The following is a 57,671-nucleotide window of genomic DNA, read 5'->3' as shown; positions in this document are numbered from 1 at the left end:
GAGTAAGCATGGCGGAATTGAAAGCAGAGTAGTGTACTTCGCTATTTTTAATGGTTTTGAATTGCCCTGCAAAGCTTGGTAAAGAGACCAAGGTAATCAAAGAAACTAAAGCAGGTAGGGCGATAGCGATCCATTTTTTCATGAGACTTCCTTATCAAAGTGGATAATCAAAGTAGGTTATTCAAGTCGTCATCAAAGTAGATTTTGTATCGACTCAGGAATAACGCTTGGGGTAGCGATTCGAATGGTTTTATGTCTGCCTAATTCGCCTTTTTCGATGCTTACTGAGCCTTTTGAGACTTTACAAAGCTTGGCTAGGTATTTAGTTAAATAGGCGTTAGCTTTACCATCGACTGGCGGAGCAGTAATAGCGATTTTTATTTCATCCCCATGCAAGCCAACAATGTTATCTCGGCTTGCTTTGGGTTGAATGTAAACTCGCAGTAGTAAGTCCTCTCCTGCGAGTTGCACGGGGATAGCCATAGATTAAAGTTGGTACCAAATCGGACCGACTACATCACCCATCAAGTAGTTGGCAAATTGTAGAATTAAGAATAGAACCAGCAGGCTAAGATCGAAACCGCCCATGGGAGGAAGAATTCGACGAATTGGTGCCAGCATAGGTTCGGTTAATTGAACCATCACATATTCAACCGGGCTGTTGCCTTGGCTTACCCAGCTTAGAATAGCGCGGATCAGTAATACCCAGAATAGTAATCCACCAGCCGCTTTAACCAGTGAAAGTGCACCAAACATTAAAAAGCTTGGGCTAAACACTAAACTACCATTTGAAATTAAAATTAAGCAGATGAATTTAGCGACGCTTAGCAGGTAGGCAAAGATAACCGTAGCTAAATCAATATTACCCATCGATGGAATAATGCGGCGTAACGGGGCAACCACAGGTTGGGTTGCTTTGACGACAAATTGTGAAAATGGATTATAGAAATCAGCGCGCGCTAATTGTAACCATACGCGTAAAATCACGACCATAATATAGAGGTCGAATACGGTCGAAACTAGAAAAGTCATTGAGTTCATTACTGCAAACCTTGTTATTAATATTTAAATCGAAATTAAATTAGTTTTTCCATTTCTTCAGCACGGTTAACCGCGGCTTGCATCGCTTTGGATACGATGTCAGAAAGGTTATGTTGGTTAAACGTTTTTAGCGCTTCAGCGGTGGTGCCGCCTTTTGATGTTACTTGTTCACGAAGAGTTGATAAATCAAGTTCAGGGTTTGCCACGACCATTTCAGCCGCACCTAGGGCTGCTTGTTGAATGAGTAGGCGAGCGGTATCTTTATTGAAACCTTGCGCCATAGCTTCTTGTTGCATCGCATCCATAAATAGGAAGAAGTAAGCAGGCGCACTACCAGCGGCAGCAATAATATTATTGATGCCAGATTCTTTATCGACCCAACAGATCTCGCCAACCGCTGACATGAGATCACCGGCAAAGTCTTTATCATCTTCAGAGACATTATCAGTAGAAAATAAACCGCTCATGCCTTTACCGATTAATGATGGTGTATTGGGCATCACGCGCACTAATTGTACGGTTTGACCAAGCATTTCGTTTAAGCGTTTTGCAGATATACCTGCAGCAATCGAGATGATTAATTTGTTGCCCAGATCCATCGATTGAAAATCAGCACATACATCTGCCATCATTTGTGGCTTAACCGATAAAATCACCACGTCTGCTTGTTCAACGGCTGCAATATTATCGGTTGTTGTGTGGATCCCGTAACAATCAGTAAGATGTTTGAGCTTGTCTTCATCACGACCCGTTGCGGTAATATTCCCCGCTTTATAGCCACTTGATAGCATGCCTGCAAAAATGGAACGCGCCATATTGCCAGAGCCGATAAAACTGATTTTACGTTGTTCCATATCTGTATCGTCCTAGTATTTTATCTTTATGGAGTATATCGTTGCTGCACTGATTGTGCTCGTTATTTACAACAAAATTTAACCACCAAAGTTCAACAGCCCCTTTCTCCAAAAATAGCAGTACCAATACGAACTATCGTGCTGCCTGCTTCAATTGCCGCTTGCATGTCACCACTCATACCCATCGAAAGGGTATCGATTTGTGGGTAGTGGGATTGTAGCGCTTGCTTTAGTTCTGCTAATTGCTGAAATGCTGCCAATTGTGAAGCGTGATCCGACACATTTTCAGGAATTGACATCAATCCTCTTAATGTGAGGTTAGGTAAGTCATTTATCAACTGAGCTAAGGCAAAAACTTGTTCACGATTAGTACCTGATTTCGAGCTTTCGCCACTGGTGTTTACTTGAATCAGAATTTGCAGCGGCTTGCCGTCAGGACGTTGATCATTGAGTCGCTGGGCAATTTTTTCACGGTCAACCGAATGTACCCAATCAAAATTTTCTGAGATCAGTCGAGTTTTATTAGATTGAATTGGTCCAATGAAGTGCCATTCAAGTGCACTCTGGGTATAGTGTTGAGAGAAATATTGTATTTTTTCAACGCCTTCTTGGACGTAATTTTCACCAAAGCATGTTTGGCCTGCTGCGATAGCTAACTCTAATGCCTCAATAGGTTTAGTTTTACTTACCGCTAATAGTTGTACTGAGTTAGCATGACGGCCATATTGTTGCTCAGAGGTACGAATCTGTTGGTTAATTTGTTCAATATTTTGTTGAATACTATTTTTATCAGAACACATCATAGTTTTTCTTCAATAAGGAATATAAATGGATATTGCTGAGTTATTGGAATTTAGTGTAAAGCATAATGCATCAGATCTACATCTTTCTGCGGGCGTTCCTCCAATCTTACGTATTGATGGTGACATCAGACAATTGGAAATGCCGGCCTTTACCCATTCAGATGTTCATGCATTAGTTTTCGATATTATGAACGATGCCCAGCGTAGCGAATTTGAAGAAAAACTAGAAATCGATTTTTCATTTGAATTACCCAATATTGGCCGTTTTCGTGTTAATGCTTTCAATCAATCTCGTGGTTGTGCGGCAGTATTTCGTACTATTCCAGTTCATATTCCTTCATTTGAAGATATCTCAGCCCCTGAGATTTTCGAAAAAATTGCTAACTATGAAAAAGGCTTAGTATTGGTGACTGGCCCAACTGGCTCTGGTAAATCGACGACTTTAGCGGCAATGGTTGATTACATTAATCGTAATCATAAAAAGCATATTCTAACCATTGAAGATCCTATTGAATTTACTCACAACAATAAAAAATGCTTGGTCAACCAGCGCGAAGTACACCGCGATACGCATAGTTTTGAAGCATCATTACGCTCGGCGTTACGTGAAGATCCTGATGTGATTTTGGTGGGGGAACTACGTGATAAAGAAACCATTAGCTTAGCTTTAACGGCAGCGGAAACTGGCCACCTAGTATTTGGTACTCTACATACTAGTTCTGCCGCGAAAACCATTGATCGTATCATTGATGTTTTCCCAGGAACGGAAAAAAATATGGTGCGCTCTATGCTTTCAGAATCATTGCGTGCAGTTATTGCACAGAAGCTCTTAAAGCGTGAAGGTGATGCTGGTGGACGTATCGCATGTCATGAAGTGATGATTGCAACCCCTGCGATTCGTAACTTGGTGCGTGAAGATAAAGTCGCTCAAATGCTATCAATGATCCAAACTGGTTCGTCTATAGGCATGCAAACCATGGAACAAGCGGCTCGTCAGTTATTGATGCAAGGTTTAGTGACTCAAGAAGAAATTGAAAGCAAAATTGAAACCTTAGCGTCAACATCACCGTATTAATGCCACCTTATTAATTTGAAGGAAACCACATGCAACTTTCACAAGTCCTAGAAATTATGGTGTCATCTAAAGCGTCTGATATTTATTTGACGGTTGGTGCACCATGTTTGTTTCGTATTGATGGCGAGCTTAAAGCGCATGGTGAGCCATTAAATAAAAGTGGAGTAGAAGCCTTACTCTTTGAAATGATGGATAACGAAAGACGCGAAGAATATCAGTTAACTCATGAAGCAAACTTTGCTGTCGTGCACGGAGAAGGGCGTTTTCGTGTCAGTGCTTTTTTCCAGCGAGAATTGCCTGGTGCGGTAGTCCGTCGAATTGAAACTCGTATTCCAAGTATGGAAGAGTTGAATCTACCTGAAGTATTAAAAGAGTTATCGACCGCTAAGCGTGGTTTAGTGCTGGTGGTGGGGGCGACGGGGTCAGGTAAGTCGACTTCAATGGCGGCAATGACAGGTTATCGCAACTTAAATAAAACTGGCCACATACTGACGGTAGAAGATCCGATTGAGTTTGTTCATGAGCATAAAAAATGCATCGTGACTCAACGTGAAGTTGGTCTAGACACTGAAAGTTATGAAGTGGCGTTGAAGAATTCTTTACGCCAAGCGCCAGACATGATTTTAATTGGTGAGATCCGTAGCCGTGAGACCATGGAATATGCCATGACATTTGCTGAAACTGGGCATTTATGTATGGCAACTTTACACGCCAATAACGCTAACCAAGCCTTAGAGCGTATTCTGCACTTGGTACCGAAAGAGCAAAAAGAGCAATTCTTGTTTGATTTGTCTTTGAACTTAAAAGGCGTTATTGCTCAACAATTAGTACGAGATAAAGAGGGTAATGGTCGACATGGTGTGTTTGAGATATTGCTGAATACTCCTCGAGTATCGGATTTGATTCGTCGTGGTGATTTACAAGAGCTTAAATCGACCATGATTCGCTCTAAAGAAGCCGGTATGCAGACTTTCGATCAGGCATTATTTGAGTTATTACAAGCCGATAAAATTAGTCTAGATGATGCGATGCACAGTGCGGATTCGCCTAACGATTTACGTTTAATGCTTAAATCTTCCGGTGATACGACCTTTGAAACTAGTTCATTGAAAGGTATTAAGATAAACCTGTAAGAGGGGCGGATAAATGGATAACATCTTAATTGAGGCTTATCAGAAAACTTGTTATCGAGTTGACATCGATGAGCAGGCTTTTGAGTTATTCATTGGTCAACCTAATCCGCTATTTTCCACTTACTGCCAACAGAATCAAGTCCAACAATGGGCGATTATTACCGCCTATAATCCTTACTCAAATTCAACGTCTGAACCGCTCAATCAACAAGCTAATATCGCGTTATCAAACGAGTTACAGGCTCTAGGTTATGAGTTTTATCGAGGTGATGGTGTGCCGGATTCGTCTAACTGGTCAATTGAAAAAGGATTTTGGATTGTCAATATTGAGCTAACTATCGCGAAAAATCTGGCAACTAAGTACCAACAGAATGCATTTGTTTTTGGTGATAGCCATGGGGTTCCATTGCTGCACCTGTTTGAATAGTTAAACTAAAAAGAGTTGATGGTTCGCATCAACTCTTATGTTTCATTCTTCGCTTTCATAGACTAGTACTGACTTTCAAACCAACTTTCTAATATCACAACAGCGGATTGGCAGTCGACATTACCTTTACTTAGGGCTTTATAGCCGCCCATCGAAAATAATTCCGCACGAGCTTCTTGAGTCGAAAGGCGCTCATCATGCAATTCTACTTTAACGCCAAAACGACCATGCAGACGGTTGGCAAATTTGCGTGATCGGGTAGTAATATCGGTAAGATCTTTACCTTGCATATCAGTCGGTAAACCGACGACAACGAGATCTGGCTGCCATTCTTTGATTTGTTTTTCGATGTCTTCCCATTTTGGAATGCCATCTTGAGCTTTAAATGCTTTCAGTGGTGAGGCAGTGCCAGTAATGGTTTGGCCTATGGCGCTGCCAATGCTTTTGGTGCCGTAATCGAATGCCATGATGGTTTGGTTAGACATGATGTTTCTCTATTAGTGTGATTATCGCGAGACTTAAGCGTGACCAGCATCGCCAGATAATTGTGAAACGCTGATCCCGAGTAATTGTACCGCTTTTTTCCAGCGAGCATGCACCGGAGTATCGAATAGTATTTCTAAATTAGCAGGCGCGGTTAACCAAGAGTTATCAAGTAGTTCTTGTTCTAACTGACCTGAATCCCAGCCAGAATAACCCAGGGTAACAATGAATTTCTTTGGTTCAGCTTCGGTGCCAAGTACCGTTAGAATATCTTTTGAGGTTGTGACTGCCAGTTCGTCAGTAATTTCAATACTTGATTGGTAAGTATCTTTGCGGCTATGCAGAACAAAGCCTCGGTCGGTTGCTACAGGGCCGCCATTTAATAAAGGAGCAGATAAACTTTGTTGGCAAATACGAGGGTGAACAGGCTGAACATCAATTTGTTCGAGCATGTTTTTAATATTAATGCCGACAGAATCATTAATGACTAACCCCATCGCACCATCTTCATTGTGCTCACAGATATAAATCACGCTGCGAGTAAAATGAGAGTCTTTCATGCTGGGCATAGCAATTAAAAAGTGATCGGTTAAGTTCATTCTGCTCTCCATAAGCAATTTACGTATGGCAACTATTAGCTGCCATACTATTTTAATGTGAGCTAAGCTAGATCAGGCTATTTAGCCATAGCTACACGACGTTCAATAGCATCCATTAACTTACCGGTAATAGAGATATCAAACGCCGATTCTATCTCTTTAATGCAGGTAGGACTGGTGACATTTATTTCAGTTAACTTATCACCGATTACATCAAGACCAACAAAAATTAAGCCTTTTTCTTTTAGCGTTGGGGCAACAGTTTGTGCGATTTTAAGGTCAGTTTCGCTTAACGGACGAGCCTCGCCACGGCCACCGGCAGCTAAGTTGCCACGAGTTTCTCCTTTAGCAGGAATACGAGCTAAGCAGTATGGCATTGGCTCGCCATCAACCACTAAAATGCGCTTATCACCATTACTGATATCAGGAACAAAGGTTTGTGCCATCGCATAGTTTTGACCGTGGTTAGTCAGTGTTTCGATAATAACGGAAACGTTCGGATCATCTTGTTTTACACGGAAGATTGATGCGCCACCCATGCCATCGAGCGGTTTTAAAATCACATCGCCATGTTGCTCGCGGAAGGCTTTAATTTTTTCCGCTTTACGTGTCACTAGAGTCGTCGGCGTTAATTCTGGGAACCAAGCTGTAAACAGTTTCTCATTGCAATCACGTAGGCTTTGCGGCTTGTTCACAATTAACGTGCCTTGTTCTTCGGCGCGCTCAAGAATGTAGGTAGAGTAGATGTACTCGGTATCAAACGGAGGATCTTTACGCATTAACACCGCATCGAGTTCTGATAACTCAATCGATTGTTCTGATGTGAATTCATACCATTTATTGGCATCTTCAAATAGGCTTACAATCTTGGTATCAGCGAGCGGCTTACCTTGTTCTAGATGAAGATCAGACATTTCCATGTAATGAATTTCCCAACCACGACGTTGGGCTTCTAATAGCATTGCAAAGCTTGAATCTTTTTTGATGTTAATGGTTGAAATCGGGTCCATTACGATGCCAATTTTCATGATTGATACTCCATAGTTGGCGAATTCATTGATACCGCTTTTTTTGCGATATGAGATATTTATACCCAAGTATCTTAAAGTCACTTGGGTATAAGCTTAACCGAGATCGCCAAAGCGAACCTGTAGGGCGGTAATTGCTGATAAGCCTGCGGTTTCTGTACGTAGTACGCGTGGGCCTAAGAGTGTTTCTTCAAACTGATATTGTTCCGTCATTTGAATTTCTTCATCAGATAGGCCACCTTCAGGGCCAATCAATAGGCGAACTTTACTGACCGGTGCGGGCAGAGTATTGATGGAGTACTTTGCTCTAGGATGAAGGTTGAGCTTTAGTCCATCATAATCCTCTGAGCACCATTGTTCTACTTGCATCAAAGGACGAACGGTCGGTACGATATTACGACCACATTGCTCACAAGCGGCAATTACGATTTTTTGCCATTGTTGCCGTTTTTTCTCGAAACGTTCTGCATTGAGTTTGACACCGCAACGTTCGGAAATTAAAGGTGTAATGGTATTTACCCCTAGCTCAACCGCTTTTTGAATGGTGAATTCCATCTTGTCACCACGAGAAATGACCTGACCAAGATGAAGATCTAACGGGGATTCAATACTACGCTCGATACGCTCTTTGATTTCTACCGTCACATTTTTCTTTGAAACAGAAAGGATCGCGGCTGGAAACTCTGCACCAGAACCATCAAAGAGTAAGATGTCTTGGCCTTGAGTCATACGCAGTACTCGGCCGACATGACCAGCTGCGTCTTCAGATAAGTGGATTTCCCCCAGCTGTTCAATAGTTTGGGGATGGTAAATTCTTGGGATTCTCATGTCATGACCAGTGTAAGGTTAATTGCTTTTCTTAACATGGATGTTTTAACACTAAAAAACAAGGGGAAAGGTTAACTTCACACTCTATGTTTTACGATATGTATGAATAAATGAGCTTAATCGTTGATGATAACTTGATTACGACCTTGATGCTTTGCGGTATACAGCGCTTTGTCGGCACGGATATAACTCGAATCTACTTTTTCACCTTGTTGAATTTTGGTTAATCCAACCGATAAGGTACAGTTAATTTTCAATTTATCATCGGTATTGTCGTGCTCAATTATAAAGTGATGATTTTCTATAGAAGTACGTAAAGACTCTAACCGAGAGATAACATGTTGAGCTGAATTTGAGCGTATGAGTATTATGAACTCTTCTCCACCTAATCTGGCTAAATAGTCATTTTCTCCAATAAATCCACGGAGTAACTCGGCCAGTTGTTGCAATGTTTTATCGCCAACAAAGTGACCATATTGATCGTTAATTTTTTTAAAGTAATCAATATCCACAATCGCTAAAAAGAACTCATTGGCGAGGTTTTCTCGATGAAATTTTGCTAGTTTATTGAGGATATAACGTCGATTATATAGCTGAGTTAAAGGGTCTTGTTCGGAGAGTTTTTTCAGGTGACGTTCTTTATTGATGGTATCGGTAACAATACTGATAAAGGTACAAACCGCTTGTTGTCCGTGCCAATTTATTAACTTATCAGTAATTTCAACCATTACAGGATTGCCCTGTAAATCAGTATGAGCGATTACTCGAGGTTCAGTTTGCTGTTCTGTGAGGGCTTTTTGGTAACGAATCTGAGCTTCTTCTCTTTCTTCGGGGTTAATCAGCACCATTAATGATTCAATTTCCAATATTTGATCTGCGCTTTTTAATCCACTAAAGCGAGCAAAGGCATCGTTGGCGTAGAGTGGTTTGAAGTCAATATGAATTACGCATGGATTAGGGTGAATCTCGAGTATGTGTTTATATTCATTCATAGCGTTAGTTATCGTTACTTCAAAGGAGTTGTGATTATTGATGGACTAATCATAAAGCAATACAAGTTATTTTATAGGTCATTGTTCACTCTTTCTTTATTTAAAGGCTCTAATTGAGTGCCACATAAAGAACAATGATAAAGAGTTTGTTGTCGTTTCACTTTATTATGTCGGCGAATCGATAATTGGTGGATTTGGCATTGACATTGATAAGCAAAGGTTTCCCCTTGTACTGAACTAATATCGAAGGCATGGTAAGTTTCAGGAGAACATTGGAAAATATTGGTCATTATATAGCGCCACTCTTTGCCATGAGGCTTTACACGACCAAATTGATTGTAGGTGATAAGGTGAGCCAATTCATGAGGAATCACTTGTTCTATGAATGCTTGCTGGTTTTCGATAAGTAATGTTGGATTTAAGCGAATTTGCCATTGTTGTAGGTAGGCTTTTCCCGCTATTTTTCCTCGAACCTTGAATGTCAGATCTGGTGTGGGAAAAGTATATTTAAAGGCCTGTTCTGCTTTTTTTAGATGAACTTGAAGGCTGTGCTCTAGTTGATGAATTAAATCTTGAGGAACGACAATGGCTGACACAATAATTCTCTACTAACATTCAGAACCGATAGTGTAGGCTGAATGTTAATAGAGAAAGGTAGGAGTTACAATTAATGTTTATAGCTAATCGTTTTAATATTGACGACTGATAGCTTGCCGTAACGATTAATTATAAACCGGCAAATCCACGTAGTGCTTCTGCTTTGTCGGTTGCTTCCCAAGGGAATTCTTCACGACCAAAGTGACCATAAGCAGCTGTTTTCTTATAGATAGGTTGAAGTAAGTTCAACATTTCTTGTAGGCCATATGGACGTAAGTCGAAGTGCTGACGTACGGCTTCAATGATGATGTCTGACGGTACTTTTTCCGTACCAAAAGTTTCTACCATGATTGAAGTCGGCTCTGCAATACCGATAGCGTAAGAAAGTTGAATTTCACAACGATCCGCAAGGCCAGCTGCTACGATATTTTTGGCTACATAACGGGCTGCATAAGCCGCTGAACGGTCAACTTTCGATGGATCTTTACCAGAGAATGCACCACCACCGTGACGAGCTGCGCCACCGTATGTATCAACGATGATTTTACGGCCAGTAAGGCCACAGTCACCCATTGGACCACCGATAACAAAACGACCGGTTGGGTTAATAAAGAATTTAGTTTCTTTGTTTAACCACTCAGAAGGCAATACTGGTTTGATGATTTCTTCCATTACCGCTTCGCGTAGATCCGGTGTTGAGATAGAATCACAGTGTTGGGTTGAAAGTACTACTGCATCAATACCAACAATCTTTCCTTGATCGTATTGGAAAGTAACTTGAGATTTGGCATCAGGACGCAAGAAATCAAGTTTGCCGCTTTTACGTACTTCAGCTTGCTTTTGAACTAGTAGGTGAGAGTAAGTAATTGGTGCCGGCATCAATACGTTAGTCTCGTTACATGCATAACCAAACATAATACCTTGGTCGCCAGCACCTTGATCTTTAGGGTCTGCCTTATCAACACCTTGATTAATGTCAGGTGATTGCTTACCAATGGTGTTTAATACTGCGCAAGAGTCGGCATCAAAGCCCATGTCAGAGTGTATGTAACCAATTTCATGAACAGTTTCGCGAGTAATTTCTTCAATATCAACCCAAGCGGAAGTGGTAACTTCACCACCTACCATTACCATACCGGTTTTTACGTAAGTTTCACACGCCACACGTGCTTTAGGATCTTGCTCTAGGATTGCATCCAATACCGCATCAGAAATTTGATCAGCAATTTTGTCTGGATGGCCTTCAGATACAGATTCTGAAGTAAATAAATGCTTAGCCATGTGTGAGTGCTCCACTTTGAATCATGCCAATTCATCGCTTGATGAATGCAGTTAAGTTAGAAAAGACGCGTCCTTATATAGCTAATGCTATGAATCGCGCCTTTTAAAAACAATAAATTTTGTAGGTGTTTCTACATCTAGACGTCTATTCTAGTTTTGATTGGTCGAATTACAAGCCTTTTTTATCTTTTTGCTATTCCGTTGTCTCGAAAGTAGGATGGTAAAGGAGATGAAGGTGTTTATTAATTCGCCTTTTTATTTATTGATGTATTCGATTGCGTTCCCATAATTTCTAGTGCTGAGGGGAAATTATGTGACAATGCTAAAAAAGCAAAAAAAATAACCCCAAAAGAGAAAATATCAGGTGGTTAACGTTTGCAGTCATGCAGTCGCTTTGCGACAATACCACGCAGAATTTAAAGCAAGTTGATGTAGTCGGCGAGCTTTCCCAACCTTAATAAATCGCTTATGCACTTTTAATGCACAAATCAGGAGCAGACATGACGTCTCGTAAAGATCTAGCAAATGCAATCCGCGCACTTAGCATGGACGGTGTTCAACAGGCTAATTCAGGCCACCCAGGCGCCCCAATGGGCATGGCCGATATCGCTGAAGTTCTTTGGCGTGGTCATTTGAATCACAACCCACAAAACCCTGAGTGGTTTGATCGCGATCGTTTCGTGCTTTCAAATGGCCACGGTTCGATGCTGATTTACTCTTTGCTTCACCTTTCTGGTTATGACCTTCCACTTTCAGAACTGAAAAATTTCCGCCAACTGCATTCAAAAACACCAGGTCACCCTGAGTATGGTTATGCACCAGGTATTGAAACCACTACTGGTCCACTAGGCCAAGGTATCACTAATGCTGTTGGTATGGCATTAGCTGAAAAGTCATTAGCGGCTCAGTTTAACCGTGAAGGCCACGATATCGTTGATCACTACACTTATACCTTCTTAGGTGATGGCTGTTTGATGGAAGGTATTTCACACGAAGCGGCTTCTTTAGCGGGTGTGTTGGGCCTAGGTAAATTGGTTGCATTCTGGGATGACAACGGTATTTCTATCGATGGTCACGTAGAAGGTTGGTTTGCCGATGATACGCCTAAGCGCTTTGAGTCTTACGGTTGGCATGTCATTCCTGCGGTCGATGGTCATGATTCTGATGCCATTGAAGCGGCGATTCAAGCGGCTAAAGCGGATCCTCGTCCAACGCTTATCTGTACTAAAACGGTTATTGGTTTTGGTTCTCCAAACAAAGCGGGCACACACGATTGTCACGGCGCTCCACTCGGTGCTGACGAAATTACAGCGACTAAAGCTCAACTAGGTTGGGAACACGGTCCATTTGAAATTCCTTCAGACATTTATGCTGAATGGGATGCCAAAGAAGCAGGCGCAGCAAAAGAAGCCGCTTGGAATGAAAAACTGGCCGCTTATGAAGCCGCTTACCCTGAGCTTGCAGCAGAATTCAAACGTCGTATGGCGGGTGACCTTCCTAAAGAATGGGAAGAAAAAGCAAATGCAATTATTGCTGACTTGCAAGCGAACCCAGCAAATATCGCCTCTCGTAAAGCATCTCAAAATGCACTAGAAGCGTTTGGTCAAATCCTTCCTGAGTTCATGGGCGGTTCTGCTGACCTTGCGCCTTCAAACCTAACCATGTGGTCTGGTTCTAAGTCTTTAACGGCTGATGATGCTTCAGGTAATTATGTACACTACGGTGTGCGTGAGTTCGGTATGACGGCAATCATTAATGGTATCGCACTACACGGTGGTTTCATTCCTTACGGCGCAACCTTCCTAATGTTTATGGAATACGCTCGTAACGCGATGCGTATGGCTGCATTGATGAAAGTTCAAAACATTCAAGTTTACACGCATGATTCAATTGGTCTAGGTGAAGATGGTCCAACTCACCAACCGGTTGAGCAAATGGCATCACTTCGTATGACTCCAAACATGAGCACATGGCGTCCATGTGACCAAGTTGAATCAGCAGTGGCTTGGAAACTTGCGATTGAGCGTAAAGATGCACCTTCGGCACTGATTTTCTCTCGTCAAAACCTAGCACAACAAGAGCGTAACGCTGAGCAAGTTGCAAACATTGCTAAAGGTGCTTACATTCTTAAAGATTGCGAAGTCAAGCCAGAGTTGATTTTGATTGCTACAGGTTCTGAAGTTGAACTAGCGGTTGAAGCAGCTGCGCAACTTTCTGCTGAAGGCAAGCAAGTACGTGTGGTTTCTATGCCATCGACTGATGCATTCGATAAGCAAGACGCAGCTTACCGTGAATCTGTACTACCATCTGACGTAACGGCTCGTATCGCTATTGAAGCGGGTATTGCGGATTACTGGTTCAAGTATGTTGGCCTAGATGGTCGTATCATCGGTATGACAACATTTGGTGAGTCTGCACCAGCAGGTGAGCTATTTAAAATGTTCGGCTTTACGGTTGAAAACGTAGTAGAAACTGCGAAAGAGTTAATTGCTTAATCCTTTTGAATTAAAGTAATTGCAAGATGAAAGCCGGGCATGATTGCTCGGCTTTTTTAATGCGAATTTAAAGGCGATGAGGTAATATACTGCTACTTTAGATTGATGCCACGGAATAATTATGCTTAGAATTGCTATTAATGGATTTGGTCGAATTGGACGTAGTGTATTGCGCGCTTTATATGAAAGTGGCAAAAATCAGTCGATTCAAGTAGTAGCAATTAATGATTTGGCCGAACCGGAAGGCATGGCACACCTACTACAATATGATTCGAGTCATGGTCGTTTTTTCAAAAAAGTGACCAATGATCAAGAACACCTTTTTATTCATCACAGCGATAAGGTCGAACTAGGGTTTGACTCGATTCGTATATTACATCTGTCTGATGCCAAGCTTCTGCCTTGGAAAGATTTAAATGTCGATATTGTTTTAGATTGTACGGGTAAGTTTGGCTCTCAAGCTGATGGTCAATTGCATATTCAAGCTGGGGCAAAACGAGTATTGTTTTCTCATCCCGGTGGTAATGATGTCGATAATACGATTATCTATGGTGTGAATCACGAAACACTGAGTACTAAGCATCATGTGGTATCGAATGGCTCTTGTACTACTAACTGTATTATTCCAGTGATCAAGGCGCTGGATGATAGCTTTGGTATTGAATCGGGTACAATTACCACCATTCACTCATCTATGAATGATCAACAAGTGATCGATGCTTATCATTCGGATTTACGCCGTTCTCGAGCTGCCAGCCAATCTATCATTCCCGTTGATACTAAACTTCATTTAGGCATAGCAAGAATTTACCCCAAATTTGCTGATAAGTTTGAAGCAATTTCAGTTCGAGTTCCTACAATTAATGTCACAGCGATGGATTTAAGTGTCACAGTTCACAAAAATGTCGATGTTAATGACGTAAATCAATCTATCGTGGAAGCATCTCGTTGTACATTGGACGGCATATTGGATTATACCGAAGCCCCTTTGGTTTCAATTGATTTCAATCATGATTCACACAGTGCGATAGTGGATGGTTCGCAAACTCGAGTCAGTAATTACCGCTTAGTAAAAATGCTAGTGTGGTGCGATAACGAATGGGGCTTTGCTAACCGAATGCTCGATACCACATTAACAATGGGGTCAATGCTCGATTCACAATAATATTGATTAAATTTACTGCTGTGATGAATAAATAGTCAATTTATTATTTTTTAAGCTTGAAATAATAAATGGTCACCCCCAGTATATTGGGTAATAAAGTGATTAGCCTTGTTCAGTTTACAGGGAAGCGATTTGGTCGCTAAGCTAGATAAGAAATTTGATCATTGGGCAATATGCCGGATGATAATAGTTTACATATTTTTAATTTCACTAACATTGAGAGGACAAATAATGTCTGTAATCAAGATGACTGACCTGGATCTTGCAGGTAAACGTGTATTCATTCGTGCTGACCTAAACGTGCCAGTAAAAGATGGTAAAGTAACTTCAGATGCTCGTATCTTAGCGTCTTTACCAACGATCAAAACTTGCCTAGAAGCTGGCGCAAAAGTAATGGTGACTTCTCACTTAGGTCGCCCAACTGAAGGTGAATACAACGAAGAGTTCTCTCTTGCTCCTGTCGTTAACTACTTAAACGACTCACTAGATTGTGATGTTAAGCTAGCAAAAGATTACTTAGATGGCCTTGAACTTAACGCTGGTGAATTGGTTGTTCTTGAAAACGTTCGCTTTAACAAAGGTGAGAAGAAAAATGAAGAAGAGCTGTCTAAAAAATATGCAGCACTTTGTGACGTATTCGTAATGGATGCATTTGGTACGGCTCACCGTGCTCAAGCGTCTACTCACGGTGTTGGTATGCATGCGCCAATCGCTTGTGCTGGTCCTTTACTTGCTGCTGAACTTGAAGCACTAGGTAAAGCAATGGATAACCCAGAGCGTCCACTTGTTGCTATTGTTGGTGGTTCTAAAGTTTCTACTAAGTTAACAGTACTTGAATCTTTATCTAAAATTGCAGACCAACTCGTTGTTGGTGGTGGTATTGCTAATACTTTCATTGCAGCTGAAGGCCACAATGTTGGTAAATCTCTATACGAAGCTGATCTAATAGATACTGCTAAAAAATTAATGAAAGATTGTGCGATTCCAGTTGCGACTGACGTTGCCTGTGCAAAAGCATTTGATGAAAATGCTGAAGCTGAAATCAAGCATGTTTCTGAAGTTCAAGATGATGACATGATTTTTGACCTTGGCCCAGATTCAACTAAAGCACTTGCTGACATAATCATGAATGCAAAAACAATTCTTTGGAATGGTCCAGTAGGCGTATTTGAATTCAAAAATTTCGAAGCAGGTACTGCGGGTATTTCTAAAGCCATTGCTGAATCAGCCGGTTTCTCTGTTGCAGGCGGCGGTGACACACTAGCGGCCATCGACAAGTTTGGCATTAAAGCTGATGTTTCTTACATCTCAACAGGTGGCGGTGCTTTCCTTGAGTTTGTAGAAGGTAAAGTATTACCTGCAGTTGCAATGCTTGAAGAGCGTGCAAAAGCTTAATGATTGAAAATAAGGCGGGAGAAAATGCTCGCCTTTTTTACGTTTGTAGATTTTTATCTGTTGCGTAGATCACACTATGTGAATTGAAGCGGTTTGTTGCTACAATGTTCCCGTTATCAAGCAAACGTTTATTTAATTAACGATTTCGTTCTTTGAGCGGGATTTTAAACGATAGAAAAATAGGACTAAACCCATGTCTAAGATCTTCGATTTTGTAAAACCTGGTGTTATCTCTGGTGATGACGTACAGAAAGTTTTTGAAGTAGCTAAAGAAAACAACTTTGCACTTCCAGCAGTTAACGTTGTTAACACTGACTCTGTAAACGCAGTACTAGAAGCAGCAGCAAAAGTAAAAGCTCCTGTAATCGTTCAGTTTTCTAACGGCGGCGCTGCTTTCTTTGCTGGTAAAGGCGTTAAGCTTGAAGGCCAAGGTGCACAAATCCTAGGTGCCGTTGCTGGTGCGAAATATGTACATGCTGTTGCTGAAACTTACGGTGTACCTGTGATCCTTCACACTGATCACGCTGCTAAGAAACTTCTTCCTTGGATCGACGGTCTATTAGACGCTGGTGAAAAGTACTTCGCTGAAACTGGTAAGCCTCTATTCTCTTCTCACATGCTAGATCTTTCTGAAGAACCTCTAGAAGAGAACGTTGAAACATGTGCTAAGTACCTAGAGCGCATGGCTAAAATGAATATGACTATCGAAATCGAACTAGGTTGTACTGGTGGTGAAGAGGATGGCGTTGATAACTCTGATATGGACGCATCTGAGCTTTACACTTCTCCAGAAGACGTTGCATATGCGTACGAAAAACTAAATGCTGTTAGTCCACGTTTCACTATCGCGGCTTCTTTCGGTAACGTACACGGTGTTTACAAGCCTGGTAACGTTGTTCTTACTCCAACTATCCTACGTGATTCTCAAGCGCACGTTTCTGAGAAGTTTGGCCTACCAGCTAACTCTTTAAACTTCGTTTTCCACGGTGGTTCTGGTTCTTCTGAAGCAGAAATCCAAGAATCAATCGGTTATGGTGTTATCAAAATGAACATTGATACTGATACTCAGTGGGCATGTTGGGATGGTGTTCGTCAATACGAAGCGGACAACCACGATTACCTACAAGGCCAAATCGGTAACCCAACAGGTGAAGAAGCGCCAAACAAAAAATACTATGATCCTCGTGTATGGTTACGAGCTGGTCAATCGTCTATGGTTACACGCCTTGAAAAAGCGTTCGCTGACCTTAACGCTATCGACGTATTATAATTCGTCTCTAAGTGTTTGATAAAAAACCTCGCATAAAATGCGAGGTTTTTTTATCTATGGCCTTAGGACCAATAAAAAGCATTACCTCATTGAATTCTGCATTTTGAAGTCACTTAGGTATAGTTATTAACAAATTATTTTCATTCGTAGATAAACTCTTATATATTTATAGAATTACTATCAGTTATCGATTACTGTTTTAGTAAGTCCCCTTTTGGTTATAACCTTTTATATTTATAAGGAAATCATTATGTCTTCAGAAGATGTAGTAAAAGAGCAAGTAGAACAAGCGACAAATATCGTTCCTGAAGCTGGTAAATGGTTAGAGGGTCATTCTGAACTTCTTATCCAATATGGTGTAAACATCATTTCCGCTATTCTTATTCTTTTTATCGGTAACATCATCGTTAAAATGATCAGTAACAGCGTATCTAAAGTTCTTGAAAAGAAAGACCTGGACCAAGCAGTTGTTCATTTCGTTGGTTCGTTAGTTCGTTATGTTCTATTCGTTATTGTTCTTATTGCTGCGCTAGGTAAAATTGGCGTACAAACAGCTTCTGTTGTAGCGGTTATAGGTGCGGCTGGTTTAGCGGTAGGTTTAGCTTTACAGGGCTCTCTTGCAAACTTTGCGGCAGGTGTATTGATTGTGGCATTCCGCCCATTTAAAGCAGGTGACTACGTTGAAATTGGTGGCGTTGCAGGGAGTGTTGAGTCTATCCAGATTTTTCAAACCGTATTAACTACTCCTGATAACAAAATGATTGTTGTTCCAAACGGCAGCGTTATTGGTGGTGCAATTGTAAACTACTCTCGTCATGCAACACGTCGTATTGATTATGTCATTAGTGTTTCTTATAAAGCGGATCTTAAGAAAACCAAAGAAGTTATTACAAAGGTATTAGAACAAGAGTCACGTTTATTGCAAACACCAGCACCCACTGTAGGTGTGGTTGCGTTAGCGGATTCATCAGTAAACTTCGTGGTACGTCCATGGGTTAAAACTGCAGAGTACTGGGATGTATATTTTGATTTACTACAAGCGATTAAAGAAGAGCTTGATGCAGAAGGTATCGAAATTCCATTCCCACAAATGAATGTACATTTAAACAAGCTAGAAGATTAATTTCAGCTTAGTGTAAATTATTGAAAAAAAGGCGCTTAGTGCGCCTTTTTTATTGGTAGAGTATTGTTCTACTAATCCTACTAATTATATGATCATTTTGCGTGCTAAAATCTCTGATAACTTCGTTATACTTTTCGTTTATAAGGTGTTGGTGGTAGAGCAACGATTTATCGAAAATTTATGCCTTGTTTTTAAAGTTTTTTTCTACGCAATTTCTGATCAACCAATTAATTTGGTTGGTATGAATTGAGTATATAACTAATTTCACATTTTAGAGGTTGTTATGAAAAGAGTAAGTACACGATTTCTTTCATTTATTACGCTTTGTTTGTCATGGCTGGTGGTGACGCCTGCTGCGATGGCTAATGATATTAATGTGCCAACGCTGTCGACAACTGGTTATGGGGAAGTGATAGCAAAGCCTGATATGGCTGAGTTTTCCGTTTCGATTCAATCGGATAGAAGCCAAGCAAAACAAGCTAAAGCAGCAGTAGATAAAGTGGTTGAAACCTTTATCTCTTCTTTAACAAAATCGGGTATAGCACGTAAATTGATAATGAGTGGCCATTTACGGTTGTCGCCTCAATATAACTACCCGAAAGATGGTAAACCTGTGCTCAATGGCTATCGAGCGGTACGCGACATTACTGTAACGGTAGAACAATTAGATAAATTAAATACTTATCTCGATCTGGCGCTACAAAGTGGGGTGAATAAAGTTAACAACATTAACCTTAAAGTGAAAGATGAAACTCAATATAAGCAACAAGCTCGCCAAGCAGCAATTGCAGATGCTAAGCAAAAAGCTCAACAGTTAGCCAAGGGATTTGATAGTGAGTTAAATGGTGTATGGTCGATTTTGTATCGTAGTAACTCGGTTCGTCCGGCTATGATGGCAAAAGCGGTGGCAATGGAATCTCGCTCTACAGATCAAGGTTATCAAGATGAGGAGATGATAATCAGCGATCAAGTGGATGTGGTTTTTAAATTGAAAAAATAATTGCTTTATAAAACTATAGATGAAAAAACAGCGACCATTATGTCGCTGTTTTTGTTTATATAAAAAACTTTACGTTATTTAAATTAATGTAAAATACGAGCGCGAATGGTGCCTTCTACCGCTTTCATTTTCTCTAATGCTTCTTCTGATCGTTCCGCTTCAATATCGATTACTACATAACCCATCTCAGCGTTAGTTTGTAGATACTGCGCGGCGATGTTAATTTTGGCTTCTGCAAAAATGGTGTTAATTTGAGTCAGAATACCTGGACGGTTTTCGTGAATATGAAGTAGACGAGATGTGCCAATATGTTCTGGTAATGATACTTCTGGGAAGTTGACACAAGACAGCGTAGAGCCATTATCAGAATATTTAACTAGCTTTCCAGCGACTTCAATACCAATGTTTTCTTGAGCTTCTTGAGTTGAGCCACCAATGTGAGGAGTTAAAATCACATTATCAAATTTCATCAATGGTGATTCAAATGGGTCATTATTGGTTTTGGGCTCTACTGGGAACACGTCAATTGCCGCACCACTTAGGTGGCCAGATTCTAAAGCATCAGATAATGCAGGAATATCGACGACAGTTCCGCGAGCAGCGTTAATAAAGATCGCACCAGGTTTCATTTGTGCAAACTCATCCGCTCCCATCATTTCTTTCGTACTCATAGTTTCTGGTACATGTAGAGAAATAATGTCTGATTTATTGAGCAATTCACTCATGGTTGAGACTTGAGTGGCATTACCAAGCGATAATTTGCTTTCAATATCGTAGTAATAAACATGCATACCCAAGTTTTCAGCAAGAATGCTCAATTGAGTACCGATGTGCCCATAACCGATAATACCAAGACGTTTTCCACGTGCTTCATAAGAAGCATCAGCACTTTTCTTCCAGATACCACGGTGGGCTAGTGCATTCTTTTCTGGAATACCACGAAGTAGCAGTAAAATCTGGCCTAGAACGAGTTCTGCAACACTACGAGTATTAGAGAATGGTGCATTAAATACAGGAATACCACGAGCTGCTGCGGCATTAAGGTTGACCTGATTGGTACCAATACAAAAACAACCTACAGCGACAAGTTTTTCTGCTGCATCAAATACTTCTTGTGTTAGTTGGGTACGAGAGCGCAGACCAATGAAGTGAACATCTTTTACCGCCTCAAGAAGCTCTTTTTCTGAAAGTGAGCCTTTGTGGTACTCAATGTTGGTGTAGCCAGCAGATTGTAGAACTTCTACAGATGATGGGTGAAGGCCTTCAAGAAGGAGAATTTTAATTTTATCTTTACCGAGAGAAACTTTAGTCATGTAACGTCGTCCTTAATAGATAATAATGATTCTGCGCATGCAATGGCATCACCACGTTTGGTGGTGAACTGGACATTCCTTGTGCGACTATTTAATTAAAATATCAAAAAAATGTGAGCTTGGGTAAGATTTTTAATGAATAAAGTATAAAAAAACGGCACTTTTAAGCACCGTTTTCTTATTGACTTTCAAAAAGAGAAAAATAGTTGATTATTCTTCGATTTTTGCACCTTCAGGTGTACCAGTAATCACCACATCTGCGCCACGGTGAGCAAATAAGCCAACTGTTACCACCCCTGCAATGCTATTAATTTTATCTTCTAATGCTTTTGGATCGATAATCGATAGGTTATGAACATCTAAGATGATATTACCATTATCCGTTACGATGCCTTGGCGGTATTCAGGTGTACCACCGAGTTTCACTAGTTCACGAGCCACATAAGAGCGAGCCATTGGAATCACTTCAACTGGTAGTGGGAATTTGCCTAATACATCTACTGCTTTAGTACCATCAACAATACACACAAAAGTTTTCGACATTGCTGCGACAATTTTTTCACGGGTTAACGCTGCACCACCACCTTTGATCATATCTTTTTGTGCGTTGATTTCATCAGCACCATCGATATAAACGTCTAGACCATCCACTTCATTCGAATCGAATACGTGAATACCGAGTTCTTTTAGCCTTTCAGTTGAAGCAACAGAACTGGATACTGCCCCTTCAATTTCGTTTTTCATGGTCGCAAGCGCGTCAATAAAGTGATTAACAGTTGAACCGGTTCCCACGCCCACAATGGTATCTGGTTTTACGTATTTTAAAGCAGCCCAACCAGCGGCTTTTTTCATTTCATCTTGTGTCATGAGAACTCCTAAATAGATAAGTAATCGATTGCTTTTGAGTGTGTAGTTATCGATATTCCGTTTTAATTGGCGTGATTATAGCGACTTCTCTGTCTTTTCCCAATGCCAGATGTTATTTGGGGTCACAAATATTGGTAATGGGATATCCCAATGCTCTGCGGGAACTTGTTCTACTTGTTGGCAATCATGAGCTAAGCCGATCGGAAGAGGGCCGATTCCAGTATTAAACCATTGCTCTAGAGTGCGATCGTAATATCCTCCGCCCATTCCTAGGCGTTGTCCTGTATGGTCAAAGGCCACTAGTGGAGTAAAGATAATATCGATGTCTTTGATGAGGCAGATCTGAGTTTGATCGAGTTTAGGCTCGGTAATTCCATATTTATTATAAGTGATAGGGCTGTCAGCATGATAATTAAGGAAAAGTAAGTGGCCCTTAGAAAACGGGTGTAAAACAGGTAGAACGACTTTTTTACCTTGTTGCCATAACCACTCAATCACTGGCTTAGTATCTATTTCGCCATCAGAAGAAAGATAGATGGCGATATTGTTGGCATCATGGATAACGGGAAGTTGTTTTATTTGTTCCAGAAGTGCGATGCCAGCTGCAATTTGCTCATCAGAGGTTAAGTTAGTGCGTCGCTGACGAATCAGTTGTCGTAATTGTGAGCGGGAAAGTTCAGATTGAATTGGATATTTCATAGTAAGGAATACCCCAAAGTGCCGTTGAGAATTGATGGACCTATGAACCAGCGAGTTCAAGGCGGATCCGCAATGAAAACCGTAGGCTTCTCGGTACGAGCCGAGCTTGCTCAATAGTTCTCAAATACCGATCCTGGGTTGTTGCTTATCGGCTCAGGGACTTAAATCCTCTGACAAACACTCCAGGGTAAATTTGGCTACGTTATTGAATGTAGAGTTTACGGATTCAATCGCGTTAGTTTTTGGCTAGCGCTTTGTCTAATGCTTTCGACAATTGCTCGATACGCTGTGCCATTTGCTGACTATCACTAAGTTCATTTTTTAATTCTTGAACTTCATAACAAGCATTTAAAGCTGCGATAATCAGTAGCTGTTCAATGTTGTGTACTTTAGTACGTTCAGTCATTTGGTTCAAGCGTCGGTTTAATTCATTAGCAGCAGCATGCAAGGCCTCTTCTTGTCCAGGTGGACAATTGACGCGAGTGAGTTTTCCTAATATTTCGACTTCCACTGGGGCGCACTCTTAATAGCTGATGAAAAAGTACAATCTCAAGATTAAAACCCTTGGTTAAGATTGTTCGACTGAGGGAGAAACTATAGGCTAAATTGCCTTACATGTTCAAGCATTTCAGACGCGTGGGCTTTTATTTTGCTGAATGTTGACCGATTCGCTTACAAAGTGAGTCATTTACTGAATTTTATTGATGTTGATGGCAGTTATTTGGGGATTAACATTTTCGGGCTTGGCTTTGAATTGATATACTCAAATAAAATTGACCAACCAAGTGAGACGATTCATGAGTAATATTCGCCTACCTGATTACAATCAAGCCTTAACAGAGCTGACTTCTGCTTCGTTATCGGTAACGCCGGCAGAACTACAGGGCTTAATTGCTGGAATGTTAAGTGGTGGTATTCCAACGGATAATGACAACTGGAAGACTATCTTGTTTGATTACACCAATGACGGAATGGGCTGGCCAATGAGTGCGGCGACATTAGCTGAAACGATTTACGCATTGTTGATGAAAGAGTTAAGTGGCACGAGCATGGAATTAACCATGTTGTTACCAAGTGATGATGAATTGCTTAATTATGCCGATACAGTTTCTGAATGGGTTAACCACTTTATTTCTGGTTTAGGTCTTGCCGGTTCAAGCTTAGCGAAATTATCAGCCGAAACCAAAGAAGCACTCACCGATCTAGAAGAGATTTCTAAGCTAGGAATTGATGAAGAGGATGATTTTTCTGAACAGGCGATTTTGTTAGAACAAGTGATTGAGCATGTCAAAGTATGTGTACTGACTATTCATGCCGATCTAGCAGTAAAACCTGTGGTTTCAACTGAGTCTAAAATCTTACATTAAGGTCACTTTATGAAGTGTTATGATATTGCAATTATTGGCGCTGGAATGGTTGGTGCAACATTAGCATTAGCAGCCGACCGTTTGTGTCATGGGCGATTGAGCATTGCTGTGATTGAAGCGCATCAAATGAATCAGCAGCAAGCACATCCAGGGTTTGATTCTCGCGCGATTGCATTATCTTATGGCACGGTAAGTATTTTACAACGGTTGAAATTATGGCATCACTTTGAAGGTTTAGTCACCGCGATTACCGATATTGAAGTTTCCGATCGTGGACATCTTGGTCTTGCGGATATTACCGCAGAGAAAGAGAACGTAGATGCTTTAGGTTATGTGGTTGAGCTTGAGAATGTTGGTCGTATTTATCAGCAAGCATTGAGTGATTGTTCTGCAATTGACTATTTTTGTCCTGCGAAAGTTTCGAAAATCGAACGTACGCTTGAGAAAGTCACTGTCTCATTAAATGATGGGCAAATATTCGAGACTCGCTTGCTAGTGGCCGCCGATGGTGCACTATCAGAAAGCTGTCAACAACTTAATATTCCTTTACAAGAAATCGATTTTGAACAATTTGCTGTGATAGCGAATGTTTGTACAGAAAAACAGCCACAAGGTAGAGCATTTGAGCGCTTTACAGAAACTGGCCCGGTGGCTTTTTTACCTATGTCTCAAGGGCGAAGTTCAGTCGTATGGTGTATGCCAGAGACACGAGCACAACAGTTGATGCAGGCCGATGAAGCTACCTTAATGACTGCTTTACAACAAGATTTTGGTTGGCGTTTAGGTAAGATCACCAAAGTTGGCAAGCCAGCTTGTTATCCCTTGTTATTACGCTATCGTGACTCAGTAGTATCGCATCGTTTTGCCATTGTGGGGAATGCTGCGCAAACCTTACATCCAATTGCAGGTCAAGGCTTTAACTTGGGGATTCGTGATGTGATTAGCTTAGCAGAAGAGGTTTCGACTGCTTATCAATCGAATGGTGATATCGGTTGTTATTCTATGTTGTCTCGTTACCGACAGCGTCGTGAATGCGATCGTAACCAAACGATGTCATTAACAGCGAGCTTAGTACACTGCTTTTCAAACCATTGGCCGGCGATGCGTATCGGTCGTAACTTAGGGTTACTTGCTATCAATCATTTACCTTATATTAAGCAACCTATAGTCAAGCGTACTATGGGATTAGTGGAGCGATAACATGCAGAGTTTTGATATCACCATCGTTGGCGGTGGCATGGTAGGTCTAGCCTTAGCTGCTTCGTTTGCCGAAACTAATTTGCGTATCGCGGTTATCGAAGGGCAGGTGCCTGATGAATCATTGAATAATGCACCCGATACGCGAGTTTCCGCGTTGAGTCGCGCCAGTGAAAATTTCCTGAAAAATATTAAAGCTTGGGATGGCATCACTCATCGTCGAATTGCGCCTTATCATGCAATGGAAGTATGGGAAAAAGACAGCTTTGCTCGTTTAGAGTTTAAAGCCAATGATTTAGCTCAGTCTAACTTAGGACATATTGTTGAGAATCGAGTGATTCAATTAGCCTTGCTCGAGCGAGTCAAAAATCTATCGAATGTCTCATTATTTATGCCAAATCGTTGCGCGACTATGGCTATCGGTGAAAGAGAAGCTTGGTTAACCCTCGACAATGGTGATTCTATTTCAAGTAAGTTGGTTGTAGGGGCTGATGGAGCGAATTCTTGGGTTAGAAACCACCAAGATATTCCATTAACGCATTGGGATTATGGTCATAGTGCGATTGTTGCGAATATTCGAACCTCAGAACCTCACCAAGGCGTTGCAAGACAAATCTTTACTCCAAAAGGACCAATCGCTTTCTTGCCGTTATCTGATCCTCATTTATGTTCGTTAGTTTGGTCTACCCACCCCAACCGTGCAGATACTTTACTTTCTCGTTCAGAGACAACGTTTAATCAGGTTTTGACTAGTGAGTTTGATACTCGACTAGGTCTGTGTAGTGTTGAAGGTGAGCGCCATGCTTTTCCGTTAAAAATGCGTTATGCACGCAACTTTGTGGTTGAGAGAGTTGCGTTAGTGGGGGATGCGGCGCACACCATACATCCACTAGCAGGCCAAGGAGTGAACTTAGGTTTTCTTGATGCGGCGAGCTTAGCGGAAGAGGTGTTGGCATTATGGCAGCAAGGAGAAGATTTTGGTCTACAGCGTAATTTGAGATCCTATGAACGCTGGCGTAAAGCAGAGGCTGCAAAAATGATCGCGGCAATGCAAGGCTTTAAAGATTTATTTGAAGGAGAAAACCCGGCTAAGAAGTTAGTCCGTGGGCTTGGAATGCAATTTATTGGTCAGTTGCCAGGAATGAAAGAAGAAATGATGAAAAGAGCCCTAGGTATTACCGGAAAATTACCAAGCTTAGCTCAAGCAAAATCTCCTCAACTGTAAATAACTTCCGTTGGAGTTAAATACACGACAGATAAACGAAAAAAGGTTGGCGATCAAAGCCAGCCTTTTTAAATTTTATTCATTTTGCCTTGCCTATAGCTTGTTTTATTCTTGCTGAAACTTGCACCTTGAAGTTACTTGGGTATAAGCACAGCGCATGCAGTTAATTTCTTGCAATGGCTCTTGGTGCATATTTATTAAATTAATCGCATACTAACAATCTTTATAGTCATTAAGGTCATTGTATTTATTGTATGAATCCATATTGTTAAATTTATATTTTTATGTGAAAAAGCATATAGCCATTAATTTTTAATGTTGTTTTAACCTGAAATGACAGTGTTTGCATCTATTGAAAAGGATGGATATTGATACTTTATTGTTTTAATTGATGATTTAGGCAAAAAAATGCCCACGAAAAAATAGCGTGGGCGAATAGTCACAGATGCATTATACAAAGTGGATATGGCTGGAAGAACCAGCACAACACTTTACTAGTCAATTCACTTAATCAAAGGATGTTATGAATTAACCTGCAAATAAATCATACATTAAAAAAATCATGATCAATATTTATTCAAAATAAATGATTAAAAATTTCTTATTTTGTTTTTTCTTGTGTGAGTAAGATCGATATTTAATGAATGTGAATGCAATAAATTGCAAGGATAAGCGATCAAGCTCTGCTTGGAAGGTTGATGATTGAATAGTTGATATAATTGGCGAAGCAGGGATTAGAGAGCCAAATAGGTGGATGTGCACTCTAACTAATTAGAGTGCATAATCTCTATTAATCTTCAAGTGAGTAAGGGAGTTCGCTAAAGCTTAATTGGGCATTTGGGAATGCTTCTAAACGAAACACAGTATCGACTTCTAAATTATTTGGCAGTACAGCGAGTGCGATTAATTTACCATCACTGAATTGATAGTAATTATTGAGCTGACCTGCACCTCGCCAGTTTTCACCTACTTGACGTTCTAATTTAAGGTTGTTGCTTAACTCTGAATGGAGCTCACCTTGCAGGCAGAATAATGCACGCTTATTAATGCCGCGATATTTAGCTCGAGCGACGGTTTCCTGACCGGTATAACAACCTTTTTGGAACGAAATACCACCGAGTGCTTGTAAGTTCATTGCTTGTGGAATGTGTTCGAGCTGTTCATGTTGGTCAATTCGCGGTAGGGCATCCGTCACATCGGCATAATCCCATAAACGTTCATCGGATAAAATAAGATCGCTATTTTTTTCAATAACTTGCTCAGCACTTTGCTTTGGTAGCATTAATAGCCATCGGTTGGTACTGATCGGCACCGCAGTCCCACATTCTAGTGAGATGACTTGTAAGTTATCTTGATCAATAGATTGGCCAGATAGTTGTGCGATAAATGAAGTCGCTTGGTGACCAATAAGACCGAGAAAAATATCAGTGCTTTGTTCGATGACTACTTTAGAAAAAATGGCGTATTTTTTTATTTCCATTAACTCTTTTTCGATAGCAGAAGCACGTTGAAACATGGCATAACCATCATTGTGATGGAATAAACGGAAAGTGCTGAGCATTTTTCCTTTAGCATCACAATGAGCACCTAGCGTTGATTGGCTTACTTCAAGCGATACCACATCACTAGTAATTTGTCCCTGAAGATAGTTTTTTTTGTCATCACCAGTCATGGTGATCGCACTCCAAGAGGCAAGGTGACAAAGGACTAAATCGGGAAAGGCTTGTGTTGATGCGAGAGGATAAGCGGTAAAAGTATCATTCCAATTCATCATAACGTCCTAGTTTATAGTTCATAAAGTTGTTCACTATGGTACTGGCGTAATTGATATTTGTCAGCATTTGTTGTGATTGTGATTGCTGCACTAGTTGCTAGACAGGTGAGCTGATAAACTTGACTAATATGCATTATGAGATGGAACCGTTATGTACACACCAGAACAAAAAGCACGTATAAAGTGGGCTTGCCGCCGTGGCATGCTAGAACTTGATGTAGTTATCATGCCTTTTTTTGAAGAATGTTTTGATGATTTAACTGAAGATGATCAAAAGTCATTTGTTTCTTTGCTTGAATGCGATGATCCCGATCTGTTTACTTGGATTATGGGGCATGGTCGTAGTGAGCATTTAGGTCACGCGAAACTTGTGGATCGAATCGTTGCCCACAATCTTAGTAAAGTGCGCTAAGCGCCATAATACAACGGCTGCTTTTTATTATCGTCACACCTATATCGCTCAAATTGGGTTTGTTGTCTTAAACAGCCTATCTATTTGGGCGATATCTGTTTCTACTCTTCCGCTCACCGCTTCAATCTTATTGATAATTTTATCTTTTTCTCTCCTCAATCAGTTTACTGTTCGTTTTGGTCACGAAGCTACTCCACCTGAATTATTTCATCCTTTAATACGAATAGATCGGCAGTTATCGGAATTTGGTCTGCAATTGCTTTTAAAAAATGGACAAGTGTTGCGGTTAATGCGTTACCAATTTGAGAATGATGAATATAAGAAATTAAATGTGGTATTGGATGAAGGGGAAAGTAACCTTTCAATTTGTCTTTTATCTCTTAAGAATCAAGATAAAAAATAGGCCTCTATTCTTGAAAAAGAGAGGCCAGAGGCTTGTTATTTACTTTGCTAATTAAAACAAAGGATTACTGGTTCGAAAGGTTTCAGGCTCTAGAATAGTTGGGCCGCTATTTTCTAACTGATCCGGATAATCCAAAGTGTAGTGTAAACCACGGCTTTCTTTACGTGCCATCGCACAGCGAACCATTAATTCAGCCACTTGTAATAAGTTACGTAGTTCCAGTAAATTATTGGATACTCTAAAGTAGCTATAGTATTCATGGGTTTCTTGTTGCAATAACTGTATACGACGTAAAGCTCGCTCAAGGCGCTTATCGGTTCGTACTATGCCCATGTAATCCCACATAAATAAACGTAATTCATGCCAGTTATGCTGCAAGATCACTTCTTCATCCGAGTTGGTTACCTGACTTTCATCCCAATATGGAAGTGTTGGTGGCAGATTTACTTTATCAAGGTTTGTGATAATGTCTTTGGCAGCAGACCAAGCATAAACCACGCACTCTAATAATGAGTTTGATGCCAGACGGTTAGCGCCATGTAGACCGGTATAGGTCACTTCACCTACTGCATACAAGTTGGCTAAATCGGTTTGTCCTTGCTGATTAACCATCACACCTCCACAAGTGTAGTGGGCTGCAGGAACTATTGGAATTGGCTCTTTGGTCATATCAATGCCCAAATCGAGCAAACGCATATTGATAGTTGGGAAATGCTTTTCAATAAAGTCAGCAGGCTTATGGCTAATATCTAAGTACATGCAATCCGCACCAAGGCGTTTCATTTCATAGTCAATTGCACGAGCTACGATATCGCGTGGGGCGAGCTCACCTCTTTCATCAAAATCAGGCATAAAGCGACTGCCATCAGGGCGTTTTAAATAGGCACCTTCGCCACGCAATGCTTCAGTTAATAAGAAGTTGCGTGCTTCAGGGTGAAATAAGCAAGTAGGGTGGAATTGATTGAACTCTAAATTAGCAACACGACAACCTGAACGCCAAGCCATAGCAATGCCATCACCAGAAGAGACATCTGGGTTAGAAGTATATTGATAAACTTTTGAAGCGCCGCCGGTTGCTAATACTACAAATTTCGCTCTAACCGATTCCACGTGCTCTTGGTTTCGGTTCCAAATATAAGCGCCGACGACTTTTTTAGCGTCGCCGCCAATACGATCTTCGGTAATCAAATCTAAAGCGTTGTAGCGTTCTAAAAAATGGATGTTGGGGTGATTATTAACGTTATCTTGTAGATTGGTTTGCATTGCCATGCCGGTGGCATCTGCAGCATGTAGAATCCTACGATGACTATGGCCCCCCTCACGCGTTAAGTGGTGGCGAGGGTGCTCACTTTTATCACTTTCATCAAGATCAAATGGTACACCACCATCAATCAACCATTGCACACATTCTTTGGCGTTTTCGGTGATAAAGCTAACCGCATCTTTTTCACATATACCTGCACCAGCAATTAATGTGTCATTTATATGGGATTCGACACTATCTTCTTCATCGAATACCGCTGCGATACCACCCTGAGCATAATAGGTAGAGCCTTCATTTCGAGGACCTTTGCTTAATACAATTACCTTGCCATGAGGGGCAACTCTGAGTGCTAACGATAAACCAGCAGCACCACTACCAATGACTAGTACATCACATTGATGTTCACTATTTGTGTTCATAAGTTCGTTTCATTTCCTAAGCTAGTACCGAGAAATAGGGGTCGATACTTATTTGTATTCACTCAGCTGGCGCACAATGAGACTGCTCGCGCACTTGACGAAGCATTGAAATAAATCGTTATACTCAAGTGACTTTCTGGTGCTGAAACTCGCACCAGAAAGTCACTTGAGTATATAATATGCATAGATATCAAACTGAGTTTCAAGTGTTGTTTTACTTTTCCATGAAAAATATGAGAAAGTTCGATGACGATTACAGCACATTTTATGGTTAAAATGGAAAAAGTTGTTCTTTAATGAACTTTTCTCGACGCCACATGTCACATTAGTGGTCGGTGATACATCAATACTACAATATACCCTAGTGACTACCAAAGGCTGTTTACTTATAAGAACAGTAACCCAAAGGTCATTTAAGTATAATAAGAAATGCTTATGTCGTTGAGACAAAAAGTAAAACAAATAGGAGTAGGTGCTCGAAATGAGCGAGCAGTTGACTGATCAAGTTTTAATTGAGCGGGTTCAAAACGGAGACAAACAAGCATTCAACCTTTTGGTCACCAAGTATCAAAATAAAGTCTGTAGTTTGATTTCCCGCTATATTAAGAACCCCGGCGATGTGCCTGACGTGGCTCAAGAAGCCTTTATCAAAGCCTACCGAGCGCTACCCAATTTCCGTGGTGAAAGTGCTTTTTATACATGGCTTTATCGTATCGCGGTTAACACTGCGAAGAATCATATCGTCGCTCAATCACGCCGCCCTCCAGCCAGTGATGTCGATGCTGAAGATGCAGAATATTACGAATCTGGAAGTGCATTAAAAGAAATATCGAACCCTGAGAACTTAACGTTGTCAGAAGAGTTAAAGCGGGTAGTTTTTCATGCAATTGAAGCCTTACCTGAAGATTTAAAAACCGCAATGACTTTACGAGAACTGGATGGTTTGAGTTATGAGGAGATTGCAGAGGTGATGGATTGTCCTGTTGGTACGGTTCGTTCTCGGATTTTCCGAGCTCGCGACGCAGTGGAAAAGAAAATAAGACCACTGATTCAGCGATAACAATGACTAATAATGGTGAGTAAAATGACCAATAAACAGCAGATCTCAGCTCTAATGGATGGAGAGCTTATTGATCAAGCATTGATTTCTGAGATAGAGCAAGATGATAAATCTTTACAATCTTGGAGTCACTACCATTTGATCGGAGATACGCTTCGTGGTGAAACGCCAAGTAACCCAAGTTGGGATATCGCTTCTAAAGTTGCTTTAGCGCTAGAAGGTGAACCCGCTCATAACAGTTTGTCTTCGATAAACGACTTGTCCTCAAACAAAGTTACGCCAATTTTAGAAGCTCAACCTAAGCCGGAGAAAGCTCGTGCGAGAATGCCCGCTTGGTTAAGTAATTTGACTCAAGTCGGTGTCGCAGCGTGTGTTTCATTAGTTGTGATTCTTGGGGTTCAACAATACTCTGGTTCAGACGCTAATTTAGCCTCTGATTCTGATCAGCTTCCAGTTTTACAAACAATACCTTTTGCTGGTTCAGCAGAGCCTGTTAGCCTGACTAGTGATTCAGTACGTTCACAATCGTCTGAAGCCAAAGCGATGGAACAACATCGTCGTGCTAATGAATTGATGCAAGATTATGAATTACAACTGCGTTTGAATCACATGAGTGAATAATATGTCTTTCGTGACGATTAATCCGATAGAAGCGGTATTTAAATGAAAAAAATTCTGATTAGTACTTGGTTGCTATTCAGCTTATTTAGTCAAGCAGCCTCAGCCGAAGATGTTAAGCCTTCCGCTGAGGCTTTATTGCTTAAAATGAGTGAAGCTAGCAACACCCTCAATTATGAGTTGTCTTATATCTTAGTGCGCAAGAATAGTATTGAACCATTACTTTATCGTCATGCGACTGAGAATAACAAAAATTTGGCTCATCTGGTTTATTTAAGTGGCCCGGTACGAGAAGTGATCCGTCGTGGTGATGAGATCAGTTATATTGAACCTGGACTCGATCCATTTTCTATCCGCTCAGGCAACATGGTTGCCCCCCTGATCCCTTTGATTGGTAGTAATATTAAAGAGCTGAGCAATATTTATGATTTTGTGAAGATTGGACGCTCTCGTGAAGCTGGCACCGCGTGTCAGGTGGTTCGAGTAGTACCAAAAGATGGTCAACGTTACTCTTATATTGTCTGGATTGATGAGCGCACTAGCTTGCCATTAAGGGCAGATTTAGTTGAGCGTAATGGTGAGGTTCTAGAGCAATATCGAACGATTTCTTACGCGGTGAGTGATCATATTGCGACGATTTTAGATGGGCTTAATTCTGCGAAATTACCAGATGTATTAACCTTACCAAAATCACAAGATATAGACGCTAATTGGCAGGTTAATTGGGTGCCAAATGGTTTTGAAGCCAATAACCTTAATCGTTACCGTATGCCCATCACGGATACTGTTGTAGAAAGCCAGCTCTACAGTGATGGCCTGTTCAATTTTTCTGTCTACGTGTCGGAAATCAAAACATCCGACAGTAAACCGCAGGTTTATCGTCAAGGCCGTCGAACGCTGCAAACTTTTATCAAAGATAACCGTGAGATTTCGGTGATTGGTGATATTCCGCCACTTACCGCGAAGCGCATTGCAGATTCAGTGACATTTACCAATAAAGGCAACACACCATGATGACCGCCTTAGCAACCGTTGTTTCGATTGAACAAGAGCAAGGTATGAATACCGTGCAGTTGAGTTGTGAACAGCAAACCAGTTGCAAAAGTTGTAAATCACAAAAAAGCTGCGGCACGGGTATGGTGTCGAACGCATTAGGTAGTAAAGCGCATTTTTGGAAACTACGGACTAGCCAAGTATTACAAAATGGGCAAGTAGTTGAAATTGGTTTACCGGAAAAAAGTTTAGTACTTTCAGCTCTTATTGTTTACTTACTACCTTTGCTAACTATGATTACGGGTAGTGTGTTTGCACAGCTCGTTTTAAGACCTTGGTTAAACCTTGGTGAAGGTATTGTCATTTTGATGTTTTTCATCTGTGGTGGTCTTGGCATCTATTTCGCAAAACCCATGACTCAATGGTTAGAAAAAAAAGTCGATAGTGAAGTCTCTTTGATTCGAGTTTTAGGACAACCTATTATTTGAGATTTTCCACTCGGTTTTCTGGTTGTTTTTTTCCTAAGCATATTGGGTATAGCTACCCAGCAGGAAATTGGGTAGAATCGCTGCCACTAAAATGAAATTGACCTAGTAAAAGGGATTTCATATCCAATCCACCATTTATTTGAGTATTGTCTCCAGCCTATGAAGCACATTCGTAACTTTTCGATTATCGCCCATATCGACCACGGTAAGTCGACTCTTTCTGATCGCTTAATTCAAGTATGTGGAGGGCTGACCGAGCGTGAAATGGCAGCTCAAGTACTTGATTCAATGGATCTTGAGCGCGAGCGTGGTATCACGATTAAAGCGCAAAGCGTGACATTGGATTATAAAGCTAATGATGGTGAAACTTATCAACTTAACTTCATCGATACCCCAGGACACGTTGACTTCTCTTATGAAGTTTCTCGCTCTCTAGCTGCGTGTGAAGGTGCATTATTGGTTGTCGATGCAGGTCAAGGTGTAGAAGCTCAAACACTAGCAAACTGCTATACCGCGATTGAAATGGACCTAGAAGTGGTTCCCATTTTAAATAAAATTGACTTACCAGCCGCTGATCCTGAGCGTGTTGCGGAAGAAATCGAAGACATCGTTGGTATTGATGCGATGGAGGCGGTTCGCTGTTCTGCCAAAACTGGTATCGGTGTCGATTTAGTTTTAGAAGAAATTGTTCGATGCATTCCTGCACCAGAAGGCGACCCAGAAGCGTCGTTACAAGCACTGATTATTGATTCATGGTTTGATAACTACTTAGGTGTGGTTTCTTTGGTTCGAATTAAAAATGGTTCACTAAAGAAAAACGACAAAATTAAAGTGATGAGCACTGGCCAAACTTGGGGGGTGGATCGCATTGGTATTTTCACGCCTAAGCGAGTTGATACAGATGGGCTAAATACTGGCGAAGTAGGCTGGGTAGTGTGTGGTATCAAAGATATCTTAGGTGCACCCGTTGGTGATACCTTAACTCATGCTAAAGGCGGTTGTGATAAAGGTTTACCAGGTTTCCAAAAAGTGAAGCCTCAGGTTTATGCTGGCTTGTTCCCTGTATCATCAGATGATTATGAGAATTTCCGTGATGCATTAGGCAAATTAAGTCTGAACGATGCTTCACTATTCTATGAGCCAGAAAGCTCAGCAGCACTTGGCTTTGGTTTCCGTTGTGGCTTCCTTGGTATGCTACACATGGAGATTATTCAAGAACGTTTAGAGCGTGAATATGACCTAGATCTGATCACTACCGCACCAACGGTAGTGTATGAAGTAGAAAAGACCAATGGTGATATTATTTACGTTGATAGCCCAGCTAAGCTACCAGCAATTAATGATATTGAAGAAATTCGTGAACCTATCGCTCGCTGTAATATCTTAGTACCTTCAGACTACCTAGGTAATGTAATCACGCTGTGTGTTGAAAAACGCGGTACTCAGGTTGATATGGTTTATCACGGTAATCAAGTTGCATTGACGTATGACTTACCAATGGCAGAAGTGGTATTGGATTTCTTTGACCGCTTGAAGTCAACGTCACGTGGTTATGCATCACTTGATTACAACTTCCACCGTTATGAAAGCTCAAGCATGGTACGTGTAGATGTACTACTTAACGGCGACACCGTTGATGCATTAGCGATCATTACTCATAAAGACCAATCACAAACGCGTGGTCGTCAGTTGGTTGAGAAGATGAAAGAATTCATTCCTCGCCAAATGTTTGATATCGCGATTCAAGCAGCAATTGGTAACCACATCATTGCCCGTTCAACAGTGAAACAATTGCGTAAAAACGTAATTGCGAAATGTTACGGTGGTGATGTGAGCCGTAAGAAAAAGCTATTGAAGAAGCAGAAAGAAGGTAAGAAACGCATGAAGCAAATCGGTAATGTTGAATTACCGCAAGAAGCGTTCTTAGCTATTTTGCACGTAGGTAAAGATTAATCACGGTAATGACGTTGTTCGTTTCCGTGAGCACAGGCAAATGGCTATATCATAGGTAAATGACTATATAAAGTGAAAGGGCGATAATGCCTTTTCACTTTTGTTATTTATAGTAAACATATTAGTACAATCAGTATTATATCATAGGGAAGCCGAATCGGATGGCGAATACATTTTCATTAATCTTAGTGCTAGTGACATTAGTGACTGGCGTGGTTTGGGTATTAGAAAAGTTTGTTTGGGGCAAAAAACGCCAACAAGCGATTGCTGATGTTGAAACTAAAACAACAGAACCCCTCACTAAGGAAGCGGCTGCGAAAATTCACCCGCAACCTTGGTGGGTAGAAAATAGCGTGTCGATTTTCCCAGTGATTGCCTTTGTTTTGGTATTGCGTAGCTTTATCTACGAACCATTTCAAATTCCATCAGGCTCTATGATGCCAACGTTATTAGTTGGTGACTTCATTTTGGTAGAAAAATTCTCATACGGTATTAAAGATCCAGTATTTCAATCTAAATTGATTGAAACTGGTGAGCCTAAGCGTGGTGATATTGCGGTATTCAAATATCCCCCACAACCAAATATCGATTACATTAAGCGTGTGGTTGGCCTACCGGGCGACACTATCCGCTATACTGAAGATAAGCAAATTTGTGTTCAAGCTGTCGGCACTGATACTTGTAAGCCTGTGGCACAGTTTGATGCGAAAGAAAGTCCATTTTATCAAGATGGCATTCCATTGATTCAAGCGAAAGAAAAGCTTGGTGAAGTGGAACATAATATTTTAATCAGTCCAGTTCGTCGCGATAACGTACAGGCATACCAGCCTCGTCCGTATCACAATGAATGGGTTGTGCCAGAAGGTGAGTACTTTATGATGGGTGATAACCGTGATAACAGTGCTGATAGTCGCTACTGGGGCTTTGTTCCAGAAGCAAACTTTGTGGGGAAAGCCACCGCCATTTGGATTAGCTTTGAGTTTGAACGTGATGCGGACAGCGTATTACCTTCTTGGATCCCTTCCGGCGTGCGATTTAATCGTATCGGCGGACTAATATAATTGAGAGAGTATGAATTCTCAGATTCCTAAATTACAAAAAAAGATTGGCTATCAATTTAATGATGTCAATCTTTTAAACCTCGCACTGACTCATCGTAGTGCGAACAGCAAACACAATGAGCGCTTAGAGTTTTTGGGCGATTCAATTTTAAGTTTTGTTATAGCTGATGAGTTATATCATCGTTTCCCTAATATTAACGAAGGGGATATGAGCCGCATGCGTGCAACTTTAGTTAGAGGTCATACTTTAGCGGAGCTAGGACGTGAATTTGTGCTTGGTGACTACTTAAAATTAGGTCCAGGCGAATTGAAAAGTGGCGGCTTCCGTCGTGATTCTATTCTAGCTGATGCCGTCGAAGCTATCATTGGTGCATGTTACCTTGATAGTGATATTGAAGTGGTACGTAAAGTCGTTCTCGCTTGGTATCAAACTCGTTTGGATGAAATTCAGCCGGGGGTATCACAAAAAGATCCTAAGACTCGTTTACAAGAGTTTTTGCAAGGTCGTCGTAAACCATTGCCTGTTTATACTGTGGCGAAAATTAAAGGTGAAGCTCACAACCAAGAATTCACTGTTTCATGCGATATTATTGGTGTTTCAGAGCCTATTGTAGGTAAAGGTACTAGCCGACGCAAAGCGGAGCAAGCTGCTGCAGAGCTAGCTTTAGGAGTCTTAGTAAATGGTAAATAAAAATGCTCCACAAGACGAACAAGAGTTCGATCTTGATGCTTACTTTGCCGGTGAAGCGCAGCCAAATCAAGTTGCCGCGGAAGATGTCGACCCTAATGAACAACATTGTGGTTTTATCGCGATTGTTGGTCGCCCTAATGTTGGTAAATCAACGCTGCTAAACCATTTACTTGGTCAGAAGATTTCGATTACCTCACGTAAACCTCAGACGACCCGTCACCGTATCATGGGGGTAGATACTGAAGGTGCGTATCAGGCTATCTACGTCGATACACCGGGATTACATATCGAAGAAAAGCGCGCGATTAACCGTTTAATGAATCGTGCGGCTAATAGCTCATTAAGTGATGTTAACTTAGTGCTATTCTTAGTCGATGGTACTCAGTGGACCGCGGATGATGAAATGGTACTCAATAAGTTGCGTATTGCTAATTTTCCAACCATATTACTGATCAATAAGGTCGATAATGTAAAAGATCGCACTGAAGTGATGGCACACATGCAAACCTTGTCTGAGAAAATGGATTTTGTCGATATTATTCCAATTTCAGCGAAACAAGGCCGCAATACTGATGCAATTCGTGAGCGAGTACGTGCAGCTTTACCACAAGCGGTACACCATTTTCCAGAAGAGTATGTGACAGACCGTTCACAACGCTTTATGGCATCGGAAATCATCCGTGAAAAATTGATGCGTTTTACCGGTGAAGAACTGCCTTATTCAGTGACGGTTGAAATTGAACGTTTCGACTACAACCCAGAAACTGATGGTTTTCATATCAATGCCTTGATCTTGGTTGAACGTACAGGCCAGAAGAAAATGGTGATCGGTAAAGGTGGTGAGAAAATAAAAACCATCGGCCGTGAAGCACGCTTAGATATGGAAGGGTTATTTGAACGTAAAGTTTATCTAGAAACTTGGGTGAAAGTAAAATCTGGTTGGGCTGATGATGAGCGTGCCCTACGTTCTCTTGGCTATATTGATGATTTATAATCGTTAATCGGAATCTCGAGACTCGTTTCTCGATATGCTAACTTCGAGAAACGAGCATTCGAGATTCGAGCTACGGAAAAATTATGTCTGACGCTTTAGGACTTCAACGCTGTTTTATCCTACATCGCCGTCCTTATACTGAAACGAGTCTCATCTTAGATGTGTTTAGTGAAGAGTACGGTCGCGTCAGCATTTTAGCCAAAGGTGCTCGTAGTAAACGTTCTAATTTAAAAGGGGTGTTACAACCATTCACACCGCTATTACTTAAATGGTTTGGTAAAGGCTCGATGCGTACGCTTAGGCAAGCCGAACCGATCAGTTTAGGTATTCCTCTCAATGGTATTAATCTTTATTCGGCGATGTACATCAACGAATTGATTAGTCGAGTAATTGAAAGCGAAACCGCCTATCCTGAATTATTTCATGATTATCTCGCTTCTTTGACGGAATTGGCACAAGCTGATAACCCTGAACCTGCTTTACGTCGTTTTGAGTTGGCCTTGCTGTCTTCATTAGGCTATGGAGTGGATTTCTTGCATTGTGCCGGCAGTGGCGAACCTGTGTCTGAAAACATGACTTACCGTTACCGAGAACAAAAAGGCTTTATTGCGAGCCTAAGAAAGGATAACTTAACCTTTCTTGGGGATGAATTGATTGCGATCAGTGAGCGCCGTTTTCTAACCAAACAACAATTACAAGCTGCTAAGCGTTTTACTCGAATGGCATTAAAGCCGTACCTTGGCAGTAAACCTTTAAAAAGTCGGGAGCTATTTATGGCACTGTCACCGCACAAAGTCATCCCGAAGACAAGGAGTTAACCATGAGTGATATTTATTTGGGTGTCAATATTGACCACATCGCAACCGTCAGAAATGCCCGTGGCACTAAGTATCCCGATCCTGTGCATGCGGCAGAAATTGCAGAGCGTGCAGGTGCTAATGGAATTACGGTTCATCTACGTGAAGATCGCCGCCATATTAAAGATCGCGATGTGCGTATTTTAAGTGAAACAATTCAAACTCGTATGAACCTTGAAATGGCGGTTACCGATGAAATGGTTGAAATTGCGATTCAAACTAAACCTGAATATGTATGTTTAGTGCCAGAAAAACGGGAAGAGTTAACCACTGAAGGTGGTTTGGATGTCGCCGGCCAGTTAGACAAAGTGAAAGCAGCAACGCAAAAATTAACTGAAGCAGGTATTAAAGTATCATTGTTTATCGATGCTTCCCGCGATCAAATTGATGCAGCTAAAGCGTGTGGTGCGCCTTATATCGAACTACATACAGGGCATTATGCCGATGCTGAATCAGATGCCGATCAACAAGTTGAATTAAAACGTATTGCCACGGGGGCTACTTATGCACACAGTATTGGCATTAAAGTCAATGCTGGTCATGGTTTGACTTATCATAACGTAGCGCCAATTGCTGCGTTACCTGAAATTTATGAATTAAATATTGGCCACTCGATCATTGGCCGAGCTTTGTTTGATGGTTTGGATAAAGCGGTTGCGGATATGAAAGCAATTATGCAGCAAGCGCGTCGTGGATAATGGCTATTGTTGGATTAGGCACTGATATTGCCGATATAGAACGTATCGACAAAAGCTTGCAGCGTTCTGGACAAGCTTTTGCTGAGCGAGTTCTTCATCCGACTGAGCTGGCTATTTTTCATGGTTTAAAGCAACAAGGCCGTTATTTAGCAAAACGCTTTGCTGCCAAAGAAGCAGCATCTAAAGCACTCGGTACTGGCATTGCTTGTGGTGTGAGTTTTCAACATTTTGAAATTGAAAATGATGAATTGGGTAAGCCAATGTTAACGCTGCATGGCAAAGCAAAAGAAATTGCTCAAGCGCAAGGTGTTAGCCAGATCCATTTATCGATTTCCGATGAAAAACGTTACGCCATGGCGACGGTGATTTTAGAGTCCTAGTAGCTAATTTATCGAGTAGTCAATTTACCTAGAGCTATAGATTAAATAATAAAAACCGAACTGTGCACTGTGAAGTGAGCTCGGTTTTTTTTATTGTTGGGTATTAACCTTTATCCAACAAGATACTGTTTCGAATCTTCTTTTACTTTTTCCATTTCATCTTGCAACTCAAATAACTCAGGTTCTATTTCAGCGATATCTTGTTCAGCTCTTAACGCGGTTTCAATGGTTGCACAAAGTGTTTGTAGCTTAGGCATGCCACTATAAGCGCAGCTGCCATGTAGTTTGTGTATGGTGGTAAGTAGTTGGTTTTGTTGTTCATTGGGTTCTATCAATGCTCTTTCTATCGATTGATCAACTTCTGGTAAAAACTCAATTAACATTTGCAGCATATCCTTGGCTAATGCTTCTTTGTTAGCCGCTTGTTTTAAGGCGGTAGACCAGTCAATACTAGAAACCGTTGTCTGCTGACTAGTAGAGACGGTTGGGATGCTATCTAGTTGGTTTTCTTTTAAATCCAGCTTTTCAATGGTGCCTTGCTCTGCATAAGGGTTCCAATGGACCAGCGCTTGATGCAGTACATGCTCTTCAATCGGTTTAGACAGGTAGTCATCCATGCCGGCTTGCAATAAACGTTCTCTTTCACCGTCAATCGCATGAGCGGTGACCGCTATCACTGGAGTTTGATGGTTGAACTCGGTCTTTTTGATATTTTGACAAGCGGTTACGCCATCCATATCTGGCATTTGGATATCCATCAATATTACATCAAACTTCTGTAATTGTGCTTGCTCAACCGCCTGTGAACCGCTACTACAAGTAACAATCTCTTCTACTTGTTCTTCGAGTAAAGCGCAGATTAGTTTTAAGTTTGCTGGGTTATCATCGACCGCCATCACCTTAAGAGGTAAGGCTGCTGTTAGTGGTTGAGGCGCTGCCAATAAAGTTGATTTTGCTTGGTTTGGCAGCATAAGTTGAATCAGCTTACGGCGCACGATTGGTTTTGCGATACATTGAATTGGGTAGAGCTTGATTAAGTTTTCAGCTAATGCTAATTCCGTACTTGGTAGTCCAAGGATTAGTTGTGGCGATAGGGTTAACCCTTGCTGGATCATCGAAAATAAGTGACTTTGGTCGTGTTGGATATTTGTTGGTAAGTTGAGTAATACAATATCAAATCTATCGGGGTTATCTGCTAATTGCGCTTGATAAGTAACCTTCATGCCAGCGCGAGTTAATTGCTGCTCAATAATTGCTGCAGAAGGCATGTTCGATTCAACTAACAGAACCGACTTACCTTGTAGCGAAGAAATATCAATCTGTGGTGCAATAGGCATATTTGTGGCTTGGAAAGTAACACTAAACCAAAATGTTGAACCTTGGTGTAAGCGACTGGTTAAGCTGATTTCCCCTCCCATCTGACTCACCAGATTTTGAGTAATGACTAACCCTAAACCAGTACCACCATAACGGCGTGAAATGCTGGCATCAGCTTGGCTGAATGCTTGGAATAACTGTGCTTGCTGACGTTCTGAAATACCAATACCAGTGTCACGCACCATGAATTGTACTTCGACATTTTTATCTTGGCTTGAGCGTAACTCGGCAACAATATCTATGTTGCCACGTTCAGTGAATTTTATCGCATTACCCACTAGGTTAGTAAGTACTTGTTGAATGCGTAATGGGTCGCCAACCATGCCTTGAGGAATATTAGGATCAATATTCAAGGTGATTTCTAAGCCCTTTTCATGAGCGCTGGTGGCTTGTAAGCTGACTACTTCATCTAAGGTTTCTTGCAAATCGAAAGGAATGTTTTCTAATAGTAACTTACCTGCTTCTAATTTAGAAAAGTCTAAGATGTCATTGATGATAGAGAGTAAGTTTTGGGCAGAGCGTTCAATCGTTTGTAGGTAGTCAATTTGGTTTGCGGTGAGATCAGTTTTAAGCATTTGTCTGGCAAAGCCAATCACACCATTTAATGGAGTACGTAATTCGTGTGACATATTGGCTAAGAATTCAGATTTCACTCTGGCCGCTTCTTGGGCGCGTTTCTTGGCAATATCAAGCTCAATGTTTTGAATTTCTAGCTGCTCTAGTGTTTCTCGTAAATCTGAGGTGGCTTGGTCAATACTATGTTGCATTTCAACATGATATTCTGACAGCGATATCGCCATGGCATTGATACCACTTTTTAAAGTATCGAGTTCACCATGCAGTTTGCCTTCAATTCGTACATTGAGATGACCACGACGAATTCGGTCAACCACGCTTACCATGTGGGAAATGGGTAAGGTAACATCGCGCATGAGTCGATAAGCAAAAAATCCCGACAGTCCCATACCTAGTAGTAATACGATTAAAGCTGAAAAAATTTCTTGATATTGCTGTAAGCGCAATGACGATAAATCGAGTTCCATTGCGATATAACCTAAAGCTTGGTTGGGTGAAATATCTTTACCACTTGGGGTGGTAAATTGACCTTCAGCTAAGATAGGTGAGCGTAATATCATTAAATTCGGATTGGATTTAGATTGAGTGATCGAGCTAAGCAGCGGGATCGGTTTGCTTTTATCAAAAGTGAGAGACTGAAAATTAGGGTGAAAATTCGAGGTTACGAATAGTTCGTGATGGATATCAAATACCGCAATACTACGCACAATATCAGAGTGCTTACGATGGGCATAGCTGATCAGTCGGCGTACTGCCTCACGGCTTTGTTGAGTCATGCCGTATTCACTAGCGATAGCTAAAGGCTCGATAATATCTGTCCCAGACGTGATAAGCTGAGTCTCAAGATCGTTATAGCGATTTAAAGTGAAAAATATGCTTAATAATAAGCCAATGATCAACGTCGGTGCTAACGTTAATGTAATTACGCGGGCGCGCAAGCCATACCTTGTCATGATTCTTTAATTACAAGCCTGTCTGGATATGGGAAAATAGCAATAACTCTGATTATTGCCAATATGCACTTAGCTTAATCAACTAGGCGCAGTTCGACAATCATTGTTATGAATAAACACGAATTAAGCCCGATAATATATTTACTGATAAAGGCATGATGACCTTTATATATTTATGGATACTTTGCACCAATGGTCAATTTTTACCAAGCCAAGAAAAATACAACCAATAATCAAAAACATCAAACAGTGACTATTGATAAGCTCGATCATCAAGGTGCCGGTATTGCGTATTACAATAATAAACCTATGTTTGTGGAAGGTGCACTGCCAAAAGAAAAGGTGCTGGTTCAACTAATTGAAGAGAAAAGCAAATATTCACGCGCAAAAATTATCAACATACAACAGGCAAGTAATCAGCGAGTTGAGCCTTTTTGTCCACATTATCAAATTTGTGGTGGATGTAATATGCAGCATTTGGATCATGATGATCAAATTACGCATAAGGCCACATCATTACATCATTTAATGGCAAAATTCGGTCAACCTAATCTTGTTATGGGGGAGACTATCCGTTCCAAGAGCACGGGTTATCGACGCCGAGCACGCATTAGTATGCTGTTTGATAGTAAGCAGCAACAATTACAATTTGGCTTTAGACAAAAAGCCAGTAAACAAATTGCAAACGTCACGGATTGTCCGGTTTTAGAGCCTGTATTAAACGAACTGCTACCTGAAATAAAATCCATGCTGCAAGCCTTTGATAACCCAAGATCGCTAGGGCATGTTGAAGTGGTGTTTGATGGACAGCGTAAAGCCTTGTTATTACGCCACACCGCGTCATTAACCGAACAAGAACAACAAAGCTTATTGGCGTTTGCTCAGCGACATGAGGTGACAATTTACTTGTTAGGCAACAGTGGTGAACTAGACTGTTTGACGGGTGAGCCTCTACAATGCATCGAGACAGATAACAAAATTGATTTTCTGCCGACAGACTTTATTCAAGTAAACCAAGCAGTAAACCAAGCAATGGTTGCTCAGGCGATTTCATGGTTAGAGGTCACTAAAAATGATCGCATACTGGATTTATTCTGTGGTTTAGGTAATTTTAGTTTGGCGCTCGCTCAGCAAGCTCAATCGGTTGTTGGGGTTGAAGGTATTCAAGCTATGGTAGATAGAGCAAGATCCAACGCCCAAATTAATCAACTAAATAACCTAGAGTTCTATCAAGCTGATTTAGAACAAGACTTCACTCAAACATCATGGGCTAAAAAGGCGTTTGATAAAGTGCTACTCGATCCGGCCCGAGCAGGAGCATCCGGCATTATTGATAAAATGTTGGAGTTGGGCGCTAAAAGTGTGCTTTATGTTTCGTGTAACCCGGCGACATTAGCCAGAGATAGCTATAGTTTACAAAAACAAGGTTATCAGCTGAAAAAGTTAGGCATGATCGATATGTTCCCACATACCAGTCATTTAGAATCAATGGCGCTGTTTGAAAAAGTCGCCAAAAAAGTAGATAAGAAGAATCTTAAGAATAAAAAGCCGACGAAACTGAAATTATTTTAATAGCTATTTTTTATAAGTAAGAAAAAGGGGCTTTATGAGTGAACGAAGAAAGTCTCTATATTTTGTCGGATATGCATTAGCATCACCTTTAAAGATTAGATAAACAGGATAGTGTAATGGTCGCAGTTAGAAGCGCACATTTGAACAAGAACGAAGAGTTTGAACTGGAATCTTGGATTGCAAGCTTGAATCAAGACGGCAAGACTAGCAATAAATTGACGCAAGTCTATCAAGCGTGTGAAAGCTTACTAAAAGATCATCCAGAGCAATCATTACTACTATGGCGTGGTCGAGAGATGATTGAAATTTTGATCACCTTGTCGATGGATCGACCAACTTTATTAGCTGCGCAGCTTTTTCCTATCGTGACGGCAGGATTATTTGAACGTGAAGCCTTAGTTGAAAAGTATGGCAAAGAAATCGTAAAGCTGATTGATGGCGTAGAAGAAATGGCCGCGATTGGTCAGCTAAATGTTAGTCTTGATGACTCAGAAGCTTCAGAGCAAGTGGATAACGTACGCCGTATGCTATTGGCGATGGTCGATGATTTTCGCTGCGTAGTCATAAAACTTGCTGAGCGTATTTGTAATTTACGTGAAGTGAAAAATGAGCCAGATGAAATTCGTCAAGCAGCGGCAAAAGAGTGTGCCAATATCTATGCTCCTCTGGCAAATCGATTAGGTATCGGTCAGCTTAAATGGGAAATTGAAGATTACGCCTTTCGTTATCAGCAATCTGACATTTATAAAAAAATTGCCAAACAGTTGTCTGAGCGTCGAATCGTTCGAGAGCAATATATTCATGATTTTGTGACTAATTTATCCAAAGACATGAAAGTGGCCAATATTAATGCTGAGGTCAGTGGCCGGCCAAAACACATTTATAGTATTTGGCGAAAAATGCAGAAAAAGAATCTCGCATTTGATGAATTGTTCGACGTGCGAGCGGTAAGGATTATTGCCGATCAATTGCAAGACTGTTACGCCGCCCTAGGCATGGTACACACTAAATATAAGCACCTACCTAGTGAGTTTGACGATTACGTTGCTAATCCTAAACCTAATGGATATCAATCGATTCATACCGTGGTACTTGGCCCTGAAGGCAAAACTATTGAGATCCAAATTCGGACCAAGCAAATGCATGAAGATTCCGAGCTTGGGGTTGCCGCGCACTGGAAATATAAAGAAGGGAGTTCGGCTGGCCGCAGTGGTTACGATGAAAAGATCACCTGGCTACGTAAGCTGATTGATTGGCAAGAAGAAATGGCGGATTCTGGCGAAATGCTAGATGAACTACGCAGCCAAGTATTTGATGACCGTGTGTATGCCTTTACACCGCGCGGCGATGTGGTTGATCTACCGATGGGCGCAACGCCACTGGATTTTGCCTACCATATACACTCTGAAGTCGGTCATCGTTGTATTGGTGCAAAAGTAGGCGGACGCATAGTACCGTTTACTCATAAACTGGCGATGGGCGATCAAGTTGAGATTATTACTCAAAAAGAGCCGAATCCATCTCGTGATTGGCTCAATCCTAATTTAGGATTTGTCCATTCAGGCCGTGCTCGCGCCAAAATTAACGCTTGGTTTAGAAAGCAAAGCCGTGAGAAGAACCTTGAAGCAGGTAAAGATATCCTGGAGGTGGAACTGCAAAAAATTGGCGCGACGCTAAAAGATGCGCAACAGTACGCGTTAAAACGTTTTAACGTGAATACGCCTGATGAACTATATGCTGGAGTTGGCAGTGGCGATTTACGCATTAATCAAGTTATCAATCACATTAATGCCTTGGTGAACAAGCCAACCGCCGAAGAAGAAGATCAGCAAGCACTGGCCAAACTGCAAGAATCACAAGTATCGCAACAAAACCGCCCTCGTAAAGATGCGGTGGTGGTACAAGGGGTCGATAACCTTATGAACCACTTGGCTCGCTGTTGTCAGCCTATTCCTGGTGATGAAATTTGTGGTTATATCACTCAAGGTCGAGGCATTTCAGTGCATCGTAGCGACTGTGAACAACTTGAAGAATTAAAGCATCATGCACCAGAACGTATCATTGAAACCGTATGGGGAAGCGGCTTTACTGGCTTGTACATTCTGACGATTCGAATTGAAGCTCTAGAGCGCGGTGGACTACTTAAAGATATTACCGCACTGTTTGCCAATGAAAAGTTGAAAGTCAGTAGTATGAATGGCCGTACTGATTACAAACGTCAGATAGCGATTATGGATTTTAATTTAGAAGTGCAAAATGTGGAAATCTTATCGCGGATTATCGCTCGGATTGAACAGCTCAAAGATGTATTAAGAGTGAAGCGTCTGAAATAACCGAATCAGTGCCAATATCAACACCGCTTAATCTTATAAGCGGTGTTTTACTATCTGAATCTCACTGTTACTAGAAAGAATATAAAGAGAAAGTCATGACAATACCAATTGAACAGCTCAAATCCATCATGCAACAGTTACGTGATCCTGAAAATGGTTGTCCTTGGGATAAAAAGCAAACTTTTGATTCTATTGTGCCTCACACCATCGAAGAAACTTATGAAGTGGCGGATGCGATCCTCAATCAAGATTGGAAAAACCTACAAGAAGAGCTAGGTGACTTGTTGTTTCAAGTGATTTTCTACAGTCAGTTGGCCAGCGAGCAACAACTATTTGATTTCGAAGATGTGGTGAAAGGGGTGAACGAGAAACTCATACGTCGCCATCCTCATGTTTTTGCAGATGAAAATATTGAGACAGAAGATGAACTGAATGCGCGTTGGGAACAAGAGAAGCAAAACGAAAAATTACAGCAAGGCAAAGTAGAGGAAAGTATTCTAGACTCTATACCAAAAGCATTACCAGCTTTATCACGAGCTAATAAATTACAGCAAAAATGCGCTAAATACGGCTTTGATTGGGGCACCTTAGGTCCTGTCGTTGATAAGGTTCACGAGGAAATCGATGAGGTCATGGAAGAAGCCTTACAAGTTGATAAAAATGAGCTGCGCATTGAAGAAGAGCTTGGCGACTTAATGTTTGCGACGGTCAATTTAGTTAGGCATCTAGGCAAAGACCCTGAAGTGGCTTTGGCTAAAGCAAACCATAAATTTGAGCGCCGTTTTCGTGGGGTAGAATCTATTATCTATGGACAAGGTAAAGAATTGATGGATTGCTCTTTACAAGAACTTGATATTCAGTGGGAAAATGTAAAATTAGCAGAAAAAAGAATATAACCAATACTTTTTATGCTTATTGATTGTTTTATATAGAGATTATTTATCTGTAATACGAGGCTTCCCTTGCGGAGATAGCTAAATTGATTTGAAGCAAGAAATAAATTAATCGAGTGTGATAGATTTCACGTTGTAGCGGAAAAGGGGTTCTGGTATATTTTCATCCCGTCCAGAAGAAATCCATTTCCCTCATTCAACCAATTTCAGGTTAAGCATGACGACAAATTACATTTTTGTTACTGGTGGGGTCGTATCCTCTCTAGGTAAAGGTATTGCAGCAGCATCACTTGCAGCGATTTTAGAAGCTCGTGGTCTTAAAGTGACCATGATGAAACTAGATCCATACATCAACGTGGATCCAGGCACAATGAGCCCGATTCAACATGGTGAAGTATTCGTTACTGAAGATGGCGCTGAAACCGATCTCGATCTTGGTCACTACGAACGCTTTATTCGTACCAAGATGAGTAAACGTAATAACTTTACGGCAGGTCGTGTTTACGAAGATGTTCTACGTAAAGAACGTCGCGGTGACTATCTAGGTGCAACCATTCAGGTTATTCCTCATATCACAAATTCAATCAAAGACCGCATTATTGCTGGCTCTGAAGGTCACGATATCGCGATCGTTGAAATTGGTGGTACGGTAGGTGATATTGAGTCTCTACCATTTATGGAAGCCATTCGTCAGTTAGCAGTTGAAGTTGGTCGAGAGAATGCATTATTCATGCACTTAACTTTAGTTCCTTACCTTGCAGCAGCAGGTGAAGTGAAAACTAAGCCAACCCAGCACTCTGTAAAAGAATTACTTTCTATTGGTATTCAACCAGATATTTTAGTTTGTCGTAGTGATCGTATCATTCCGGCTAACGAACGTAAGAAAATTGCACTATTCTGTAATGTGCAAGAAAAAGCCGTGATCTCAATGAAAGATGTGGATTCTATTTATAAGATCCCACAACTGATTCGTGCGCAAGGCTTAGATGACTTAGTGTGTACTCGTTTTGGTATTAGTGCTCCTGAAGCCGACTTGACCGAATGGGAACAAGTGATTTACGAAGAAGCAAATCCAACCGGTGAAGTGACTATCGGTATGGTTGGTAAATACACTGAATTACCAGATGCATACAAATCGGTTAACGAGGCATTAAAACATGCAGGCTTGAAAAATCGTCTAAGTGTTAACATTAAGTATATTGATTCTCAAGATCTTGAATCTAAAGGTGTTGAGTTACTTGAAGGCATCGATGCGATTTTAGTTCCTGGTGGCTTTGGTGACCGTGGTGTTGAAGGTAAAATTCTTGCCGCTCAGTATGCTCGTGAAAACAAAATTCCATATTTAGGTATTTGCTTAGGTATGCAAGTGGCACTTATTGAATATGCGCGTAATGTTGCGGGTATGGAAGGTGCACACTCAACTGAGTTTAACAAAGAAACGAAATTCCCTGTGGTTGGCTTAATCACTGAATGGGTAGACAAAGAAGGTAATGTTGAAGAACGTACTGAAGCATCAGATTTAGGTGGCACGATGCGCCTTGGTTCTCAACTTTGTCACCTAGAAAAAGGCACGAAAGCGTACGAATTGTACGGTAATGCTCAAATTCATGAGCGTCACCGTCACCGTTACGAAGTGAACAATAACTTGCGTCCTCAAATTGAGAAAGCAGGTCTGAAAGTCTCTGGTCTTTCTGCTGATAAGAAATTAGTGGAAGTAGTTGAAAACCCGAACCACCCGTGGTTTGTCGCTGCTCAGTTCCACCCTGAATTCACATCAACTCCTCGTGATGGTCATCCATTATTTGCAGGTTTTGTAAAAGCGGCTGGTCAAAACCAACGCGGTGAATTTGAATAATTGCCTTTGGCAACGAATCTAATTAGCTAAAGGTCTAATTGGAAATAATTTGAAAGTAAGATGTAAAAGGGATACGGGTAGTGGCTTTAATTGCGCGACTACCCATTAAATTGACATTTATATTTAAATTGAACGAGAGGAAACATCAATGTCTAAGATCGTTAAAGTTCTAGGTCGCGAAATCATCGATTCACGTGGTAACCCAACAGTAGAAGCGGAAGTACACCTAGAAGGTGGCTTTGTAGGTATGGCTGCTGCTCCATCTGGCGCATCAACGGGGTCTCGTGAAGCGCTTGAATTACGTGACGGTGACAAATCACGTTTCCTAGGTAAAGGTGTTCTTAAAGCTATTGAAGCAGTGAACGGCCCAATCGCGTCTGCTCTAGTAGGCAAAGACGCTAAAGACCAAGCTGCAATCGACCAAGTAATGATCGATTTAGACGGCACTGAAAACAAATCTAACTTTGGTGCAAACGCCATTCTTGCTGTTTCTCTAGCAAACGCAAAAGCGGCTGCTGCATCAAAAGGTATGCCTTTATTTGAGCACATCGCTGAACTAAACGGCACTCCAGGTGTATTCTCTATGCCTCTACCAATGATGAATATCATCAACGGTGGTGAGCACGCAGACAACAACGTTGATATCCAAGAATTCATGATTCAACCAGTTGGCGCGAAAACAATCAAAGAAGCTCTACGTATCGGCGCAGAAGTATTCCACAACCTAGCTAAAGTACTTAAAGCTAAAGGCCTAAGCACTGCCGTTGGTGATGAAGGTGGTTTTGCTCCTAACCTAGAATCAAACGCTGCTGCACTCGCTGCAATCAAAGAAGCGGTTGAGCAAGCTGGCTACGTTCTTGGTAAAGACGTTACTCTAGCGATGGACTGTGCTGCATCTGAGTTCTACGACAAAGAAGCGGGCAACTACAACATGAAAGGTGAAGGTAAAATCTTCACTTCTGAAGAGTTCAACCACTACCTAGCTGACCTAGCTAACCAATACCCAATCGTTTCTATCGAAGACGGTCTTGACGAATCAGATTGGGATGGCTTTAAGCACCAAACTGAACTACTAGGTGACAAACTTCAACTAGTAGGTGATGACCTGTTCGTAACTAACACTAAGATCCTTGCTAAAGGTATCGAAATGGGTGTTGCTAACTCTATCCTTATCAAATTCAACCAAATCGGTTCTCTAACTGAGACTCTAGCTGCAATCAAGATGGCTAAAGATGCAGGTTACACAGCTGTAATCTCTCACCGTTCTGGCGAAACTGAAGATGCAACTATCGCTGACCTAGCGGTAGGTACTGCTGCAGGCCAAATCAAAACGGGTTCTATGAGCCGTTCTGACCGTGTTGCTAAGTACAACCAACTTATCCGTATCGAAGAAGCTCTAGGTGCTAAAGCTCCTTTCAACGGTCTTAAAGAAGTTAAAGGTCAATAATTCATCATTGAATTAGTTTGATTGATACTTTGAAATCCTCGCTTCGGCGGGGATTTTTTTGTTTACGGAAATGGAAAAGACAGAAACGTTACTCGGGACTCGGCCGTTTCACTTCTCGTGGCTCGAAAGTATCGCTTTGGCTTTTCCGAGAAACAAGCAGCGTAGCGCCCGAGATACGAACTACGGCTTTCATCTTCTTTCCAACTTTTCACCTGTATTATTATGCTTCAATTCTTCGAATGAGGTATCATTAGCGTAAGAATTTTATAGCGAGTAGATGATGCGGATATTTACTTTAGTACTGATTGCCATCTTGGTTATTCTGCAATATGACTTATTTTTTGGTAAGAACGGCGTTCTTGATTACCAAGCGGTTCATTCTGATATTGCAGTGCAGCAAGAGGTGAATAATAGTTTGAAAAAGCGCAATCACCTGATGTTTGCCGAAATTGATGATTTACGCCAAGGGCTAGATGCGATTGAAGAGCGTGCTCGTCATGAATTGGGTATGATCAAAGATGGTGAAACTTTTTATCGAATTATTGGTGATGATTCAGAAGCCAATACCACGTTTAACTCTGATGATAATTAAGCATGACTGACTTTCCACAGCAGTTTGCTGTCGTGGTGCCAGCCGCCGGGGTTGGTAAACGTATGCAGGCTAACCATCCTAAGCAGTATTTATCACTGCATGATAAAACCATTCTTGAGCACACGGTCGAAAACTTATTATCACATCCGCAAATCGAATTGGTGGTGATTGCGGTGAGCGACGGCGATGAATATTTCTCAGATCTTGGCTTAGCTAAAGCTGACAATGTTATCCGAGTCGCTGGTGGGGAAGAGCGTGTTGATTCCGTACTTTCCGGGTTGGAATATCTATCTCAAAATCATGTCGACCAATATTCATGGGTCATGGTGCATGATGCAGCGCGTCCTTGCTTAACTCATGACGATATCAACAAATTAATTAATCAGTGCCGGCAAGCGCACCGCGGTGGCACTTTAGCCGCGCCAGTACGTGACACGATGAAACGTTCTTGTGTTCAAAATGGCTTGAATACCATTGAGCAAACCGTCGAGCGCAGTCAATTATGGCACGCATTAACACCGCAGCTTTTTCCGCTTATTGAACTAAAATCAGCTTTAGTCGATGGATTAATCAACCAAAAGGTTATTACTGATGAAGCCTCCGCGATGGAGCTGTCAGGCTACCAACCATTACTGGTCCAAGGTCGCTCCGATAACCTTAAAGTCACCCAGCCTGAAGATTTGGCCCTAGCGGAATTTTTCCTATCTCAGCGTAAATAAATAATAGGTAATGTAATGATTCGAATCGGTCATGGTTTTGACGTGCATAAATTTGGTGGTGAAGGCCCAGTTATTATTGGAGGGGTCGCCATTCCTTATGAACAAGGTTTAATTGCTCACTCAGATGGTGACGTTGCGCTGCATGCATTAACCGATGCTTTATTAGGAGCGATTGCTGCGGGAGATATCGGTAAGCATTTTCCAGATACCGACGATAAATGGAAAGGCGCAGATAGCCGATCTTTACTACGCGAAGTGTATCATTTTGTTAAACAGAAAGGTTATGTATTGGGCAATGCAGATGTCACTATCATCGCTCAAGCACCGAAAATGCTGCCATTTATTCAAAGCATGCGCGAAGCCATCGCCGCTGATTTAGAAACTGATATTGATAATATTAATGTCAAAGCGACCACTACCGAAAAATTGGGTTTTACCGGTCGTAAAGAAGGCATTGCATGCGAAGCGGTTGCGTTAATCGTTCGCCAATAAATTTTATAAATAAAAAAGATCTTAATTCATGACTGATATTCTAGCGCCATTTGCATACTTACTGGGTAAACCTGTAGCTCAAGCCAAACTGAAATCTAAAGCGGAGGATTTTCAAGTTATTGAAGATCTTGGTTTTGAATTTTCTGGTGATGGCGAACACTTGATGGTGCGAATTCGTAAGCAAGGTGAAAACACGACCTTCGTTGCCAATGAAATCGCGAGATTGTGCGGCGTGCCATCGAAAAATGTCGGCTGGGCAGGTTTAAAAGATCGCCATGCCGTGACTGAACAATGGTTAAGCGTTCACTTACCAAAGCCGGATATGAGTTTTGATGCTAAAGCTTTAGAGCAACAGTACCCAAGTATTAAAGTGCTTGAGACCGCCCGTCATAATAAAAAACTGCGCCCGGGTGATTTAGTCGGTAATCAGTTCGTGATTCGTCTGGTTGATGTGACGGATATTAATGATGTGATTGAGCGTCTGGAAAAAATTAAACAAAGTGGCGTGCCAAACTACTATGGTTCACAACGTTTTGGTCGTGATGGTAATAACTTGGCGGAAGCTCGTCGTTGGGGGCGTGATAATGTGCGCACTCGCAATCAAAATAAGCGCAGCATGTATCTGTCGACCGCACGTTCTTGGATCTTCAATCATATTTTGTCCCATCGAATTGAAAATGGCTTGTTTAACCAACTGGTTGAAGGCGATTTAGTTCAAAATGCTCAAGGCGAATTACTGACCATAGAAGCCGATACGCTAGAATCACTACAATCTCAACTTGAACAAGGCAGCGTATTTTTAACTTCAGCATTAGCGGGAGATAATGCACTTCCAACTCAAGGCTTAGCACAACAACTTGAAAATCAATTTCTAGATGCCGAAGAAGATTTGATGAAGCTTATCCGTGGTAATCGTATGCGTCATGATCGTCGTGTGGTGGGATTAAAAGCTGATAACATGAATTGGCAAGTTGATGGCTGTGATGTTGTGGTGTCGTTTTCTCTACCAGCAGGATGCTTTGCTACCTCGATTTTAAGAGAAGTGGCTGATGCGGTTGAAGTAGAGCGCGTTTACGCAGACTAGTGTCAGGTTCAACAAGGAAGAATAATGAAAATATTATTAAGTAACGATGATGGTGTGAATGCCAAGGGGATCAATACCTTAGCCGAGGTATTGTCAGAGATCGCTGAGATCATCATTGTGGCGCCGGATCGTAATCGATCGGGTGCTTCAAATTCATTAACATTAGAAACACCGCTTCGAGTGACACAAGTCCGCCCAAATGTCTATTCCGTGCAAGGGACTCCAACCGATTGTGTCCACTTTGCTTTAAACGAATTATTAAAGTCGGATATGCCCGATTTAGTAGTTTCTGGGATCAATCATGGTGCAAACCTAGGTGATGACGTGTTGTATTCCGGTACCGTTGCGGCAGCAATGGAAGGACATTTTCTAGGTGTTCAATCGATAGCCATTTCGTTGGTGGGGCAAACGCATTTTGATACTGCAGCACAAATTGCGAAAGATCTAGTTTTACAGCATGTGAAGAAGCCAGTTCCGGCTAATCATTTGATCAGCGTTAATGTACCGGATTTAGCACTCGATCAGCTTGGGGCGACTCGAGTGACTCGACTTGGTGCACGTCATCATGCGGAAGATATGATTAAACAAAAAGATCCACGTGGCGCTGATATCTACTGGCTTGGTCCTCCGGGAAAAGAAGCGGATGCGGGTGAAGGTACTGATTTCTATGCCATAGAAAAAGGCGAAGTGTCGATTACACCATTACGCGTTGATCTTACGGCACATGAAGCGATAGATAAAATGAAACACTGGGTTAGCCCAAAATAAACATCACAGGCAATAATGAAGAATATTAAAGCAGATCAACTCGTTTCTATTTTGCAACACAAAGGCATTAAAGATCCTCAACTTCTAGAGATAATGAGAAGTTTGCCTCGTGAGTATTTCTTATCTGAAGCGATGCGTCATCAAGCGTATGATAATAATGCGCTGCCTATTGGGGCTGGTCAGACAATCTCTCAGCCTTATATCGTTGCAAGAATGACCGAGCTATTGAATTTAAAACACAATAGTAGAGTACTAGAAGTTGGCACAGGATCGGGTTACCAAACCGCCGTATTGTCAAAAATGGTTGATCATGTTTATTCAATAGAACGCATTAAGTCATTACAGTGGGATGCCAAGCGTCGTTTGAAACATTTAGATATTTACAATGTCTCAACTAAGCATGGTGACGGCTGGAAAGGTTGGCCATCGAAAAGTCCTTTTGATGCGATTATTGTCACTGCAGCGGCTTCTCACCTGCCGCAAGCGCTAGTTGAACAATTAGCTGAGGGGGGGGTTCTTGTGGTGCCAATAGGTGATGAACATCAAGAATTGATAAAAATTGAAAAGAAAGCAGGGGAGTGTATTTCTACTTTGGTAGAAGTCGTGCGTTTTGTTCCTCTAATCTCGGGCGATTTAGCCTAATAAACGAAAGGTACTCAGGTTGCTGTCGATAAGAAATGCGCTAATTGCTTTGTTTTTTCTCACTTTTTTAGTAGCGTGTTCATTGAACTCGGCTAAAAATGAGCGTGGTAGCTATAAGGGGAGTTACTACGTTGTTGAAAAAGGTGATTCGGTATATTTGATTTCTTATCTCGCAGATAAAAATGTTAATGACATCATTAACTTCAACCATCTAAAGCCCCCTTACATAATTCATCCTGGTCAAAAATTAAACTTGTGGCGTCCGGTTTATATCCCACCAGCATTTGATGGTACTGGTGCTGGAGATAGTCAAGTAGCCTCCACTTCTACGACTAAAGTGGCACAAAAACAGAATACTTCCCCAGTTGTGCAATCAAAGTCAAAGGAGTATGTTGAATCCCAAGTAACACAAAATAATAATAAACCTGTCACACAATCGACACCGAGTAATGACAAAGTAAAACGCTGGGTGTGGCCAACAAAAGGACGAGTCATTAGCAAGTTTTCGGTTGGTGACCAAGGTAACAAAGGGATAGATATCGTAGGGCAGCGAGGGCAAGACGTAGTATCAACCGCAGCAGGTGTTGTGGTATATGCTGGTAATGCACTTCGAGGTTATGGGAATCTGATTATTATTAAACATAATGATGAATATCTCAGTGCTTATGCCCATAATGATAGTTTATTGATAACAGAAGGCCAGTCTGTAAAAACTGGCCAGAAAATTGCATCGATGGGGAGTACGGGCACCAATAGTGTTCGACTACACTTCGAAATTCGATATAAAGGTAAGCCAGTGAATCCAGAAAGCTACTTGGACTAGAGCTCTTTTGAAATACACCGACTTACAATAATGACATATTAAGTTGTTATGTCTTGCTAAAACTTTATTCGCCAAGGGGAGGCGCTTATGAGTATCAGCAATGCAGTAACCAAAATAAACGACATCGATGATTCTGAATTTGATGTTGAGGCTCTTGCAGCCGAAGCAGTTTCACAAAAAGTAGAAGCCAAAGAAGAGTATGAAGTTTCGGCTAAAAGCCTTGATGCGACTCAGCTCTATCTTAGTGAAATTGGCTTTTCTCCACTCTTAACGGCAGAAGAAGAAGTACTTTATGCTCGTCGAGCACTTCGCGGTGATGCAGCAGCACGCAAGCGTATGATCGAAAGTAACTTACGTTTGGTCGTTAAGATTTCTCGCCGTTATAACAGTCGTGGTTTAGCACTACTTGACCTGATTGAAGAAGGGAATTTAGGTCTGATCCGTGCAGTTGAAAAATTTGATCCAGAACGTGGTTTCCGTTTTTCAACTTATGCAACTTGGTGGATTCGTCAGACCATCGAACGCGCTTTAATGAATCAAACACGCACCATTAGGTTGCCTATCCATGTAGTGAAAGAACTGAATATCTATTTGCGTACTGCTCGTGAGTTGGCACAAAAGCTAGATCATGAACCAACCGCAGAAGAAATTGCTTTCCAACTCGATAAGCCTGTGGAAGATGTCAGCAAAATGTTGCGTTTGAATGAGCGTGTTAGCTCAGTTGATACACCTATTGGCAGCGATGGTGATAAAGCACTGTTGGACATTATTCCTGATATTAATAACTCAGACCCTGAGGTTTCGACTCAAGATAACGATATTAAGTCGTCGTTGATTGATTGGTTAGATGAACTGAATCCGAAACAAAAAGAAGTCTTGGCACGCCGCTTCGGTCTTTTAGGCTATGAGCCATCAACTTTGGAAGAGGTTGGCCGTGAGATTAATTTAACTCGTGAACGGGTTCGTCAAATCCAAGTCGAAGGCTTGCGTCGCTTAAGAGATATCTTAATGAAGCAAGGTTTGAGCATGGAATCATTATTCGATGCTGAATATGAATAATTCATTTATTTATAAGATGATCAGATAAAATAAAGGGGAAACTATGATGGTTTCCCTTTTTATTTTTTGAGTTAATATCATCCTAGTTCCTAGTTCCTAGTTCCTAGTTCCTAGTTCCTAGTTCCTAGTTCCTAGTTCCTAGTTCCTAGTTCCTAGTTCCTAGT

General features: G+C 41.3%; 57 protein-coding genes and 1 other RNA gene (1 of these 58 running past the window's edge). 38 read left to right on the top strand and 20 right to left on the bottom strand.

Annotated features, from left to right (window positions below; all coding sequences use genetic code 11):
• The 5 genes from ACN0T8_RS14255 to ACN0T8_RS14235 all read right to left on the bottom strand — a co-directional run.
• On the bottom strand, positions 1–142 hold the 5' portion of the coding sequence (locus ACN0T8_RS14255; protein ID WP_417881289.1) for a DUF4426 domain-containing protein. 308 nt of this gene lie to the left of the window's left edge; the window shows 142 of its 450 coding nt (coding positions 1–142); it begins with the start codon at positions 140–142; its stop codon lies off the left edge, out of view.
• Positions 143–192: 50 nt separating this feature from the next.
• A complete protein-coding gene (gene yggU / locus ACN0T8_RS14250; RefSeq protein WP_417881288.1) occupies positions 193–483 on the bottom strand; it encodes a DUF167 family protein YggU in 291 nt (96 codons plus the stop codon).
• A gap of 3 nt (positions 484–486) precedes the next feature.
• Positions 487–1,041, bottom strand: coding sequence for a YggT family protein (locus tag ACN0T8_RS14245; RefSeq protein WP_417881287.1), 555 nt, complete (start codon positions 1,039–1,041; stop codon positions 487–489).
• A 35-nt stretch (positions 1,042–1,076) separates the two neighbouring features.
• Entirely contained in the window at positions 1,077–1,895 is an 819-nt protein-coding gene (proC, locus tag ACN0T8_RS14240) for a pyrroline-5-carboxylate reductase (protein ID WP_417881286.1), read from the bottom strand.
• 92 nt (positions 1,896–1,987) lie between these two features.
• A complete protein-coding gene (locus ACN0T8_RS14235; RefSeq protein WP_417881300.1) occupies positions 1,988–2,695 on the bottom strand; it encodes a YggS family pyridoxal phosphate-dependent enzyme in 708 nt (235 codons plus the stop codon).
• Between the two features lie 28 nt (positions 2,696–2,723).
• On the opposite strand from ACN0T8_RS14235, the gene ACN0T8_RS14230 reads away from it, so the two are divergent.
• From ACN0T8_RS14230 to ACN0T8_RS14220, 3 genes are read left to right on the top strand one after another with little or no spacing between them, the layout of a single operon-like run.
• A complete protein-coding gene (locus ACN0T8_RS14230; RefSeq protein ID WP_417881285.1) occupies positions 2,724–3,773 on the top strand; it encodes a type IV pilus twitching motility protein PilT in 1,050 nt (349 codons plus the stop codon).
• Between the two features lie 29 nt (positions 3,774–3,802).
• Complete coding sequence (locus ACN0T8_RS14225) at positions 3,803–4,906, top strand: PilT/PilU family type 4a pilus ATPase (RefSeq protein ID WP_417881284.1); 1,104 nt, start codon at positions 3,803–3,805, stop codon at positions 4,904–4,906.
• A gap of 13 nt (positions 4,907–4,919) precedes the next feature.
• Positions 4,920–5,333, top strand: a complete 414-nt coding sequence (locus ACN0T8_RS14220; protein WP_417881283.1) for a DUF3293 domain-containing protein — start codon at positions 4,920–4,922, stop codon at positions 5,331–5,333.
• Between the two features lie 62 nt (positions 5,334–5,395).
• On the opposite strand, the gene ruvX is transcribed toward ACN0T8_RS14220, so the two are convergent.
• From ruvX to metK, 7 genes are all read right to left on the bottom strand, one after another.
• On the bottom strand, positions 5,396–5,818 hold the full coding sequence (gene ruvX, locus ACN0T8_RS14215; protein ID WP_417881282.1) for a Holliday junction resolvase RuvX: 423 nt from the start codon (positions 5,816–5,818) through the stop codon (positions 5,396–5,398).
• A gap of 33 nt (positions 5,819–5,851) precedes the next feature.
• Positions 5,852–6,415 carry a YqgE/AlgH family protein gene (locus ACN0T8_RS14210; RefSeq protein ID WP_417881281.1) on the bottom strand — a complete coding sequence of 188 codons (564 nt, stop codon included), beginning with the start codon at positions 6,413–6,415 and terminating at the stop codon, positions 5,852–5,854.
• A gap of 77 nt (positions 6,416–6,492) precedes the next feature.
• The gene (gshB, locus tag ACN0T8_RS14205) at positions 6,493–7,446 is read right to left on the bottom strand and encodes a glutathione synthase (protein WP_417881299.1); all 954 of its coding nucleotides are present in this window, start codon (positions 7,444–7,446) and stop codon (positions 6,493–6,495) included.
• A 93-nt stretch (positions 7,447–7,539) separates the two neighbouring features.
• On the bottom strand, positions 7,540–8,271 hold the full coding sequence (gene rsmE / locus ACN0T8_RS14200) for a 16S rRNA (uracil(1498)-N(3))-methyltransferase (RefSeq protein ID WP_417881280.1): 732 nt from the start codon (positions 8,269–8,271) through the stop codon (positions 7,540–7,542).
• 116 nt (positions 8,272–8,387) lie between these two features.
• Positions 8,388–9,263, bottom strand: a complete 876-nt coding sequence (locus ACN0T8_RS14195) for a sensor domain-containing diguanylate cyclase (protein ID WP_417881279.1) — start codon at positions 9,261–9,263, stop codon at positions 8,388–8,390.
• 71 nt (positions 9,264–9,334) lie between these two features.
• Positions 9,335–9,829 carry a SprT family zinc-dependent metalloprotease gene (locus ACN0T8_RS14190; RefSeq protein WP_417881298.1) on the bottom strand — a complete coding sequence of 165 codons (495 nt, stop codon included), beginning with the start codon at positions 9,827–9,829 and terminating at the stop codon, positions 9,335–9,337.
• 160 nt (positions 9,830–9,989) lie between these two features.
• Positions 9,990–11,141, bottom strand: coding sequence for a methionine adenosyltransferase (metK, locus tag ACN0T8_RS14185; RefSeq protein WP_417881278.1), 1,152 nt, complete (start codon positions 11,139–11,141; stop codon positions 9,990–9,992).
• A 500-nt stretch (positions 11,142–11,641) separates the two neighbouring features.
• Here metK and tkt point away from each other — a divergent pair, with 500 nt between their 5' ends.
• From tkt to ACN0T8_RS14155, 6 genes are all read left to right on the top strand, one after another.
• The gene (gene tkt / locus ACN0T8_RS14180; RefSeq protein WP_417881277.1) at positions 11,642–13,636 is read left to right on the top strand and encodes a transketolase; all 1,995 of its coding nucleotides are present in this window, start codon (positions 11,642–11,644) and stop codon (positions 13,634–13,636) included.
• Positions 13,637–13,757: 121 nt separating this feature from the next.
• Positions 13,758–14,801, top strand: a complete 1,044-nt coding sequence (epd, locus tag ACN0T8_RS14175; RefSeq protein ID WP_417881276.1) for an erythrose-4-phosphate dehydrogenase — start codon at positions 13,758–13,760, stop codon at positions 14,799–14,801.
• Positions 14,802–15,032: 231 nt separating this feature from the next.
• A complete protein-coding gene (locus tag ACN0T8_RS14170; RefSeq protein WP_417881275.1) occupies positions 15,033–16,196 on the top strand; it encodes a phosphoglycerate kinase in 1,164 nt (387 codons plus the stop codon).
• Between the two features lie 193 nt (positions 16,197–16,389).
• Complete coding sequence (gene fbaA, locus ACN0T8_RS14165; protein ID WP_417881274.1) at positions 16,390–17,466, top strand: class II fructose-bisphosphate aldolase; 1,077 nt, start codon at positions 16,390–16,392, stop codon at positions 17,464–17,466.
• 250 nt (positions 17,467–17,716) lie between these two features.
• Positions 17,717–18,589 carry a small-conductance mechanosensitive channel MscS gene (gene mscS / locus ACN0T8_RS14160; RefSeq protein WP_417881273.1) on the top strand — a complete coding sequence of 291 codons (873 nt, stop codon included), beginning with the start codon at positions 17,717–17,719 and terminating at the stop codon, positions 18,587–18,589.
• 283 nt (positions 18,590–18,872) lie between these two features.
• Positions 18,873–19,589 carry an oxidative stress defense protein gene (locus tag ACN0T8_RS14155; protein ID WP_417881272.1) on the top strand — a complete coding sequence of 239 codons (717 nt, stop codon included), beginning with the start codon at positions 18,873–18,875 and terminating at the stop codon, positions 19,587–19,589.
• Positions 19,590–19,672: 83 nt separating this feature from the next.
• On the opposite strand, the gene serA is transcribed toward ACN0T8_RS14155, so the two are convergent.
• From serA to zapA, 5 genes are all read right to left on the bottom strand, one after another.
• Complete coding sequence (gene serA, locus ACN0T8_RS14150; RefSeq protein ID WP_417881271.1) at positions 19,673–20,902, bottom strand: phosphoglycerate dehydrogenase; 1,230 nt, start codon at positions 20,900–20,902, stop codon at positions 19,673–19,675.
• 210 nt (positions 20,903–21,112) lie between these two features.
• Positions 21,113–21,769, bottom strand: coding sequence for a ribose-5-phosphate isomerase RpiA (rpiA, locus tag ACN0T8_RS14145; RefSeq protein ID WP_417881270.1), 657 nt, complete (start codon positions 21,767–21,769; stop codon positions 21,113–21,115).
• A gap of 75 nt (positions 21,770–21,844) precedes the next feature.
• A complete protein-coding gene (locus ACN0T8_RS14140; protein ID WP_417881269.1) occupies positions 21,845–22,468 on the bottom strand; it encodes a 5-formyltetrahydrofolate cyclo-ligase in 624 nt (207 codons plus the stop codon).
• A gap of 6 nt (positions 22,469–22,474) precedes the next feature.
• Positions 22,475–22,660: non-coding RNA, 6S RNA (gene ssrS, locus ACN0T8_RS14135), on the bottom strand.
• Positions 22,661–22,703: 43 nt separating this feature from the next.
• Positions 22,704–22,979: a cell division protein ZapA gene (zapA, locus tag ACN0T8_RS14130; RefSeq protein WP_417881268.1), complete on the bottom strand. Its 276-nt coding sequence runs from the start codon at positions 22,977–22,979 to the stop codon at positions 22,704–22,706.
• A gap of 286 nt (positions 22,980–23,265) precedes the next feature.
• On the opposite strand from zapA, the gene ACN0T8_RS14125 reads away from it, so the two are divergent.
• The 3 genes from ACN0T8_RS14125 to ACN0T8_RS14115 are packed head-to-tail and all read left to right on the top strand — an operon-like array spanning position 23,266 to position 26,257.
• Positions 23,266–23,835 (top strand): YecA family protein, encoded by a 570-nt coding sequence (locus ACN0T8_RS14125; RefSeq protein WP_417881267.1) that lies wholly within the window; start codon positions 23,266–23,268, stop codon positions 23,833–23,835.
• A gap of 9 nt (positions 23,836–23,844) precedes the next feature.
• Complete coding sequence (gene ubiH, locus ACN0T8_RS14120) at positions 23,845–25,035, top strand: 2-octaprenyl-6-methoxyphenyl hydroxylase (protein ID WP_417881266.1); 1,191 nt, start codon at positions 23,845–23,847, stop codon at positions 25,033–25,035.
• Between the two features lies 1 nt (position 25,036).
• Positions 25,037–26,257 carry an FAD-dependent 2-octaprenylphenol hydroxylase gene (locus tag ACN0T8_RS14115; RefSeq protein WP_417881265.1) on the top strand — a complete coding sequence of 407 codons (1,221 nt, stop codon included), beginning with the start codon at positions 25,037–25,039 and terminating at the stop codon, positions 26,255–26,257.
• 790 nt (positions 26,258–27,047) lie between these two features.
• On the opposite strand, the gene ygfZ is transcribed toward ACN0T8_RS14115, so the two are convergent.
• The gene (ygfZ, locus tag ACN0T8_RS14110) at positions 27,048–28,028 is read right to left on the bottom strand and encodes a tRNA-modifying protein YgfZ (protein WP_417881264.1); all 981 of its coding nucleotides are present in this window, start codon (positions 28,026–28,028) and stop codon (positions 27,048–27,050) included.
• 154 nt (positions 28,029–28,182) lie between these two features.
• On the opposite strand from ygfZ, the gene ACN0T8_RS14105 reads away from it, so the two are divergent.
• Both ACN0T8_RS14105 and ACN0T8_RS14100 read left to right on the top strand, forming a co-directional pair.
• A complete protein-coding gene (locus ACN0T8_RS14105; protein ID WP_027697662.1) occupies positions 28,183–28,443 on the top strand; it encodes a succinate dehydrogenase assembly factor 2 in 261 nt (86 codons plus the stop codon).
• Positions 28,415–28,846, top strand: a complete 432-nt coding sequence (locus tag ACN0T8_RS14100) for a hypothetical protein (RefSeq protein ID WP_417881263.1) — start codon at positions 28,415–28,417, stop codon at positions 28,844–28,846. Before ACN0T8_RS14105 ends, ACN0T8_RS14100 begins: the two co-directional genes overlap by 29 nt.
• A gap of 51 nt (positions 28,847–28,897) precedes the next feature.
• On the opposite strand, the gene nadB is transcribed toward ACN0T8_RS14100, so the two are convergent.
• A complete protein-coding gene (gene nadB, locus ACN0T8_RS14095; protein WP_417881262.1) occupies positions 28,898–30,529 on the bottom strand; it encodes an L-aspartate oxidase in 1,632 nt (543 codons plus the stop codon).
• A 481-nt stretch (positions 30,530–31,010) separates the two neighbouring features.
• On the opposite strand from nadB, the gene rpoE reads away from it, so the two are divergent.
• The 11 genes from rpoE to acpS all read left to right on the top strand — a co-directional run bounded on the left by rpoE (position 31,011) and on the right by acpS (position 40,322).
• A complete protein-coding gene (rpoE, locus tag ACN0T8_RS14090; RefSeq protein ID WP_417881261.1) occupies positions 31,011–31,589 on the top strand; it encodes an RNA polymerase sigma factor RpoE in 579 nt (192 codons plus the stop codon).
• A 24-nt stretch (positions 31,590–31,613) separates the two neighbouring features.
• On the top strand, positions 31,614–32,210 hold the full coding sequence (locus ACN0T8_RS14085) for an RseA family anti-sigma factor (RefSeq protein ID WP_417881260.1): 597 nt from the start codon (positions 31,614–31,616) through the stop codon (positions 32,208–32,210).
• Between the two features lie 42 nt (positions 32,211–32,252).
• Complete coding sequence (gene rseB / locus ACN0T8_RS14080) at positions 32,253–33,221, top strand: sigma-E factor regulatory protein RseB (RefSeq protein ID WP_417881259.1); 969 nt, start codon at positions 32,253–32,255, stop codon at positions 33,219–33,221.
• A complete protein-coding gene (locus ACN0T8_RS14075) occupies positions 33,218–33,688 on the top strand; it encodes a SoxR reducing system RseC family protein (protein ID WP_417881258.1) in 471 nt (156 codons plus the stop codon). The genes rseB and ACN0T8_RS14075 overlap by 4 nt, the downstream gene beginning before the upstream one ends.
• Before the next feature lie 159 nt (positions 33,689–33,847).
• Positions 33,848–35,641, top strand: a complete 1,794-nt coding sequence (gene lepA / locus ACN0T8_RS14070) for a translation elongation factor 4 (protein WP_417881257.1) — start codon at positions 33,848–33,850, stop codon at positions 35,639–35,641.
• A gap of 161 nt (positions 35,642–35,802) precedes the next feature.
• Positions 35,803–36,702, top strand: a complete 900-nt coding sequence (lepB, locus tag ACN0T8_RS14065) for a signal peptidase I (protein WP_417881256.1) — start codon at positions 35,803–35,805, stop codon at positions 36,700–36,702.
• Between the two features lie 10 nt (positions 36,703–36,712).
• Complete coding sequence (gene rnc, locus ACN0T8_RS14060) at positions 36,713–37,393, top strand: ribonuclease III (RefSeq protein ID WP_417881255.1); 681 nt, start codon at positions 36,713–36,715, stop codon at positions 37,391–37,393.
• Entirely contained in the window at positions 37,383–38,387 is a 1,005-nt protein-coding gene (gene era, locus ACN0T8_RS14055; protein ID WP_417881254.1) for a GTPase Era, read from the top strand. Before rnc ends, era begins: the two co-directional genes overlap by 11 nt.
• Before the next feature lie 83 nt (positions 38,388–38,470).
• A complete protein-coding gene (gene recO, locus ACN0T8_RS14050) occupies positions 38,471–39,205 on the top strand; it encodes a DNA repair protein RecO (RefSeq protein ID WP_417881253.1) in 735 nt (244 codons plus the stop codon).
• Positions 39,206–39,207: 2 nt separating this feature from the next.
• A complete protein-coding gene (gene pdxJ, locus ACN0T8_RS14045) occupies positions 39,208–39,942 on the top strand; it encodes a pyridoxine 5'-phosphate synthase (protein ID WP_417881252.1) in 735 nt (244 codons plus the stop codon).
• Entirely contained in the window at positions 39,942–40,322 is a 381-nt protein-coding gene (gene acpS, locus ACN0T8_RS14040) for a holo-ACP synthase (protein WP_417881251.1), read from the top strand. The genes pdxJ and acpS overlap by 1 nt, the downstream gene beginning before the upstream one ends.
• Positions 40,323–40,432: 110 nt before the next feature.
• On the opposite strand, the gene barA is transcribed toward acpS, so the two are convergent.
• Positions 40,433–43,228, bottom strand: a complete 2,796-nt coding sequence (gene barA, locus ACN0T8_RS14035) for a two-component sensor histidine kinase BarA (protein ID WP_417881250.1) — start codon at positions 43,226–43,228, stop codon at positions 40,433–40,435.
• A gap of 192 nt (positions 43,229–43,420) precedes the next feature.
• On the opposite strand from barA, the gene rlmD reads away from it, so the two are divergent.
• From rlmD to rpoS, 13 genes are all read left to right on the top strand, one after another.
• Positions 43,421–44,800, top strand: coding sequence for a 23S rRNA (uracil(1939)-C(5))-methyltransferase RlmD (gene rlmD / locus ACN0T8_RS14030; RefSeq protein WP_417881249.1), 1,380 nt, complete (start codon positions 43,421–43,423; stop codon positions 44,798–44,800).
• A 116-nt stretch (positions 44,801–44,916) separates the two neighbouring features.
• Positions 44,917–47,133, top strand: a complete 2,217-nt coding sequence (gene relA, locus ACN0T8_RS14025) for a GTP diphosphokinase (protein ID WP_417881248.1) — start codon at positions 44,917–44,919, stop codon at positions 47,131–47,133.
• 95 nt (positions 47,134–47,228) lie between these two features.
• Complete coding sequence (gene mazG, locus ACN0T8_RS14020; RefSeq protein WP_417881247.1) at positions 47,229–48,029, top strand: nucleoside triphosphate pyrophosphohydrolase; 801 nt, start codon at positions 47,229–47,231, stop codon at positions 48,027–48,029.
• Positions 48,030–48,243: 214 nt separating this feature from the next.
• Positions 48,244–49,881, top strand: coding sequence for a CTP synthase (locus ACN0T8_RS14015; protein ID WP_417881246.1), 1,638 nt, complete (start codon positions 48,244–48,246; stop codon positions 49,879–49,881).
• 148 nt (positions 49,882–50,029) lie between these two features.
• Positions 50,030–51,328: a phosphopyruvate hydratase gene (eno, locus tag ACN0T8_RS14010; protein ID WP_417881245.1), complete on the top strand. Its 1,299-nt coding sequence runs from the start codon at positions 50,030–50,032 to the stop codon at positions 51,326–51,328.
• A gap of 280 nt (positions 51,329–51,608) precedes the next feature.
• Complete coding sequence (ftsB, locus tag ACN0T8_RS14005; protein ID WP_417881297.1) at positions 51,609–51,920, top strand: cell division protein FtsB; 312 nt, start codon at positions 51,609–51,611, stop codon at positions 51,918–51,920.
• A 2-nt stretch (positions 51,921–51,922) separates the two neighbouring features.
• On the top strand, positions 51,923–52,639 hold the full coding sequence (gene ispD, locus ACN0T8_RS14000) for a 2-C-methyl-D-erythritol 4-phosphate cytidylyltransferase (RefSeq protein WP_417881244.1): 717 nt from the start codon (positions 51,923–51,925) through the stop codon (positions 52,637–52,639).
• 15 nt (positions 52,640–52,654) lie between these two features.
• Positions 52,655–53,131, top strand: a complete 477-nt coding sequence (gene ispF / locus ACN0T8_RS13995) for a 2-C-methyl-D-erythritol 2,4-cyclodiphosphate synthase (RefSeq protein WP_417881243.1) — start codon at positions 52,655–52,657, stop codon at positions 53,129–53,131.
• Positions 53,132–53,159: 28 nt separating this feature from the next.
• Positions 53,160–54,215, top strand: coding sequence for a tRNA pseudouridine(13) synthase TruD (truD, locus tag ACN0T8_RS13990; protein WP_417881242.1), 1,056 nt, complete (start codon positions 53,160–53,162; stop codon positions 54,213–54,215).
• Between the two features lie 24 nt (positions 54,216–54,239).
• A complete protein-coding gene (gene surE, locus ACN0T8_RS13985) occupies positions 54,240–54,983 on the top strand; it encodes a 5'/3'-nucleotidase SurE (RefSeq protein WP_417881241.1) in 744 nt (247 codons plus the stop codon).
• Between the two features lie 15 nt (positions 54,984–54,998).
• Entirely contained in the window at positions 54,999–55,625 is a 627-nt protein-coding gene (locus ACN0T8_RS13980) for a protein-L-isoaspartate(D-aspartate) O-methyltransferase (protein WP_417881240.1), read from the top strand.
• 43 nt (positions 55,626–55,668) lie between these two features.
• Complete coding sequence (locus ACN0T8_RS13975; RefSeq protein WP_417881296.1) at positions 55,669–56,448, top strand: peptidoglycan DD-metalloendopeptidase family protein; 780 nt, start codon at positions 55,669–55,671, stop codon at positions 56,446–56,448.
• Positions 56,449–56,535: 87 nt separating this feature from the next.
• Positions 56,536–57,507 carry an RNA polymerase sigma factor RpoS gene (rpoS, locus tag ACN0T8_RS13970; RefSeq protein ID WP_417881239.1) on the top strand — a complete coding sequence of 324 codons (972 nt, stop codon included), beginning with the start codon at positions 56,536–56,538 and terminating at the stop codon, positions 57,505–57,507.
• Positions 57,508–57,671: the final 164 nt, after the last annotated feature.

This window comes from Vibrio sp. (assembly GCF_048266485.1).
Taxonomy (GTDB): Bacteria; Pseudomonadota; Gammaproteobacteria; order Enterobacterales; family Vibrionaceae; genus Vibrio.
The sequence above is the reverse complement of the archived record's forward strand: the minus strand, read 5'-3'. Positions and strand labels throughout refer to the sequence as shown.

Bases quoted from the DNA above. Each gene is read 5' to 3' on its own strand.
- yggU (WP_417881288.1), bottom strand. From the start codon at position 483: ATGGCTATCCCCGTGCAACTCGCAGGAGAGGACTTACTACTGCGAGTT.
- ACN0T8_RS14245 (WP_417881287.1), bottom strand. From the start codon at position 1,041: ATGAACTCAATGACTTTTCTAGTTTCGACCGTATTCGACCTCTATATT.
- proC (WP_417881286.1), bottom strand. From the start codon at position 1,895: ATGGAACAACGTAAAATCAGTTTTATCGGCTCTGGCAATATGGCGCGT.
- ACN0T8_RS14235 (WP_417881300.1), bottom strand. From the start codon at position 2,695: ATGTGTTCTGATAAAAATAGTATTCAACAAAATATTGAACAAATTAAC.
- ACN0T8_RS14230 (WP_417881285.1), top strand. From the start codon at position 2,724: ATGGATATTGCTGAGTTATTGGAATTTAGTGTAAAGCATAATGCATCA.
- ACN0T8_RS14225 (WP_417881284.1), top strand. From the start codon at position 3,803: ATGCAACTTTCACAAGTCCTAGAAATTATGGTGTCATCTAAAGCGTCT.
- ACN0T8_RS14220 (WP_417881283.1), top strand. From the start codon at position 4,920: ATGGATAACATCTTAATTGAGGCTTATCAGAAAACTTGTTATCGAGTT.
- ruvX (WP_417881282.1), bottom strand. From the start codon at position 5,818: ATGTCTAACCAAACCATCATGGCATTCGATTACGGCACCAAAAGCATT.
- ACN0T8_RS14210 (WP_417881281.1), bottom strand. From the start codon at position 6,415: ATGAACTTAACCGATCACTTTTTAATTGCTATGCCCAGCATGAAAGAC.
- rsmE (WP_417881280.1), bottom strand. From the start codon at position 8,271: ATGAGAATCCCAAGAATTTACCATCCCCAAACTATTGAACAGCTGGGG.
- ACN0T8_RS14195 (WP_417881279.1), bottom strand. From the start codon at position 9,263: ATGAATGAATATAAACACATACTCGAGATTCACCCTAATCCATGCGTA.
- metK (WP_417881278.1), bottom strand. From the start codon at position 11,141: ATGGCTAAGCATTTATTTACTTCAGAATCTGTATCTGAAGGCCATCCA.
- tkt (WP_417881277.1), top strand. From the start codon at position 11,642: ATGACGTCTCGTAAAGATCTAGCAAATGCAATCCGCGCACTTAGCATG.
- epd (WP_417881276.1), top strand. From the start codon at position 13,758: ATGCTTAGAATTGCTATTAATGGATTTGGTCGAATTGGACGTAGTGTA.
- ACN0T8_RS14170 (WP_417881275.1), top strand. From the start codon at position 15,033: ATGTCTGTAATCAAGATGACTGACCTGGATCTTGCAGGTAAACGTGTA.
- fbaA (WP_417881274.1), top strand. From the start codon at position 16,390: ATGTCTAAGATCTTCGATTTTGTAAAACCTGGTGTTATCTCTGGTGAT.
- mscS (WP_417881273.1), top strand. From the start codon at position 17,717: ATGTCTTCAGAAGATGTAGTAAAAGAGCAAGTAGAACAAGCGACAAAT.
- ACN0T8_RS14155 (WP_417881272.1), top strand. From the start codon at position 18,873: ATGAAAAGAGTAAGTACACGATTTCTTTCATTTATTACGCTTTGTTTG.
- serA (WP_417881271.1), bottom strand. From the start codon at position 20,902: ATGACTAAAGTTTCTCTCGGTAAAGATAAAATTAAAATTCTCCTTCTT.
- rpiA (WP_417881270.1), bottom strand. From the start codon at position 21,769: ATGACACAAGATGAAATGAAAAAAGCCGCTGGTTGGGCTGCTTTAAAA.
- ACN0T8_RS14140 (WP_417881269.1), bottom strand. From the start codon at position 22,468: ATGAAATATCCAATTCAATCTGAACTTTCCCGCTCACAATTACGACAA.
- ACN0T8_RS14125 (WP_417881267.1), top strand. From the start codon at position 23,266: ATGAGTAATATTCGCCTACCTGATTACAATCAAGCCTTAACAGAGCTG.
- ubiH (WP_417881266.1), top strand. From the start codon at position 23,845: ATGAAGTGTTATGATATTGCAATTATTGGCGCTGGAATGGTTGGTGCA.
- ACN0T8_RS14115 (WP_417881265.1), top strand. From the start codon at position 25,037: ATGCAGAGTTTTGATATCACCATCGTTGGCGGTGGCATGGTAGGTCTA.
- ygfZ (WP_417881264.1), bottom strand. From the start codon at position 28,028: ATGAATTGGAATGATACTTTTACCGCTTATCCTCTCGCATCAACACAA.
- ACN0T8_RS14105 (WP_027697662.1), top strand. From the start codon at position 28,183: ATGTACACACCAGAACAAAAAGCACGTATAAAGTGGGCTTGCCGCCGT.
- nadB (WP_417881262.1), bottom strand. From the start codon at position 30,529: ATGAACACAAATAGTGAACATCAATGTGATGTACTAGTCATTGGTAGT.
- rpoE (WP_417881261.1), top strand. From the start codon at position 31,011: ATGAGCGAGCAGTTGACTGATCAAGTTTTAATTGAGCGGGTTCAAAAC.
- ACN0T8_RS14085 (WP_417881260.1), top strand. From the start codon at position 31,614: ATGACCAATAAACAGCAGATCTCAGCTCTAATGGATGGAGAGCTTATT.
- rseB (WP_417881259.1), top strand. From the start codon at position 32,253: ATGAAAAAAATTCTGATTAGTACTTGGTTGCTATTCAGCTTATTTAGT.
- ACN0T8_RS14075 (WP_417881258.1), top strand. From the start codon at position 33,218: ATGATGACCGCCTTAGCAACCGTTGTTTCGATTGAACAAGAGCAAGGT.
- lepA (WP_417881257.1), top strand. From the start codon at position 33,848: ATGAAGCACATTCGTAACTTTTCGATTATCGCCCATATCGACCACGGT.
- lepB (WP_417881256.1), top strand. From the start codon at position 35,803: ATGGCGAATACATTTTCATTAATCTTAGTGCTAGTGACATTAGTGACT.
- rnc (WP_417881255.1), top strand. From the start codon at position 36,713: ATGAATTCTCAGATTCCTAAATTACAAAAAAAGATTGGCTATCAATTT.
- era (WP_417881254.1), top strand. From the start codon at position 37,383: ATGGTAAATAAAAATGCTCCACAAGACGAACAAGAGTTCGATCTTGAT.
- recO (WP_417881253.1), top strand. From the start codon at position 38,471: ATGTCTGACGCTTTAGGACTTCAACGCTGTTTTATCCTACATCGCCGT.
- pdxJ (WP_417881252.1), top strand. From the start codon at position 39,208: ATGAGTGATATTTATTTGGGTGTCAATATTGACCACATCGCAACCGTC.
- acpS (WP_417881251.1), top strand. From the start codon at position 39,942: ATGGCTATTGTTGGATTAGGCACTGATATTGCCGATATAGAACGTATC.
- barA (WP_417881250.1), bottom strand. From the start codon at position 43,228: ATGACAAGGTATGGCTTGCGCGCCCGCGTAATTACATTAACGTTAGCA.
- rlmD (WP_417881249.1), top strand. From the start codon at position 43,421: ATGGTCAATTTTTACCAAGCCAAGAAAAATACAACCAATAATCAAAAA.
- relA (WP_417881248.1), top strand. From the start codon at position 44,917: ATGGTCGCAGTTAGAAGCGCACATTTGAACAAGAACGAAGAGTTTGAA.
- mazG (WP_417881247.1), top strand. From the start codon at position 47,229: ATGACAATACCAATTGAACAGCTCAAATCCATCATGCAACAGTTACGT.
- ACN0T8_RS14015 (WP_417881246.1), top strand. From the start codon at position 48,244: ATGACGACAAATTACATTTTTGTTACTGGTGGGGTCGTATCCTCTCTA.
- eno (WP_417881245.1), top strand. From the start codon at position 50,030: ATGTCTAAGATCGTTAAAGTTCTAGGTCGCGAAATCATCGATTCACGT.
- ftsB (WP_417881297.1), top strand. From the start codon at position 51,609: ATGCGGATATTTACTTTAGTACTGATTGCCATCTTGGTTATTCTGCAA.
- ispD (WP_417881244.1), top strand. From the start codon at position 51,923: ATGACTGACTTTCCACAGCAGTTTGCTGTCGTGGTGCCAGCCGCCGGG.
- ispF (WP_417881243.1), top strand. From the start codon at position 52,655: ATGATTCGAATCGGTCATGGTTTTGACGTGCATAAATTTGGTGGTGAA.
- truD (WP_417881242.1), top strand. From the start codon at position 53,160: ATGACTGATATTCTAGCGCCATTTGCATACTTACTGGGTAAACCTGTA.
- surE (WP_417881241.1), top strand. From the start codon at position 54,240: ATGAAAATATTATTAAGTAACGATGATGGTGTGAATGCCAAGGGGATC.
- ACN0T8_RS13980 (WP_417881240.1), top strand. From the start codon at position 54,999: ATGAAGAATATTAAAGCAGATCAACTCGTTTCTATTTTGCAACACAAA.
- rpoS (WP_417881239.1), top strand. From the start codon at position 56,536: ATGAGTATCAGCAATGCAGTAACCAAAATAAACGACATCGATGATTCT.